This is a genomic window from Arthrobacter sp. lap29 (assembly GCF_032458965.1).
Lineage (GTDB): Bacteria > Actinomycetota > Actinomycetes > Actinomycetales > Micrococcaceae > Specibacter > Specibacter psychrochitiniphilus.
Genome location: NZ_JAUCEK010000005.1, coordinates 114,117 through 170,653 on the forward strand (window position 1 = coordinate 114,117; position 56,537 = coordinate 170,653).

The 56,537-nt window shown below is 60.7% G+C and carries 55 protein-coding genes and 3 tRNA genes (1 of these 58 only partly in view); 23 read left to right on the forward strand and 35 right to left on the reverse strand.

The window, feature by feature from the left end:
- Positions 1–433: the 5' portion of an RNA methyltransferase gene (locus RY113_RS10095; RefSeq protein ID WP_315914636.1), read on the reverse strand. It extends 206 nt beyond the left edge of the window; only the first 433 of its 639 coding nucleotides appear in the window; its start codon is at positions 431–433; the stop codon falls past the left edge of the window.
- Between the two features lie 129 nt (positions 434–562).
- Here RY113_RS10095 and RY113_RS10100 point away from each other — a divergent pair, with 129 nt between their 5' ends.
- Positions 563–1,357, forward strand: a complete 795-nt coding sequence (locus RY113_RS10100; protein ID WP_110105883.1) for an HAD-IIA family hydrolase — start codon at positions 563–565, stop codon at positions 1,355–1,357.
- A 15-nt stretch (positions 1,358–1,372) separates the two neighbouring features.
- Here the strand turns inward: RY113_RS10100 and RY113_RS10105 are convergent, their stop codons facing one another.
- Complete coding sequence (locus RY113_RS10105) at positions 1,373–2,161, reverse strand: hypothetical protein (protein ID WP_315914459.1); 789 nt, start codon at positions 2,159–2,161, stop codon at positions 1,373–1,375.
- 263 nt (positions 2,162–2,424) lie between these two features.
- On the opposite strand from RY113_RS10105, the gene RY113_RS10110 reads away from it, so the two are divergent.
- Positions 2,425–2,943, forward strand: a complete 519-nt coding sequence (locus RY113_RS10110; RefSeq protein WP_315914460.1) for a GNAT family protein — start codon at positions 2,425–2,427, stop codon at positions 2,941–2,943.
- An 18-nt stretch (positions 2,944–2,961) separates the two neighbouring features.
- Here the strand turns inward: RY113_RS10110 and RY113_RS10115 are convergent, their stop codons facing one another.
- Both RY113_RS10115 and pyrE read right to left on the reverse strand, forming a co-directional pair.
- The gene (locus RY113_RS10115) at positions 2,962–3,588 is read right to left on the reverse strand and encodes a thymidine kinase (RefSeq protein ID WP_110105880.1); all 627 of its coding nucleotides are present in this window, start codon (positions 3,586–3,588) and stop codon (positions 2,962–2,964) included.
- A gap of 156 nt (positions 3,589–3,744) precedes the next feature.
- Positions 3,745–4,311 (reverse strand): orotate phosphoribosyltransferase, encoded by a 567-nt coding sequence (pyrE, locus tag RY113_RS10120; RefSeq protein ID WP_110105879.1) that lies wholly within the window; start codon positions 4,309–4,311, stop codon positions 3,745–3,747.
- A gap of 62 nt (positions 4,312–4,373) precedes the next feature.
- Here pyrE and nadE point away from each other — a divergent pair, with 62 nt between their 5' ends.
- Both nadE and RY113_RS10130 read left to right on the forward strand, forming a co-directional pair.
- Entirely contained in the window at positions 4,374–5,195 is an 822-nt protein-coding gene (gene nadE, locus RY113_RS10125) for an ammonia-dependent NAD(+) synthetase (protein ID WP_315914461.1), read from the forward strand.
- Between the two features lie 94 nt (positions 5,196–5,289).
- Complete coding sequence (locus RY113_RS10130; RefSeq protein WP_315914462.1) at positions 5,290–7,038, forward strand: AMP-binding protein; 1,749 nt, start codon at positions 5,290–5,292, stop codon at positions 7,036–7,038.
- Between the two features lie 166 nt (positions 7,039–7,204).
- Here RY113_RS10130 and RY113_RS10135 read toward each other — a convergent pair whose 3' ends face one another.
- From RY113_RS10135 to RY113_RS10145, 3 genes are all read right to left on the reverse strand, one after another.
- Positions 7,205–8,098 carry a glycine betaine ABC transporter substrate-binding protein gene (locus tag RY113_RS10135; RefSeq protein ID WP_110105876.1) on the reverse strand — a complete coding sequence of 298 codons (894 nt, stop codon included), beginning with the start codon at positions 8,096–8,098 and terminating at the stop codon, positions 7,205–7,207.
- A 73-nt stretch (positions 8,099–8,171) separates the two neighbouring features.
- Positions 8,172–9,026, reverse strand: coding sequence for an ABC transporter permease subunit (locus RY113_RS10140; protein ID WP_315914463.1), 855 nt, complete (start codon positions 9,024–9,026; stop codon positions 8,172–8,174).
- Entirely contained in the window at positions 9,026–10,330 is a 1,305-nt protein-coding gene (locus RY113_RS10145; protein WP_110105959.1) for a glycine betaine/L-proline ABC transporter ATP-binding protein, read from the reverse strand. The genes RY113_RS10140 and RY113_RS10145 overlap by 1 nt, the downstream gene beginning before the upstream one ends.
- Before the next feature lie 568 nt (positions 10,331–10,898).
- Here RY113_RS10145 and RY113_RS10150 point away from each other — a divergent pair.
- Positions 10,899–11,702, forward strand: a complete 804-nt coding sequence (locus RY113_RS10150; protein WP_110105874.1) for an exodeoxyribonuclease III — start codon at positions 10,899–10,901, stop codon at positions 11,700–11,702.
- Between the two features lie 3 nt (positions 11,703–11,705).
- Entirely contained in the window at positions 11,706–12,548 is an 843-nt protein-coding gene (locus RY113_RS10155) for a hypothetical protein (RefSeq protein ID WP_315914464.1), read from the forward strand.
- 28 nt (positions 12,549–12,576) lie between these two features.
- On the opposite strand, the gene RY113_RS10160 is transcribed toward RY113_RS10155, so the two are convergent.
- From RY113_RS10160 to RY113_RS10180, 5 genes are all read right to left on the reverse strand, one after another.
- On the reverse strand, positions 12,577–13,590 hold the full coding sequence (locus RY113_RS10160) for a LacI family DNA-binding transcriptional regulator (RefSeq protein WP_315914465.1): 1,014 nt from the start codon (positions 13,588–13,590) through the stop codon (positions 12,577–12,579).
- Positions 13,591–13,632: 42 nt separating this feature from the next.
- Positions 13,633–13,854 carry a hypothetical protein gene (locus RY113_RS10165; RefSeq protein WP_110105958.1) on the reverse strand — a complete coding sequence of 74 codons (222 nt, stop codon included), beginning with the start codon at positions 13,852–13,854 and terminating at the stop codon, positions 13,633–13,635.
- 51 nt (positions 13,855–13,905) lie between these two features.
- Complete coding sequence (locus RY113_RS10170) at positions 13,906–14,796, reverse strand: carbohydrate ABC transporter permease (protein ID WP_110105871.1); 891 nt, start codon at positions 14,794–14,796, stop codon at positions 13,906–13,908.
- Complete coding sequence (locus tag RY113_RS10175) at positions 14,793–15,833, reverse strand: carbohydrate ABC transporter permease (RefSeq protein ID WP_110105870.1); 1,041 nt, start codon at positions 15,831–15,833, stop codon at positions 14,793–14,795. Before RY113_RS10175 ends, RY113_RS10170 begins: the two co-directional genes overlap by 4 nt.
- A 93-nt stretch (positions 15,834–15,926) precedes the next feature.
- Positions 15,927–17,216, reverse strand: coding sequence for an ABC transporter substrate-binding protein (locus RY113_RS10180; RefSeq protein ID WP_110105869.1), 1,290 nt, complete (start codon positions 17,214–17,216; stop codon positions 15,927–15,929).
- 146 nt (positions 17,217–17,362) lie between these two features.
- Here RY113_RS10180 and RY113_RS10185 point away from each other — a divergent pair, with 146 nt between their 5' ends.
- Positions 17,363–19,102 (forward strand): glycoside hydrolase family 13 protein, encoded by a 1,740-nt coding sequence (locus RY113_RS10185; RefSeq protein WP_315914466.1) that lies wholly within the window; start codon positions 17,363–17,365, stop codon positions 19,100–19,102.
- A gap of 159 nt (positions 19,103–19,261) precedes the next feature.
- Here the strand turns inward: RY113_RS10185 and RY113_RS10190 are convergent, their stop codons facing one another.
- The 10 genes from RY113_RS10190 to RY113_RS10235 form a co-directional block, all read right to left on the reverse strand.
- Positions 19,262–19,579 carry a hypothetical protein gene (locus tag RY113_RS10190; RefSeq protein ID WP_211315106.1) on the reverse strand — a complete coding sequence of 106 codons (318 nt, stop codon included), beginning with the start codon at positions 19,577–19,579 and terminating at the stop codon, positions 19,262–19,264.
- A 68-nt stretch (positions 19,580–19,647) separates the two neighbouring features.
- Positions 19,648–20,268, reverse strand: a complete 621-nt coding sequence (locus tag RY113_RS10195) for a hypothetical protein (protein WP_315914467.1) — start codon at positions 20,266–20,268, stop codon at positions 19,648–19,650.
- Entirely contained in the window at positions 20,265–20,864 is a 600-nt protein-coding gene (locus RY113_RS10200; RefSeq protein ID WP_315914468.1) for a DUF6286 domain-containing protein, read from the reverse strand. The genes RY113_RS10195 and RY113_RS10200 overlap by 4 nt, the downstream gene beginning before the upstream one ends.
- Positions 20,861–21,232: a hypothetical protein gene (locus tag RY113_RS10205; RefSeq protein ID WP_315914638.1), complete on the reverse strand. Its 372-nt coding sequence runs from the start codon at positions 21,230–21,232 to the stop codon at positions 20,861–20,863. The genes RY113_RS10200 and RY113_RS10205 overlap by 4 nt, the downstream gene beginning before the upstream one ends.
- Positions 21,233–21,372: 140 nt before the next feature.
- Positions 21,373–21,564: a hypothetical protein gene (locus RY113_RS10210; RefSeq protein WP_315914469.1), complete on the reverse strand. Its 192-nt coding sequence runs from the start codon at positions 21,562–21,564 to the stop codon at positions 21,373–21,375.
- Positions 21,561–22,109 (reverse strand): Asp23/Gls24 family envelope stress response protein, encoded by a 549-nt coding sequence (locus RY113_RS10215; RefSeq protein WP_315914470.1) that lies wholly within the window; start codon positions 22,107–22,109, stop codon positions 21,561–21,563. The genes RY113_RS10210 and RY113_RS10215 overlap by 4 nt, the downstream gene beginning before the upstream one ends.
- Before the next feature lie 118 nt (positions 22,110–22,227).
- On the reverse strand, positions 22,228–22,731 hold the full coding sequence (locus RY113_RS10220; RefSeq protein ID WP_315914471.1) for a hypothetical protein: 504 nt from the start codon (positions 22,729–22,731) through the stop codon (positions 22,228–22,230).
- 243 nt (positions 22,732–22,974) lie between these two features.
- Positions 22,975–23,050, reverse strand: a tRNA-Phe gene (locus RY113_RS10225).
- Positions 23,051–23,107: 57 nt separating this feature from the next.
- A tRNA-Asp gene (locus tag RY113_RS10230) sits at positions 23,108–23,181 on the reverse strand.
- 99 nt (positions 23,182–23,280) lie between these two features.
- Positions 23,281–23,353 (reverse strand) — tRNA-Glu (locus RY113_RS10235).
- A gap of 209 nt (positions 23,354–23,562) precedes the next feature.
- Here RY113_RS10235 and RY113_RS10240 point away from each other — a divergent pair.
- Together RY113_RS10240 and RY113_RS10245 are read left to right on the forward strand one after the other, a co-directional pair.
- The gene (locus RY113_RS10240) at positions 23,563–23,970 is read left to right on the forward strand and encodes a metallopeptidase family protein (protein WP_245932123.1); all 408 of its coding nucleotides are present in this window, start codon (positions 23,563–23,565) and stop codon (positions 23,968–23,970) included.
- A 164-nt stretch (positions 23,971–24,134) separates the two neighbouring features.
- A complete protein-coding gene (locus RY113_RS10245; protein WP_315914472.1) occupies positions 24,135–25,652 on the forward strand; it encodes a C40 family peptidase in 1,518 nt (505 codons plus the stop codon).
- 137 nt (positions 25,653–25,789) lie between these two features.
- Here RY113_RS10245 and RY113_RS10250 read toward each other — a convergent pair whose 3' ends face one another.
- Positions 25,790–26,788: a universal stress protein gene (locus tag RY113_RS10250; RefSeq protein ID WP_110105860.1), complete on the reverse strand. Its 999-nt coding sequence runs from the start codon at positions 26,786–26,788 to the stop codon at positions 25,790–25,792.
- A 210-nt stretch (positions 26,789–26,998) separates the two neighbouring features.
- Between RY113_RS10250 and RY113_RS10255 the strand changes: the two genes are divergently transcribed.
- The 3 genes from RY113_RS10255 to RY113_RS10265 all read left to right on the forward strand — a co-directional run bounded on the left by RY113_RS10255 (position 26,999) and on the right by RY113_RS10265 (position 30,441).
- Positions 26,999–28,336 carry an amino acid deaminase/aldolase gene (locus RY113_RS10255; RefSeq protein ID WP_315914473.1) on the forward strand — a complete coding sequence of 446 codons (1,338 nt, stop codon included), beginning with the start codon at positions 26,999–27,001 and terminating at the stop codon, positions 28,334–28,336.
- Positions 28,333–29,640 carry a D-arabinono-1,4-lactone oxidase gene (locus RY113_RS10260; RefSeq protein ID WP_315914474.1) on the forward strand — a complete coding sequence of 436 codons (1,308 nt, stop codon included), beginning with the start codon at positions 28,333–28,335 and terminating at the stop codon, positions 29,638–29,640. Before RY113_RS10255 ends, RY113_RS10260 begins: the two co-directional genes overlap by 4 nt.
- 111 nt (positions 29,641–29,751) lie before the next feature.
- Entirely contained in the window at positions 29,752–30,441 is a 690-nt protein-coding gene (locus RY113_RS10265; RefSeq protein WP_110105858.1) for an FAD-binding protein, read from the forward strand.
- A 16-nt stretch (positions 30,442–30,457) separates the two neighbouring features.
- On the opposite strand, the gene RY113_RS10270 is transcribed toward RY113_RS10265, so the two are convergent.
- The gene (locus RY113_RS10270) at positions 30,458–31,030 is read right to left on the reverse strand and encodes a copper resistance protein CopC (RefSeq protein ID WP_315914475.1); all 573 of its coding nucleotides are present in this window, start codon (positions 31,028–31,030) and stop codon (positions 30,458–30,460) included.
- A gap of 260 nt (positions 31,031–31,290) precedes the next feature.
- Between RY113_RS10270 and RY113_RS10275 the strand changes: the two genes are divergently transcribed.
- On the forward strand, positions 31,291–32,745 hold the full coding sequence (locus tag RY113_RS10275; protein WP_110105857.1) for an NCS2 family permease: 1,455 nt from the start codon (positions 31,291–31,293) through the stop codon (positions 32,743–32,745).
- A gap of 158 nt (positions 32,746–32,903) precedes the next feature.
- Entirely contained in the window at positions 32,904–33,890 is a 987-nt protein-coding gene (gene hutG / locus RY113_RS10280) for a formimidoylglutamase (RefSeq protein ID WP_315914476.1), read from the forward strand.
- 36 nt (positions 33,891–33,926) lie between these two features.
- On the opposite strand, the gene hutH is transcribed toward hutG, so the two are convergent.
- Both hutH and RY113_RS10290 read right to left on the reverse strand, forming a co-directional pair.
- Positions 33,927–35,492: a histidine ammonia-lyase gene (gene hutH, locus RY113_RS10285; RefSeq protein WP_315914477.1), complete on the reverse strand. Its 1,566-nt coding sequence runs from the start codon at positions 35,490–35,492 to the stop codon at positions 33,927–33,929.
- A 197-nt stretch (positions 35,493–35,689) separates the two neighbouring features.
- Positions 35,690–36,484, reverse strand: a complete 795-nt coding sequence (locus RY113_RS10290; protein WP_315914478.1) for an IclR family transcriptional regulator — start codon at positions 36,482–36,484, stop codon at positions 35,690–35,692.
- A gap of 191 nt (positions 36,485–36,675) precedes the next feature.
- Between RY113_RS10290 and RY113_RS10295 the strand changes: the two genes are divergently transcribed.
- Complete coding sequence (locus RY113_RS10295; protein ID WP_315914479.1) at positions 36,676–38,139, forward strand: amino acid permease; 1,464 nt, start codon at positions 36,676–36,678, stop codon at positions 38,137–38,139.
- Here the strand turns inward: RY113_RS10295 and RY113_RS10300 are convergent.
- Both RY113_RS10300 and RY113_RS10305 read right to left on the reverse strand, forming a co-directional pair.
- Positions 38,117–38,977, reverse strand: a complete 861-nt coding sequence (locus RY113_RS10300) for a fused MFS/spermidine synthase (RefSeq protein WP_315914480.1) — start codon at positions 38,975–38,977, stop codon at positions 38,117–38,119. The two genes, RY113_RS10295 and RY113_RS10300, sit on opposite strands and share 23 nt — an antisense overlap.
- Before the next feature lie 177 nt (positions 38,978–39,154).
- Positions 39,155–41,416: an ABC transporter permease gene (locus tag RY113_RS10305; protein ID WP_315914481.1), complete on the reverse strand. Its 2,262-nt coding sequence runs from the start codon at positions 41,414–41,416 to the stop codon at positions 39,155–39,157.
- A 210-nt stretch (positions 41,417–41,626) separates the two neighbouring features.
- On the opposite strand from RY113_RS10305, the gene RY113_RS10310 reads away from it, so the two are divergent.
- Positions 41,627–42,289: a helix-turn-helix domain-containing protein gene (locus RY113_RS10310; RefSeq protein WP_315914482.1), complete on the forward strand. Its 663-nt coding sequence runs from the start codon at positions 41,627–41,629 to the stop codon at positions 42,287–42,289.
- A gap of 45 nt (positions 42,290–42,334) precedes the next feature.
- Here RY113_RS10310 and RY113_RS10315 read toward each other — a convergent pair whose 3' ends face one another.
- Positions 42,335–42,667 carry a thiamine-binding protein gene (locus RY113_RS10315; protein ID WP_315914483.1) on the reverse strand — a complete coding sequence of 111 codons (333 nt, stop codon included), beginning with the start codon at positions 42,665–42,667 and terminating at the stop codon, positions 42,335–42,337.
- 97 nt (positions 42,668–42,764) lie between these two features.
- On the opposite strand from RY113_RS10315, the gene RY113_RS10320 reads away from it, so the two are divergent.
- Positions 42,765–43,418, forward strand: a complete 654-nt coding sequence (locus RY113_RS10320; protein WP_315914484.1) for a DUF5684 domain-containing protein — start codon at positions 42,765–42,767, stop codon at positions 43,416–43,418.
- Here the strand turns inward: RY113_RS10320 and RY113_RS10325 are convergent.
- The 4 genes from RY113_RS10325 to RY113_RS10340 form a co-directional block, all read right to left on the reverse strand.
- Positions 43,395–43,706 carry an AzlD domain-containing protein gene (locus tag RY113_RS10325; RefSeq protein WP_315914485.1) on the reverse strand — a complete coding sequence of 104 codons (312 nt, stop codon included), beginning with the start codon at positions 43,704–43,706 and terminating at the stop codon, positions 43,395–43,397. The genes RY113_RS10320 and RY113_RS10325 overlap by 24 nt on opposite strands.
- On the reverse strand, positions 43,703–44,509 hold the full coding sequence (locus RY113_RS10330; protein WP_315914486.1) for an AzlC family ABC transporter permease: 807 nt from the start codon (positions 44,507–44,509) through the stop codon (positions 43,703–43,705). The genes RY113_RS10325 and RY113_RS10330 overlap by 4 nt, the downstream gene beginning before the upstream one ends.
- Complete coding sequence (locus RY113_RS10335; protein ID WP_315914487.1) at positions 44,506–46,350, reverse strand: glycoside hydrolase family 15 protein; 1,845 nt, start codon at positions 46,348–46,350, stop codon at positions 44,506–44,508. The genes RY113_RS10330 and RY113_RS10335 overlap by 4 nt, the downstream gene beginning before the upstream one ends.
- A gap of 61 nt (positions 46,351–46,411) precedes the next feature.
- A complete protein-coding gene (locus tag RY113_RS10340; protein ID WP_315914488.1) occupies positions 46,412–47,239 on the reverse strand; it encodes a glycerophosphodiester phosphodiesterase family protein in 828 nt (275 codons plus the stop codon).
- 23 nt (positions 47,240–47,262) lie between these two features.
- Between RY113_RS10340 and RY113_RS10345 the strand changes: the two genes are divergently transcribed.
- Positions 47,263–48,546: a DUF445 domain-containing protein gene (locus RY113_RS10345; RefSeq protein WP_315914489.1), complete on the forward strand. Its 1,284-nt coding sequence runs from the start codon at positions 47,263–47,265 to the stop codon at positions 48,544–48,546.
- Positions 48,547–48,577: 31 nt separating this feature from the next.
- Here RY113_RS10345 and RY113_RS10350 read toward each other — a convergent pair whose 3' ends face one another.
- Together RY113_RS10350 and RY113_RS10355 are read right to left on the reverse strand one after the other, a co-directional pair.
- Positions 48,578–49,561 carry a hypothetical protein gene (locus RY113_RS10350; RefSeq protein WP_315914490.1) on the reverse strand — a complete coding sequence of 328 codons (984 nt, stop codon included), beginning with the start codon at positions 49,559–49,561 and terminating at the stop codon, positions 48,578–48,580.
- A gap of 198 nt (positions 49,562–49,759) precedes the next feature.
- Positions 49,760–50,404 (reverse strand): phospholipase, encoded by a 645-nt coding sequence (locus RY113_RS10355; RefSeq protein ID WP_315914491.1) that lies wholly within the window; start codon positions 50,402–50,404, stop codon positions 49,760–49,762.
- 249 nt (positions 50,405–50,653) lie between these two features.
- Between RY113_RS10355 and RY113_RS10360 the strand changes: the two genes are divergently transcribed.
- The 5 genes from RY113_RS10360 (at position 50,654) to RY113_RS10380 (ending at position 56,533) form a co-directional block, all read left to right on the forward strand.
- A complete protein-coding gene (locus tag RY113_RS10360; RefSeq protein ID WP_315914492.1) occupies positions 50,654–51,442 on the forward strand; it encodes a DeoR/GlpR family DNA-binding transcription regulator in 789 nt (262 codons plus the stop codon).
- The gene (locus RY113_RS10365) at positions 51,439–52,401 is read left to right on the forward strand and encodes a hexose kinase (protein WP_315914493.1); all 963 of its coding nucleotides are present in this window, start codon (positions 51,439–51,441) and stop codon (positions 52,399–52,401) included. The genes RY113_RS10360 and RY113_RS10365 overlap by 4 nt, the downstream gene beginning before the upstream one ends.
- A gap of 1 nt (position 52,402) precedes the next feature.
- Positions 52,403–54,451, forward strand: coding sequence for a fructose-specific PTS transporter subunit EIIC (locus tag RY113_RS10370; RefSeq protein ID WP_315914494.1), 2,049 nt, complete (start codon positions 52,403–52,405; stop codon positions 54,449–54,451).
- Between the two features lie 30 nt (positions 54,452–54,481).
- Entirely contained in the window at positions 54,482–56,194 is a 1,713-nt protein-coding gene (locus RY113_RS10375; RefSeq protein ID WP_315914495.1) for a putative PEP-binding protein, read from the forward strand.
- 63 nt (positions 56,195–56,257) lie between these two features.
- Positions 56,258–56,533: an HPr family phosphocarrier protein gene (locus tag RY113_RS10380; RefSeq protein ID WP_315914496.1), complete on the forward strand. Its 276-nt coding sequence runs from the start codon at positions 56,258–56,260 to the stop codon at positions 56,531–56,533.
- The last annotated feature ends 4 nt before the right edge of the window (positions 56,534–56,537 follow it).

Sequence of the window (56,537 nt, forward strand, 5' to 3'; positions counted from 1 at the left end):
GCTGTTCGGAGTCCGGGAAAATATCGATGCCAATGATCACCAAACCCTCACGCTGTGCCCACGAAACAAAGTCCTCAACGGTGGGGTGGTGGCGGACGTGCTGGTAGCGGTCGGTGACCATTGCGCCACGCTTATTCCACCGCCGCCTTCCAATAATGTGCACTTCCTTGGCCAGGAACGCATTTGCGGTGCGCACTACGGTGCCAATGTTCATGTCATGCTGCCAGTTTTCAATGGCCACATGGAAGTCGTGGCGGCGGGTGTCCAGCTCGGCCACAATGGCTTCCATAGACCAGTACCGGTACTCGTCCAGAACGTTGCGCCGGTCCCCGTTGGCCAGGAGTTCAGGGTCCCACTGGTCCCCTTCAGGTAGCGGCCCCTCCCACGGACCAAGACCGACTTCATGGTGCAATTCCGGATGCTCGGGGCTCAAAGCATCATCTGGGGCAGGGGTTTCACCGGTTTTACTCACCGTTCAACTTTACGCACATGTGCCCGGCATCAATGCAACGGGGCCATTCTCTGCAAGACTGGAATCCTAAATCCACGCCCAAGGAGCCTCATGACACAGCAATCTTCACGCCAGCCTGCCGATATTGAATGCTGGCTTACCGACATGGACGGCGTTTTAGTCCACGAGAACAAGGCTGTACCCGGTGCCGCTGAGTTGATTCAGCGCTGGGTGGATACCTCCAAACGCTTCTTGGTGCTAACAAACAACTCCATCTTCACCCCGCGCGATCTTGCAGCCCGGCTGAAAGCGTCAGGACTGGATATCCCCGAGGAAAACCTGTGGACATCTGCGCTGGCCACGGCCCAATTTTTGAAATCTCAAATGCCGCATGGGCGCGCCTTTGTGATTGGTGAAGCCGGGTTGACCACGGCATTGCATGAGGCTGGTTTTATCCTCACCGACCAGAAACCTGACTACGTGGTGCTCGGTGAAACCCGCACCTACTCCTTCGAAGCCATCACCCAGGCGATCCGGCTCATTGGTGACGGTGCCCGTTTCATCTGCACCAACCCGGATGCTACCGGCCCCTCCAAAGAGGGTCCCATGCCGGCCACCGGCGCCGTGGCAGCACTGATCACCAAGGCCACCGGCCGTGAACCTTATATTGTGGGTAAGCCGAATCCCATGATGTTCCGTTCAGCCATGAACCGGATTCAGGCGCATTCCGAGACGACCGCCATGATTGGTGACCGGATGGATACCGACATCATTGCGGGGATGGAAGCGGGACTGCACACGGTACTGGTGTTCAGCGGAATCACTCAACCCGAAGACATCGATGCCTACCCGTTCCGTCCGGATCAAACCATGAATTCGGTAGCTGATCTAATCCCCCACGTTTAATTCTGTTCCTGTCTCTTAGGCAGCAGGGTGCAGTGATGCGGTGATGGACTGTAGCAAACGTTTGCTGCTGGCCCATTCAGAGGATTTGGCTTCAACCGTCATGCGGTGGCTGACTCCCGTGGAATCGTAGGCAACGAAGTATTCTCCGGTGACATCGCCTTGGTAACTGTGGCAGGTGTAACCGTAGCTGTATCCATACATGCCGTCCCGCTCCACAATGGCTGGCTCGTTGGTGTACCCGAAATCATCTAGGCAGCCAAAGCCCGCCGTGCTGCGGTAATAGAGTAACTCGTCTGGGGATGCAGCAAGCTGTCCCGCCAGTCCTTGATCGATCGCAGTATGGATCTTCTCTGGGGTGACGGCGGCTTCAGGCCGGGCGCCGCCCTCGTAGACCATTAGCGCTGTGGCATCCTTGACTTTGTTAATGGCGCTGAAGCGTTCCTCCGGCTGGCTCCCGTCACTATTGATGACAGTCTTGTTTTCATCGGTGCGGAGCCAGCCCTCTGGGTATTGGAATGAGGCTCCCGTTACAGGTGCCGCCACCATGTTCGCTTTGACCCCGCCACCTAGCAAAGTGGAAACCAGCACCACCGCGCCAATTACGCCAGCCAGCGCGAGCACCCCGCCACCGGCCAGAATCCAAGGCAGTGCTGGCTTCTTCTTGGGTGCCGGCTGTATGAAATGCGGCGTCCCATAGTAGGGCTGGGCATACTGTTGCTGGGGTGCGTACTGCGGATACTGCTGGCCCGTGTTGGGGTCTGGGACGTGAGCGGGATAGTCCGGCCACGGAGGCTGCTCTGACATGTGAGACTCTTTCATTTGAACCAACCGGGCGCACTGCAGCCCTCCCAGGAGCCTATTGGCCGGATCAAATTTCCGCGATGGGGAGAACTCACCCCAGATGGTACCCACTATTCATCTGCAAAAAGCCTGCAGGACAGCCGGGCAACAAACACTCTCTCACCGGGCTCTCAAATCTAGATCGGGGCTCCGCAGCACTACCCTTGGTAGGGCCGTTAGTTTTAGACGTCGCAAACGGCCAAGCACTTCAAGTAGGGGAGGCCAGCGTGGACCGCGTAACAAGATTGTTGCAGCTCAGCGATGTTCCGGAGCTGACCGCACTGTGCAGTGAAAACCGGGAATTCTTAGCTCCGTGGGAACCGCTCCGTGATAAAGATTTCCACACCGAGACCAAACAACGAGCTCTGGCAGAGGCTGCCTTGGAAGCCCATGCAGCTGGTACCCGGGTGCCGTTACTCATTCTGAATCAGGGAGGGCAGCTGGCCGGTTTCTTGAACATCAACGGAATCGTCCGTGGCTCTCTCCAGTCTGCGAGTCTGGGCTATTGGGTGTCCCGTACCGAAAACGGTGCCGGCCTAGCCACGGCAGCCGTGGCAGACGCCGTCGAACATGCCAGAAGTAGCCTCGGCTTGCACCGTTTGCAGGCTGAAGCCTTGCTTCACAATGCCGGTTCGCAACGTGTTCTAGCGAAGAACGGCTTCACCCGTTTCGGGATGGCGCCGAAGTACCTGAAAATTGCCGGACGCTGGCAAGACCACGAGCTCTTCCAAAAGATCCTGGACTAGGCCTAGCAGCCCAGTTCTCTAACGGCCCAGCTGCCCGCCGGAGAGTTCCAGATAGCAGTTGCCGCACAGCGATTCGTACCAAACCTCGGCACCCTCGATGGCGACCTGGTCGCCGTCGAACACTACATCTTCGCCCACGCGGCGGGTGTTGAACATGGCTTTCCGGCCACAGCGGCAGATGGTTTTGAGCTCTTCTAGTGAGTGTGCAATTTCCAGCAGCCGCGCCGCGCCGGGGAAAGCCTTGGTGCGGAAGTCGGTGCGCAGCCCGTAGGCCAGCACGGGGACTCCGTCCAGGACGGCGATCCGGAAAAGGTCATCCACTTGGGCAGGGTCAAGGAACTGGGCCTCATCCACCAACAGGCACGCGACAGGTGCCATGTCCATGTGTTTGAGCAGCGCATCGGGATCGTCACCGCGCATGTGGCTGGCGAACAGTTCCCGCGCGTCGGTGCCAGGCGGGATGACGAAGTCAACGTCACGGCTCACCCCCAGGCGCGAGACTATTGCGCTCTCACCCTTCGTGTCCACGCCGGGCTTGGCCAACAGAACCCGCTGGCCGCGTTCTTCATAGTTGAACGCGGCCTGCAGCAAGCCGGTGGACTTGCCTGAATTCATGGCGCCGTGACGGAAATACAACTTCGACAAAACAAGCCTTCCAAATCGTTAGGCAGTGGGAGGGTGTGGATGGGCCCACGCGCCCGAGGGACCCGCTGCGAGCCCGCGAGCAGTGGGAGGGTGTGGATGGGCCCACGCGCCCGAGGGACCCGCTGCGAGCCCGCGAGCAGTGGGAGGGTGTGGGGACTACGAGAGGCCGAGCTCATCCTTGCCGAAGATGAACAGGTACGGGACGTTGGCTTCTGCTTCGATACGCTCTTTGGCTCCGGTATCGCGGTCCACGATGACGGCGACGGCCTGGATGTTGCCGCCGGCCTTGCGCACGCCTTCAACAGCGGCCAGTGCGGATCCGCCGGTGGTGGAGGTATCTTCCAACACCACTACCTTGCGTCCGTCAACGCTGGGGCCTTCAACCTGGCGGCCCATGCCGTAGGACTTCTGCGCCTTACGGACCACAAACGCATCGATGGCACGGCCGGCATCTCCGGCTGCATGCATCAGTGCCGTGCCGACGGGGTCTGCGCCCATGGTCAAGCCGCCGGCGGTCTCAAAGTCAATGCCGGCGTCGTCCAACATGGCCAGCATGACACGGCCGGCGAGTCGGGAAGCCTCGTGATGGAGGGTAATGCGGCGCAGATCAATGTAGTAATCGGCCTCCTTGCCGGAGGAGAGGATCACCTTGCCGTGGACAACGGCGAGTTCCTTAACGAGTTCGAGCAGGCGGGCGCGGTCAGCGGCAAGAGTTGAGGTCATGGGATCCATTCTAATTGGGCGCACGGGACACCGTCGAAACACGTGCAGGATACGCTAGTCTCATGCGCGAATTACAGGGACAGATCATTGCTGAACTCGGTGTCCAGCCAGCCATTGACCCTGCTGCGGAAATCACGCGGCGGGTGCAATTCCTCAAGGACTATCTCAAAGCAACAGGAACCCGCGGCTATGTTTTGGGCATCAGCGGTGGGCTGGACTCCACGCTTGCCGGACGGCTGGCACAGCTGGCCGTGGAAGAACTGGCCGCAGAAGGCGTGGAGGCCAACTTCATTGCAGTCCGCCTGCCCTACGGTGTTCAACACGATGAAGATGACGCCCAGGCGGCCATGAAGTTCATCAACGCCCAGACGGAGTGGACGTTCAATGTTGCTCCTGCCGTGGACGGCTTTGAGGCAGAATTCGCTAAGACCGCCGGCCGCGGAATTTCCGATTTCAACAAGGGCAACGTCAAAGCCCGCTCCCGCATGATCGCCCAGTACGCGCTGGCTGGGGAGGAAAACCTTCTGGTCATCGGCACCGATCACGCCGCCGAATCCGTCACCGGATTCTTCACAAAATTTGGGGACGGCGGTGCAGATATTCTGCCCCTCTACACCCTGAACAAACGCCAAAACCGTGCCCTTTTGCAAGAACTCGGCGCACCGGAGCAGCTGTGGGCCAAGGTTCCCACCGCTGATCTTCTCGACGGCGTCCCCGGACGCACCGATGAAGATGAACTGGGCATCACTTACAACGATATTGATGACTATCTGGAAGGCAAAGAAGTCAGCGAAGCCGCCGCCGAGGGCATTGAGCGCCGTTTCCTCCAGAGCCGGCACAAGCGCACTACCCCGGTGTCACTGCTCGATACGTGGTGGCGCTAGCCGCGGGCGAATACCCGTACAGGGCTTGGACCTAAATTCCTCGGCGTATATTCAAGGTAACCAAGAGCGGCAACTGCGCCGAAAGGTGGACACCATGAACGTCACAGAGGAATTCCGAGCGGCCCGCAATAAGCTTCTGGACATGCGTCTGGATAATGCCCGGGCACAACGAGAATTTCAATGGCCCCAGTTTAGCGAGTTCAACTTTGCCTTGGACTGGATCGACAAGATTGCCGCAGACCCGCTCACCGGAAAAAATCCGGCACTGGTCATTGTTGAGCAGGACGGCACATCTACGCGGCGTAGCTTCAAGGACCTCTCGCTCCGCTCCAACCAGGTGGCCAACTGGCTCCGTGGGCGGGGCATAAAACGCGGGGACCACATGATCATCATGCTGGGAAACCAGGTTGAACTTTGGGAGCTGATGCTGGCCTGCATCAAATTGGGTGTGGTCATGATCCCGACCACCACCATGATGGGCCCCGCGGATCTGCGTGACCGGGTGGCGCGCGGTGCGGCCCGCTGGGTGGGTGCGCGGGAGGAGGACGCCGCGAAGTTCGCCGAGGTTCCAGGTGATTACACCTTGGTGGGGATTGGGTTAGAAGGCGGCGCAGCCAACACTGGTGCTCACGCAATGGCTGGCGCAGGGCGCCCAGTTCTCAATTACGCGGCCTCCATCACCGAAGAGGAAACCTTCACTCCGGACGCGCCCACGCTGGCCAATGACACCATGCTGCTGTACTTCACCTCGGGCACCACGTCCAAGGCAAAATTGGTGGAGCATACGCATACCTCCTACCCCGTGGGACACCTGTCCACCATGTTTTGGATCGGGCTGGAGCCAGGCGATGTCCACCTGAATGTGGCCTCGCCGGGCTGGGCCAAGCACGCCTGGTCCAATGTCTTCACCCCGTGGATCGCCGAAGCCTGCGTGTTCATTTACAACTATTCACGCTTTGATGCCGCCGCCCTCATGGCGCAAATGGACAAGGAACACGTCACCAGTTTTTGTGCTCCGCCCACCGTCTGGCGGATGCTGATCCAGGCCGATCTCACGCTTCTGAAAAACCCGCCCACCAAGGTGGTCTCAGCCGGCGAGCCGCTAAATGCCGAGGTGATCGGTCAGGTTGAGCGGGCTTGGGGTCAGCTGATCCGTGACGGCTTTGGCCAGACCGAGACCACGGCGCAGGTTGCCAACACGCCCGGACAGCCGGTGAAAATTGGTTCCATGGGCCGCCCGCTCCCGGGTTATGACGTAGTCCTGCTGGACCTTTTCACTGGAGAAGAAACGGACGACGGCGAACTGTGCTTGCGCTTGAACCCGCCCCCTGTGGGGCTCACCAAGGGTTACTACGGCGACCCGGAGAAAACGGCCGAAGCCTTCCGTGGCGGTTATTACCACACCGGGGACGTAGCCAGTAGGGATGAGAACGGCATCCTGACCTATGTGGGGCGCAGCGATGACGTGTTCAAATCTTCCGACTACCGCCTCTCACCCTTCGAGCTGGAGAGCGTTCTGCTGGAACATCCGGCCGTGGCGGAGGCCGCCGTGGTGCCCTCCCCTGACGCGCTACGCCTGAACGTGCCCAAGGCCTATGTTGTACTGACAGCGGCTTATCAGCCGGGTGAGGATACGGCGCGGGAGATTTTCGCGTACTGCCGCGAGCATCTGCCAGCCTACAAGCGCATCCGTCGGCTGGAATTTTCGGAGCTGCCCAAGACCATCTCCGGCAAGATCCGGCGGGTGGAACTGCGGGCGAACGAGGAATCCCGCCACGGTGCCGGCACGCAGCCAACACTGGACGGGCTGGCAAGGGAATATTTGGAGTCAGACTTCAGCTAATTTCCCCACACCGCACAAACCCCCGTACCCGCAAAAGACGCTATCCCACCTTTGGCGGGAAAATCGGGAACGCTATCGCACTGAGTGAGATAGCGTTCCCAAAAATCACACCATTGGTGGGATAGCGTCCAGATGGGACGGGGAGGCTATCCCAATGGGCGGGAGACTACTTGGTCAGGGAGTCAACGTAGTCCTGGTTTTCACCGATCCACTTCTCCACGATCGCAGTGTAATCATCGGTGTCGACACCGTTGAACATGGCGTTCTCCAGCGATGACAGCGTGTCGGAGTCCATCTTGAAGTCCTTCAACCAGCCATCGAGCTTGGGGTAGTCCTTGTCGAAGTCCAGGCGTGAGAAGCTGTGAATGCCTTCAGCCGCGCCGAGGGTACCCTTGGGATCCTTGAGGTCCTTGACAGGGAATGCGTCGTAGGCCCAGTGCGGGCGCCACAGGGTGAGAACAATGTTCTCGCCCTTGGTGGTTGCGGTCTTCAGTTCGGAGAGCATGGCCGGGGTGGATGAAGTGATGTAGTCCATCTTCTCCAGCCCATAGCCGGGGATGACCTCATTGCTGGTTGCTTCCGTCAGGCCCGCACCGGGCTCAATGCCGATGATCTTGTTGCCGAACTTGTCCGCATTGGCCGCCAAGTCCTCGAGGGAGTCAATGGGGGCGTCCTCGTTGACGGCGATCGTGAGCTTGGCATCGTCGTACCAGGCACCCAAGTCTTCCATCTTCTCGCCGTACTCTTCGATGTAAGTCTTGTGCGTGACGGGCAGCCAAGTATCCAGCACAACGTCATAGTCACCAGCGGAGAGACCCGAGTAAACGGGTGCCGCATCAGCATTTTCTAACGTGACGTTGTAACCCTTCTCGGTGAGGATCGACTTCCACAGCTGGGATGCGGCTACGCCTTCGTCCCAGCCGTTGAACACGACAATCTTAAGATCCTGCTTGTCACCGTTGTCAACGGTGGCTACTTCATCCGAGCCGGAGCCACAGGAGGACAGACCCAGTGCCAGTGTTGCCGCAATGGCGAGTGTTCCTAGAAATTTCTTCTTCATGATTCTTTCCTTTCATTGGCAGCCCTTCCAAGAGTGGCTACCCGATTGGTTCAAAACTTGTTGTGTGGAAGCTTTACGCTTCCTTGCTACGTCCGCTCGAAGAGCTTTTACCGAAGCTGGCCGTCACCCGGTCCAGGAAGATTGCCAGAATGACCACGGCAATGCCCGCCTCGAAGCCCAACCCTGCGTCAATGCGATTCAAGGCGGCGACGATGTCCCCACCCAGACCACCGGCGCCGACCATGCCGGCAATGACCACCATGGACAACGAGAGCATGATGACCTGATTGATGCCGGCCATAATGGTGGGCCGGGCCAGGGGCAGCTGGATTTGGCGCAAGATCCGTGACGGGCTGGATCCGAAGGCGTACCCAGCCTCCACTACTTCCTTGTCCACGCCACGGATGCCCAGCTCCGTGAAACGGACACCCGGAGCCATGGCGAAAATGATGGTGGCGATGATGCCCGGCACCACGCCCACCCGGAACATGACCAAGGCAGGGATCAGGTACACCATGGCGGGCATGGTCTGCATGAAGTCCAGTACGGGACGGATGATGGAGGAGGCCCTGTCCGAGCTTGCCGCCCAAATGCCCAGCGGGACACTGATCACCACGGCAACAACGGTGGCAATGGTTACCAACGCCAACGTATCCATGGCGTTCTCCCATTGGTTCACACCAACGATGAGGGCGAAGCTGATGGCTGTGCCCACACCCAACTTCCAGCCACTCGCCCACCAAGCAATCGCGGCAAAGATTATGATGATCGCCCAGAAGGGAGGTGCCGTCAGCAGCCAATCAAGGCCGTCGTAGGCGCCAACAAAAATACTGCGAATCGCGTCAAAGACAACGTCGAAGGTGCTTGTCAGCCAGTCAAGGCCCACTTCCACCCAGTCGCCCAGCGGGATCCTAAATTTCGGTTCCACTATGCGTCTCCTTCAGTCTTGGCCAGCGCGTCGGTGACAACTTGTTCCGGCAGCGGAGCAACAGCTACATCCACTATGGGGAATTCACTCGTGGTGGAGGGCACATTGCCCAAGGCAGCCAACAGCGTCACTCGCGGCAAGGCACCCACCAACCGTCCGGCGTCGTCCACCACAGGAAGCGGGATGGGGCTCTCCACGGCGCGACCAAAGAGGTCATTGAGCGCCGTGTCCGGGCTGACCGCTTCAATGCTGTTGCGGACAACGGCGCCCAGATCGGAACTGTGCGCCTCCACCTGCTTCATCACGTCACGGTCCCGGACGGTGCCTAGATAATTACGGCGGCGGTCCACCACGAAGGCGGCCGAGACCTGCAAATCACGCATGGTTCGCAAGGCATTGCGGGGCCCACCGGATAAGTTGACCACTGCCAGTGGCGGCTCCATGACACCCCCGGCGGTGAGCACACGGGTCCTGTCAACATCCTGCACAAACTGGGCCACGTAATCATTGGCCGGGCTCGTGAGGATCTCATCCGGGGTGCCGATTTGGACAATCTCCCCGTCACGCATGACGGCGATCCGGTCACCTAAGAACATGGCTTCGTTGAGATCGTGGGTGATAAAGATGATGGTCTTTTCCAACTCGGATTGGAGCAGCACCAGCTGTTCTTGCATTTCGCGGCGGATCAGCGGGTCAAGCGCGGAGAACGCCTCATCCATGAGCAGAATGTCAGTCTCGGCGCAGAGGGCACGTGCCAGACCAACACGTTGCTGCATGCCACCGGAGAGTTCGCTGGGGTACTTTTCACCCCAGCCTTCAAGACCTACTAAAGCGAGGATTTTTTCGGCACGGGCCCGGCGTTCAATCTTCGCCACACCCTGGACTTCAAGAGCATAAGCGGCGTTTTCCATAACAGTTCGGTGCGGCATCAAAGCGAAGTGCTGGAACACCATGGAGATCTTCTGCTGGCGAACTCGGCGCAATTCCTTCTCACTGATCTTTGAAATATCAGTGCCGCCCACCACCACGGACCCCTCCGTGGGTGCCCACAGCCCGTTGAGGGTACGGATGAGTGTGGACTTTCCGGAGCCGGAGAGGCCCATGACCACAAAGATCTCACCCTTTTTTACCTCAAAGGAAGCGTCGATGACGGCGGCTGTTCCCAGCGCAGTCAGCTCCGCACGCTTCTTTCCCCCTCGAAGACGCTTGATTACTTCGGCGGGGCGTTTTCCGAAAACTTTATAAACATTGCTTACTTTCAGGGCAACATCATGCTGGGCCGGTTCGTGCCCAGCTGCGGGCATCAAGTCCTGCTCTGGTGTCAGTTTTTCTGTGGATTGGTACACGTAGTATCCATCTACACGCAGGTTTAGGGCCCGCTTGAGCGGGTGATCTAAACAAGCGCGATTGGTGATCTCGTGCTGCAGGCGTTGTTACGCGTCAAACTCTTCGCTCCCCCGGACGCCCCGGCCGGGGCTCCAAGGAAAGACGGTCTTGCCACAAGGGTCAAGAGTCGGGAGGCTATCCCTACCGCCAGTTCGACGGCCTGTGTCTGGCTGCCACGCTCCGGGGTGATGATTCGTCATCACCGTGGGCGGATTGTGGCAGTTGCCCGCAGGCTTGTCGGTCTACTGGTTCGCCTCCACGCTAACAAAGACACTTTCGCTACGGGCATAATTTCCGCGCGTTAGACCACCATCCCGATACTTTCCAGCGCTCCCCACGCCGCATCCGCGGGGCGAGGCAAGCGTTACAGCTTTGTAACTCTAGGCAACATAATCGCACCCACGGCAGTGTCTCTGCTCACAATTCTCGCCCGCGGGGCGGGAATGTCCAGCGCCCCGGCCCTACTTAACTTGATAGCTTGGAGGAGTGAAGATTGCTACCTGGAATGTGAACTCCCTGCGTGCCCGTGCCGACCGTGTCGAGGACTGGCTGCGCCGTACCGACGCCGATGTGCTGGCTATTCAAGAAACCAAATGCAAAGACGAGAACTTCCCGTGGGAGCTCTTTGAAAACAACGGCTACGAAGTGGCTCACTTTGGCTTCAGCCAGTGGAACGGAGTGGCCATCGCCTCCCGCGTTGGGCTCACGGATGTGGAACGGACCTTCTCCGGCCAGCCAGAATTTGGCAAGGGCGGCAAGGATCCCGTCCAGGAAGCACGCGCCATTGCCGCCACCTGCAATGGCGTACGTATCTGGAGCCTCTACGTTCCCAATGGCCGTGCCCTGGATGACGAGCACATGCCGTACAAGCTGCAGTGGCTCGAAACGCTCAAGAACCAGGCCACGGGCTGGCTCGCCGAAGACCCCAACGCCCAGATCGCCCTCATGGGAGACTTCAACATTGCCCCGCAAGACGAGGACGTTTGGGACATCGAGCTTTTCCGAACCCAAGGCCTCACTCACGTCAGCGAACCTGAGCGGGCAGCTTTCTCGGCGTTCGAAGCGGGCGGGTTTACCGATGTGGTCCGCCCCCTGCACCCGGGCCCCGGCGTCTACACGTACTGGGACTACACCCAGTTGCGCTTCCCCAAGAAGGAAGGCATGCGGATTGACTTTGTCCTGGCCTCCCCAGCCCTGGCGGCGCGCGTAACTGGCGCCGAGATTGATAGGGAAGAACGCAAGGGCAAGGGTGCCTCGGACCATGCTCCCGTCATTGTGGAATTGGGCTGAGCGTTGAGTAGCGGGCTGTATCTGGGCGGGGTGCAACTCCCCTTCATCTCCACCCTGCGCGTTTACTTGCCCCGCGAGGCATATACGGCCACAGAATTCGCCTTTGTGCAGGGATTACACGTCCCGGGGCAAAATGGGACCAGTGTTGATGCCGGGGAGTTGGCGGATTCGTTGGGGCGTGTGAGCCGGGGCAGCCCCAATCCGCTGCCGACGCCGGCGGGAGAGCGGGTGCGCGTGCTCAGTATGGCTGACGGAATGCCGCTGCTGTACGCCCCCAACCAGCTCGTTGCCCGGTCACTAGCCAGTGCCGCCGAGCTCTTCTCGGGAAGCATGGAACCACTGGCGGCCATGATCCTTCGGCAGGAGGAGTGGACTCGGCAACTGGAACACGCCTCCGCAACCGAGCATCTTGAGCTTCCTGTGCAGACCCGTAATTCGACCTGGGGAATCCCGTTTAGCTGGTTCACCCTGGTCTATGCCAATGACCGCATGGAAGTGGTGGAGTCCAACGGCCGGGTACTGACAGTGCGGATTCAGGTTCCCCTTTCCATTGCCTTGGGCAGAGTGGAAAGAACACTGCGCATGCTGGCAACCATGGCCCCTGAGCTTGACCTTTTTGAGGAACTTGCGGATCTGCTACAGTGGCTCAGCGGCTTCCATGAGGGTGGAGCCGTGGAGTTGGACTACGGTCCGGTGGCTCAGCGGGTGCACCCGGATGATTCCCCCGCCGATGTGAACATGGGACTGCAATGCCTGGCCGACGGCGATATTGGCGGTGCTGCTGCAGCCTACCGCCGGCTGGCGAACCGTTGGATGCCGGTGCGGCAGCTGGCCAGGGCCAACTGAGCAGCTCTCATTGAGCTAACGAGTCCGCTCAGCTTGGTAGGCGGGCAGTTGATTCACGTTTCAGGAGCTGGAAGGGCATGTATTTTTGTGTGATGGCCTCCGGCTTACCCTCTACCGCATCCAACAAAATTGCCGCTGCCTGCCGCCCATGCTCCACCGGATCCTGAGCGATGGTGGTGAGCCCGGCCAGCACCGAGAAGTCATGGTTGTCGATGCCCACAACAGAGAGGTCTTCCGGAATACGGATGCCGCGCCGCCGCGCCTCAAACATGAGCCCCAGCGCCATTTCATCCGACCCACAGAAAACTGCTGTTGGTTTTTCTCCTGGGAGATCGAAAATCCGGCCCGCGGCGGCGGCCCCCTGAGCTGCCGTGAAGTCTCCCGCAACACTGAATTCCGGACGTAATTCCAACCCTGCGCTGCGCATTGTTGCGGCGAATCCCTCAGCTCGCAGACCCGGTACTACAAAGTTGATCTCATCCTTGACGCCACCGCGCAAGTGGGCGATTTTGCGGTGACCCAAATCAATAAGATGAGTGGTGGCCGCTGTTGCTGCGGCAAAATCGTCAATGTGGACGCCAACACAGCCCTCGATCGGCCCGCCGACCGCTACCACCGGCATTTGTGTTTTCGCTAACTCTTCCAGCTCGCTCTGGGACAAGCCCATGCACAGCACCACAAGGCCGTCTATTTGTTTGCGCACCATTTGTTCGGTGAAGCGGCGCTTATTGCCGTGCAAGTATCCACCTAGGCTCAAGAGCAACAGGTTGTAACCTCTGCTGCGCAGTTCTTGATCGACACCTTCTAGCGCGTGCCCAAAATACCAGCGGTCAACAAAGGGCATCAACACTCCGACGGTCCTGGTCCGGCCGGTGGCTAGCCCCGTCGCTGAAGGCGACGGCACATAGCCAAGCTCGGCCGCCACTGCCAGAACTCTCTCCCGTGTGGCGGGGCTGACCTTGGGCAGGCCGCGGAGCGCACGTGAGACGGTGGCTGTGGAAACTTCCGCGCGTTTGGCGACGTCCTCAATGCTGACGCTCATTTCAGGCCCTTCCTCTCACACTGCATGCTGGCCGTTGTGAAGCTAGCGGGGTCGCCTCCCACGCCTCTGAGGCAGCTTCCTGCGCAATCGGAGCATTCCCCACAGCGCCAGGCAAACCAGCAGCAATCCTAGCGCCCAAATCAGGGCGGGCTTCCCTGTCACCTCCAACCACACGGTGACGGAGAAAAGCACGAGGGCCCAAAAGCCGAGAAACCCAATGATGATGTCAAAATCCTCGGCGCTCTTCTGCTTACTGGTTGGGATGTGTAAGGCATTGGTCCCGGCATCATGCTTGCGCTGGTTGCGCGCCACGGCCTACTTCACCGCCCCAGCGGTGAGTCCGGAAACGATCTTGCGCTGGAAGATCAACACCAGCACCACCAGTGGGATCGTGACCACTGTTCCGGCGGCCATGACGGCCGTATAGGGTTCCTGATGCGGCTGAGAACCGGCAAAACTGGCAATAGCTACCGTTACCGTCTGCGTTGCATCGTTGGAGAGGATGCTGGCAATCAGGTACTCATTCCAGGCGGCAATGAAAGCCAAAATAGCTGTTGTGAATACGGCAGGTGCTGCCAGCGGCATAATCACCTTGCGGAAGGCCTGCCCGGCCGTGCACCCGTCAATGCGGGCTGCTTCTTCCAACTCCCACGGCATCTCACGGAAGAATGAGGTCAGGGTGTAAACCGTCAGGGGAAGCACAAAGGAGATATTGGGAATGATCATTGCCTGGTAGGTGCCTACCCAGTTGATGTTGGTAAAAAGCTGAAACAGCGGGGTAACAATGGCCACACCAGGGAACATGGAGGCTCCCAGAATGAGTCCCAGCACCAGAAACTTCCCACGGAAGTTCAGCCTGGCCAGCGCATAGGCGGCAAATATGCCGAAAAGCAGTGCCACCACGGTGGTGACCCCTGAAATGAACAGGGAGTTCAACAACGCCCGGTCCAAATGGTTACCCATTTCCGAGGAGAAGGCCGTGGCGAAGTTATCCAACGTGACGTGGGTGAAGAAAGGGGTTGGGTCAAAGGTGTAGCCAACATCGCGGAATGCCGTGACAACCATCCAGTAGAACGGCAGCAGGCACCAGATCACAATGATGGCCGCGCTGATGTAAGTCCGCGAACTGGCCCAGCGGTTGCGCCGCAGCGCAACATTCTTAGCGGCCGCCGCGTGTTCTGTTGAGGTTTGCGTCAATGTGCTCATTTGATTTTCCCCTTTGCCCCGCCGCTAGCGGATTCAACGGCGTTGGCTCCCAAGAACCGCACAAAGATGAAGGCCACGATGAAGATGATCAAGAAGGTGATGGTGGACAGGGCTGCCGCCGAGTTGAACCCGATCCGGATCTGATTGACCACCAAGATGGAAAGCGTGGTGGTGCCGTTGGCACCGCCTGTCATGATGGCCGGAAGATCGTACATACGCAGCGCATCAAGGACACGGAACAGGATTGCCACCATCAAGGCGGGCTTCACCAGTGGCAAGGTGATGAGTTTGAAGCGCTGCCACGTGGAGGCACCGTCAACCTTTGCCGCTTCGTAGATGTCTGCCGGGATCATTTGCAGCCCCGCCAAAATGAGCAGGGCCATGAACGGCGTGGTCTTCCAGACATCGGCAATAATAATGGCCGCCCGTGCCGGGCCCTCACTACCGGTCCACAAGATGGAGGTGTTCAAGACTGTGTTGACAATGCCATCAAAGGCGAAGATGAAGAACCAGAGTTTAGCTGTCACGGCAGTGGGGATTGCCCAGGGAACTAGAACAGCTGCGCGGAGGACGCTGCGTCCCCTAAATGCCCTGGCCATGATCAGTGCCATCCAGAAACCGAGAATGGTTTCAAAGAAGACCGTCACCACGGTAAAGAAGAAGGTCACCCCGGTGGCCCCCCAGAACTGGGCTCCCAGCGTGCCTGGCGGACAGCTGACGGTGGCACCGCTGGGGTCAGTGCATTGTTGGAACAACCAGTGGGCGTAGTTTGATAATCCTGCAAAGCCTCCGGCCACGAATGTTCCCGTGACAGGATCGAGCCCCTGATCATGTTCCAATGACATGATGATGGCGTTGATCACCGGGTATAAAATCACAACGGCAAGAACAACCATGGTGGGCACAATCAGCAGCGTTGCCGAGCGTCCCTGGGTCTTTTCCTTGCGGTCAGCCCCCACCTCTTTAATTCCTTTGTTGCCTCCGCGGGCGGAGTTTGCGCTGCCGTGTTTGGCGTCAGGGCCTGCTTGTGCCGACATGGCCGCTCCTTTCTTCGTGCTTGATGAAATTACCGCCCGCGGGCAAGGAGGGCGGCGGCCCGGCAGGGCTGATCTCTGCCGGGCCGCGCTGCACTACTTCGACACAGTGGTGTTGATAGCTGCTTCCATGTCAGTCAAAGCCTGGTCCACGGTCTTGGTGCCTTGCAGGGCCGCGAAGCTGTTCTGCTGAATGGCCTGTGTGACGGCAGGATAGAACGGGGTCACCGGGCGCGGGACAGCGTTCTGGATGGAGGTCAGGAGCACGGGCAGGTACGGCAGCTTTTCCACCAGCGTGGGGTCCGTGTAGAGGGATTCAAGCACCGGCGCAAGAGATCCTTGAGTGGAGTAGAACTTCTGTGTCTCCTCACTGGTCATGAATGCCAGAAAGTCCTTGGCCGTAGCCTTGTTCTTCGAGTAGACACTGACGCCTAGGTTGTGACCCCCAAGGGTTGAGGCACCGGGCCCATCCTTGCCGGGCAGCGGGGCAATCCCAAATGTATCTTTCACGGTTGAGGAGCCATCGGTTTTGGCCAGGTTGTACACATACGGCCAGTTCCGCAGGAACATCAGCTTGCCGTCCTCAAACGACTGCCGGCCTTGCTCTTCCTGATAAGTCAGTGCCTGCTTGGGAATATTGCCGCTCTTGTAGGCTTCAACGAGATTCCCCAGGCCGGCTTTGGCCTCGGCCGAGTTCACCGTTGCTTTGCCGTCACTGCCAACTATGGTCCCGCCCTGGCTGTTGATGGCTTCCGCGACGTTGACCGTCAGGCCTTCATACTGCGCGAACTGGCCGGCGTAGCAGTCAATGCCCTTCTCCTTGGCAATGGGGCACATGGACATCATTTCATCCCAAGTCTTGGGCGGGGTAGGAACCAGATCCTTGCGGTAGTAGAGCATGCCGCCATCAGAAGTCTGGGGCAGTGTGTACAACACATCCCGGTACGTTCCGGTCTTCACCGTGGCGGGCAGCATGCCTTCAGTAGAGACGGCCATGGTGTCCTTCAGCGGCTGCAACCAGCCTTGGGCTGCAAATTCGGCGGTCCAGATGACATCAACACTGGCCACATCGTAATCGACGTTCTTTGCCTGAAAGTTTTTCACCAGATCATCATGCTGCTGGTCTGCGTTATCTGACTGTTCCTTGAACGTGACCTTTTCATCCGGATGCGCCGCATTCCACTTCTCAATGAGGGGGCGCACCACGTCCGAATTGTCCTTGCCCTGCACGTATGTGATGGGTCCGCGACCGTCAAGGTTTTCAGTGGCAGCTCCACCGCCGCCGCCTCCACCGCCTCCGCTCCCGCCACTGCAGGCTGAAAGCAGAAGGGCAAATGTTGCGGCGGTGGCCACCGGCAGCAGCATTCTGGAAATTTTCTTTGGCATCGCAATTCTCCTGGTGTCAAATGATGAGTTCCTGGCACACCCCCAGGGGGCCGGGTTTGAGTGGTCTGAATCACACTAGTAGGATGTAATGCGATAGTGCAAGCGCTTACATTATTTGTTAGCAATTCGTCACCGAAGGAGAACTCATGACTGTTTTTCAGGCAACCGCTACTACGCCGTGGTGGTCAAGCGCCGTTATTTATCAGATCTACCCGCGTTCCTTTGCCGATGGAAACAATGACGGCATGGGCGATCTACCCGGAATTTCCGGAAAATTGGAGTACCTGGCTGGGTTGGGAATCGATGCGATTTGGCTCTCCCCGTTTTACCTTTCACCGCAGGCGGACGCCGGATATGATGTGGCCGACTATCGCCAGGTGGACCCGCGGTTTGGCGATTTAGCCGACTTCGACGCCATGCTTGCCAAGGCCCATGGCTTGAATTTGCGGGTTATTGTGGATTTGGTCCCCAACCACACCTCGGATGAGCACGTGTGGTTCCAGGATGCGCTAGAATCCCCGGAAGGTTCACCGGCCCGCAACCGCTACTTGTTCCGGGACGGGCTGGGCAAGGATGGAAACGTTCCTCCCAACAACTGGCAGTCAATTTTTGGTGGCCCGGCCTGGACCCGCATCATGGACAACGGCGTGCCGGGGCAGTGGTATCTGCACCTTTTTGACACCAAACAGCCTGACCTGAATTGGGACAACCCGCAGGTGCACACCGAAATGGAATCTGTTTTGCGGTTCTGGCTTGACCGTGGCGTGGACGGGTTCCGTGTGGATGTGGCGCATGGAATGGTGAAAGCCCCGGGGCTGCCGGATTGGGATGGGCAGGCGGCCATGGTTGCGGGTGAGGAAAACACGCAGGATCCCGCCGAGCATAGTTCAGCCATGAATCCGCCGTCACCGTTCTTCGACCAGGACGGTGTACATGAGATTTACCGCAGCTGGAACCGTGTGCTCAAGGAGTACACCGGTGAGCGCATGTTGGTTGCCGAAGCCTGGGTTGAGCAGCCGGAGAGGCTGGCATTGTATGTACGTGAGGATGAGATGCAGCAGGCCTTCAACTTTGAGTTCCTGCTCGCGGGCTGGGATGCCGGGCGGATCGCGACCGCGGTCGAAAATTCCTTGGCAGCCAATGCCACTGTTGGCGCACCGGCAACCTGGGTGCTCTCGAATCATGACACGGTCCGCCACCCTTCACGGTTCGGCCTGAGTGATCCCACCACATTCCCCAAGGGGATCAGCGCCGAGGATGAGCAGCCCAACGAGGAATTGGGGCTGGCCCGTGCCCGTGCAGCGACCTTGCTGATGATGGCGTTGCCGGGGTCAGCATATATTTATCAGGGCGAAGAACTGGGCCTTCCAGAACACACTGCCTTGCCGGCCTCCGTTCGCCAGGATCCGGCCTTCTTCCGTACCAACGGGACCGAGCGCGGTAGGGATGGCTGCCGGGTTCCCCTGCCATGGCATGCCAGCAGGCCCGGATTCGGTTTCAGTTCCGGGGCACTCAGTTCCGGGGCGCGCACGTCGGTGGCGAACATTTCGGTGGCAGAGCCGTGGCTACCGCAGCCCGAATCCTTTGCCCGTTATGCAGCTGATATTCAAGTTGCTGTTGCCGAGTCCACTTTTGAGCTTTACCGTTCCGCGCTGGCACTGCGAAAACAGCATGCCTTGGGTGTGGGAACACACCTCTGGGCCGCCGCGCATGATCCGGGCGTGGGTGTTGTGGCGTATACCAACGGGGGCATCAGCGTCGTGGCCAACGTCGGCGAGGTCCCTATCACGCTGCCAGCCGGGGCGTCCGTGCTGCTGGCCAGTTCGGCCAGTGCTGTGCTCAACGGAGCGCTGTCCCCGAACTCCGCCGTGTGGCTGGAGAGCTAACAGGAGTTCTCCAGCCGGAGCAATTCTAGACGGACGGGCCAGGGCTGATAAGGGTGAGGGCGGCGGGGTAAAACCGGCCGCCGCCCTAACCTTTTTGCACTAACTTGTTTGCACTAACTCTTTCGCCTTGGGTTGAACCGGGGCGAGGGAGCGGCCGAGCTACTTGTCGTGTTTGAAGATGCCAGCTATCTTGGCGCCCAGGCCCTTGGCATGCCCTACGGCATCCTCAGCGAACTCCTTGATATTCTCGCCGGCATCCTCAGCAAAGTCCTTAATATTTTCACCAGCATCGCCAGCGAATTCTTTGATGTTCTCGCCAGCATCGCCAGCGAAGTCCTTCGCCTTGTCAACGGCATCGGCTGCTACGTCTTTGGCCTTCTCCGCTGCGACGCCGGCAAAGTCAGCTGCATCACCGGCAAGGTCCTTCACGTTTTCAACGGCGTCAGCTACGTGCTTGCCTGCCTTGTTCTCAGTCATGGTGCCGTCCTTGATCCTTTGCTGCGGATCCCCCAGCAAAAATACTGGAGGGTAATGCTGAACAGAGACTAGCGGACTCGTTCGGCTTTGGTGAAGCGTGACCTTGCCCCGCTGCCAATACTGAGAAGTATGGGGACTTCAAAACCCAGCAACTTATCCAAGGCGGCCACAAGATCTGTAATATCACTGGCCACTACATGAGGGGAAACACCTTGGCGGGGTAAGACGCGGATCTTTATGGCCGTCTGTTTGCGGAAGTCATAACTTGCCACTGTGACGCCCACCAGATCGGTGCGTTCTTGCAGGGCACTTTTGAGCGCCTGCTCAGCCACAGCGCAACTGAGCCTCACCGCTCCGGCGGCTCCGTCGTCGTCCGGGTTTCCCTGATAGTCCAGCAACGTGCTGGCACGGCCCTTGCCCTGGTTGCCAATCCACGTGACCATCACAATCACCACTATCAAGAAGACCGCAGCAACCGCCAGCCAAATCCAGCTTTGCGAGGTCAGCAGCAGCCTGGTGTGATCCTCTACGCCGAGCAGCCAGTCCAGCTGCCTCTGCGCATAGTCCTGCCACCAGCTGGCCGCTGCAGGGACAGCGGCCAAGGTGAGCACACCCGCCCCGGCAATGATCAGGAGCAGGCCAATCAGCGTCAGTAGGATCCTATTGAGCGCTCTCGGTGTCCCGTTCATACGCCCACCACTCCACTTTCGGCCAGTTTCACGCTCACCGAGGGTACGGGATCCAAGGACATGGCATTTAGCCGGGTTTCCACGGCAGCCTGAATGCGGTCCTCCATTAAGGGAATTCCTGAGGTGGGACGCACAATCACCTGAACCTGGCGGGCGGAGACAACCACCATGACCTGTTCACGGGTGACCCCGGCGCTCATCCGCGCGGTTTTGGCCAAGGCGGAAGCCACCACTTCATCGTCCACCACAATGGCAACCCGCGGATGCCTGAGCACGTGGCGGGCACGCCGCCCGGGCAGCACCCCATGGCAAAAGAAAATCAGGCCAACAAGGGCCAACAACACGCCAGCTGCTCCAAGCAACAACCGCGGGGCATCGCCGGGCAGATCTGCCACCCACTGCATCGCCCTGCCAGGACTGATGAACCAGGTGGGTTGACCCAACCCCGAAAGTACCGTCTCCAGCATGCAATAGAGGGCTATCGCGGCCACCAGAATCGCTGCGATAAAGGAGGCCGCGGACCGCGGCGAATGGGTCTCCCTGCGCAGAATGTGCCGCGCGAAGCCCGCGGCTCGTTCTTGTACCGGTTCCCTCATGAAACTCTCCCGTCCTCGCGCATCAGGAGCCCCGAGATTCGTACATCCACACGGCTCAGACGCGAGCCGCTCAGGTACTCAACCTGGGACTGAATCCTGGCTTTGGCTGCCGTTGCTCGGGCAATAATACTGCCCTCAGGCAGGAAACGGGCGGCGTCCCGGCTCACAGCGCTAAGCGGTGGCGCACTGATGACCGAGGAGATGGACAAGGCTAAAAGGCCGTCTTCATCATTCCACCCCACTCGCACCTGTGCCGCCGGGACGGCCAGCACACGGGCGGCAGCCACCTTCGCCACGGAGGTCAGCGCCTGTGTGCTGATGCGGTTGTGCCCGGCCAGCTCACGCGGGGTCAACTGCTCCGGGGTCAACTGCTCTGGGGCCAACTGCTCCGGGGTCTTGGCCAGGACAGGATTATTGGGCACTTTGCCGAGTCCCTGGGCGTTTCCTGGGGCAGGAGTAGGGCCTTGTCCGCCGGCGGGTCCGGGCGCGCCGGATGTTTGCTTCTGACTCACGACGACGAACGGCGGCCTGTGAGCGCATCGAGGGCACCGCGCCAATCAAGCTTTCCGCTGGCAGCTCGGCCCACGAATGCTCCCATCACGATGAAAATGGCGCTGATCAACAAGCCCCAGAAACCGAAAGCGAAGGCCATAAAGGCCAAAAACGCACCAAACGCCGCACACACCACGCTAAGATTCATTTCTGTTCTCCGGTTTCCGTTGAATCGATGCCTTGCGCTGCTGTAGGAGCAACCGTTCCGCTCACCTTGGGGTTCCCCAAACGGTCCGTCAGACGGGTCCGTGCTGCAGGCTTTTCCGAATCTGCTGGCGGGATAAACACATCAGTGATTTCAATGTTCACTTCAATAACGTCCCGGCCCACCAGTTCCTCTACTGCCGTGTAGACGGCCGCACGGACTGAGTTGGCAAGTGTTTGCAAGGGATAGCCGTATTCCGCCAGCAGAATCAGATCGACAGCCACCTGGGACTCACCAACTTCAACCCGCACACCCTGGGTAAGGTCTGCGCCGCCCACCACTTCACGAATGGCCCCTATGGACCGTGAGGTACCTGATCCCAGTGCGTGGACTCCTGCAACATTGCGGGCAGCAATGCCAACCACCTTGGCCACTGCCGTCTCTGAGATGACTGTGCGTCCTTCTCCGGCCACTATTGTGGGGCCGGTACCGGCACCAATCCCGGTGCCGGGCGTGACTTCTGGCGAAGCCTGGTTTTGCGAGTCCATGAATGAGCCCTTTCTGTTTCCCTTACGGTAAGCCTATGCACCGAAAAGTTGAGGGGCAACGCCGCTACGTGCCAGAGTATGCCGTGAAGAACGTAAATCGTCCCGACACCTAACCCTTTTATGGGTTTGTGCAGTTTTTCTCAACCCACATACTGATGGGTTTCATGGCCTGTTCGAATTTTTTGTCATTGAAAGTATTTCCATTAATTGCAGAGTCATTGATCACCAACAAAAGGTTTTCCAGATCTACCTTTATTTCAGCCGGAACCTTTTTCATGGACTCAGTGACTTGATTCGCCATGCTCTTAGTGCCTTCTCCGCTCGGATCGAGCCTCGCTATGAAGGCCAGCGTGCTACCGGTGATCACCACCGCGCTGACACTGACACAGGCCTCTGCGTTGCCGAGCATCCCGCTCACATCAGGCACCACTGCACCGGGGTCAAGTTCCTGCTGGCCTTCGCCGCGGGGCGCTTGTGCCTGCGTGCTCTCCTGGCTGCTTCCTGAGTTCCCGGAGAGGCCGCCAAGGTCTGGAATTACCGAGCACGCAGTAGCGGTTACCGAGGCTGTGAGCAGGACCGCTACTAGCAGGAACATTTTCCGGAAAGTTCTTGCTGCTCGCATGAAGACCCCTTTTATAAGCCGCACTTGTTGGCTCGGCTGAACAGGCAGCCGCTACCCCTTGGTGGTCATTCTGGCACACAACCGGGAAAGGAGTCGGTGGAGTGAACTTTCGCCCCACTTTGAGTTTTTCGCTATGGTTCAAACGGGCGCGAAATGTTTTGGCCGCTCCCCCCGAAACGTTCAAATAGGCGCGGCGAGTTATGTGTTAAAGCGAAGAACCCCCGGATTACCGGGGGTTCTTAGTGGTGGCTCCGACCGGCGTCGATCCGGTGACCTTTCGATTTTCAGTCGAACGCTCTACCAACTGAGCTACAGAGCCTTGGTGATCTGAAAATCTCGTCACCAGATCTTCTTGCACTAGTCAAGAAAACCAAAGCGACCCTGACGGGACTCGAACCCGCGACCTCCGCCGTGACAGGGCGGCGCGCTAACCAACTGCGCTACAGGGCCATACGTTTACTGCATTTTGTTACCGTCACACGTTTGTGTGATTTTCACGAGTTATAGCGTACCAGCAAATTTCTTACTGATTTACCACTAGCTCGCAAGTACCCCCAACGGGATTCGAACCCGTGCCGCCGCCGTGAAAGGGCGGTGTCCTAGGCCGCTAGACGATGGGGGCCTAAGCCAGCTTCGTAGCCTCTGCGTTGTTCCCAGCGCTTCGGTTCGAAGTGGACTCCAAAAACTATAGGGCCTATTTGCTCAGAACACAAAACGGACATGCGGCAACCGCCCACCGGAGGCTGAAAACGTTGGCCACAGCTCCCCGACAGTGACTCTAGAGGGCACTGTATCCGCATGATGCCGGGGTTTCACCGTTACGCTTGAGGCATGCATCACAATCCCCTTGCCGGCATTCCCTCCTTCCTGCCTTTCACTATGGATGAACAGGAATTTGACGCTGCCGTGCAGGCTGCCATCGCCGCGATTCCGGCAAATATCAGCGCCGAAATGGACAATGTGGCCATCTTCATTGCCGATGACTACGAGCCTGCCACCGGAGAACACCCGGATACCGTGTTGCTGGGCTTGTATGAAGGGACGCCGCTGACGGAACGGGATTCCTGGTGGGAGGCCGGTTCCCTCCCTGATCGAATCACCATCTTCCGTGCGCCCATTTTAGAGATCTGCCACAGCCGCGAAGAAGTGATCCATGAGGTCACGGTAACGGTGGTCCATGAGATCGCCCACCACTTCGGCATTAGCGACGCGCGCTTGCACGAGCTTGGCTGGGGCTAAATGACACTATTGTTGTTCATGGTGCTGTTGTTTCCTGTGTTGCCAAGCATTCCTAAGACCCGTAGGGTCGGCTTAGCTGTGTAAATTCGCCGAGAGCCACCTGTCTCCGGCCTGTGGCCTGGGGGCTGCACCATTTACCAATCGATCTGCAGTGAGGCACCTGGATGAGTATGCGCTTTTTGGTTCGCGGCACTGCAACATTGGCGTGCGCCGCTTTGGCCTCTTCCGGCCTGCTCTTACCCGCCACGGCCGGACCCGCTGTCTCTGCGGCACCTGGATTAAGTTCGACGGCGTTTCAAAAGTTCGCCCCGCAGCCTCACCTTCCCACCGTCCCCAGCGAAGAGGACATTGCCAAGGCCAAAAAATCAGAGGCTGCCACCGCGGCTGCAGCCGCCGAGCTGGAGGCCATTTTGGCCACGGCCAATGACCGCCTCCGGGCAACGTCCATGGCCGCGCTGAGCGCCAGCGGCTCGTACACCGAAGCACTGGTGGTGCTTGAACAGCGCCAAGAAGAAGCCGCAACCGCAAAGGGGAAATCCGAAGCTGCCCGGAGCGCACATTCCAAGGCCAAGACCCAACTGGGGCAGCTGGCAGGCAACTTGTACAAGTCCGGTGGCGTTGGGCTGAGCGTCCAGACCCTGCTGACCAGCGATGAGGGCGATGACGCCCTTTACCAGGCCTCCACGCTCATGGCTTTGAGTTCCAATCGAGCCAACACCTTTGCTTCCGCCGAAGCCGCCGCTGCCACGTCCGCCGCACTGGATGCACAAGCCCTGGCCGCCAGCACTGCGGCCACCGAGGCCACCACGGCCGCCGAGGCCTCACGCGCCCAAGCCCAGGGAGCCGCTGACGCGCAGGCCGCAGTAGTGGCGGAGAACCAAAGCCAGCGAGATATTTTGTTAACAAGACTTGCCAGCTTGCACAACACCACGGTGGAGTTGGAGGGTGCCCGGGTTGACGAGCTCACCCGAAAGGCCGAGGAAGAGGCCCTCAAGGAGCAGATTGAGGCCTCCGCCGACACCCCGGCTCCAGTCCGCCCACCGGCCACCGGCACCAAACCTCCCGCGCTTCCCCCTGTGCCCAAACCCCCTGTCACGCAGGCCCCGAAACCGCAGGCCCCCAAACCCCCGGCTCCCACCACATCCGCGCCCAGGCCACCGGCACCTAAACCCCCTGTTGCACCGAAGCCACCCGCACCTAAACCCCCTGTTGCACCGAAGCCACCCGCTCCTAAACCACCGGTTGCGCCCAAGCCACCGGCACCTAAACCACCGGCACCCAAGCCACCTGTTGCTCCGCCTACGGGCAGCTACACCCAGGTCATGGTTAATTACGCCCTGTCCAAGATTGGCAGCCGTTACCAATGGGGCGGCAACGGGCCCAATGCCTTTGACTGTTCCGGGCTGGTTCAGCAGGCGTTCGCAGCTGCTGGCAAGAGCGTGCCGCGCCAAGGCTCAGACCAGTTCTGGGCTGCCCCGGTCCGTGTTCCGCTATCTCAGATGCAATATGGCGATCTGCTGGTGTTCGATGACGACGGCAATGGCCGTTTCGGTCACGTTGCCATTTACATTGGCAACAACCAGGTGGTTCAGGCCCTGAATTACACCCAGCCGGTGGAAATCACCCCGCTCTCGCACATGACCCCCTATATGAGCCTGTATCCTTACGCGGCCAGGTATTAGCGGCTGCAACCACGCAGCACAGAGGCCCTTCTCTGCCCTACGGTAAGAAGATATGACAGCAAGCTAAGGCGCGGCATCCAGCCCGTAGGGGGCGGATGCCGCGCCTTCAGTTTTGCGCGCTCAGCTAAGTAGCCGGATCATGTCTTCAGCAGTGGGCCAAAGGCGGTGCGGTCGTCTTGACGGGGATCTTCCCTATCGCGCACAACCATGATGGGGCCCTTGGCATGGTGGCGCACACCGTCAGTGGTGGAGCCGAGCATCATGCCGGCAAAACCGCCACGGCCACGGGTTCCCATAACCACCAGCTCTGTTGTTTCGGTGGCCTTGACCAGCGCTTCCACGGCTGATCCTTCCAACAGTTCAATCTCAATGGGCAGCTTCGGGAAATGATTGCGCAGCCACTTTTCACCGGCCTCCAGCTGGCTGCGAATCTCAGTGAATAACGCTTCTCGGTCTACAGGTGCGGGCATCCAGGCCAGCGATCCGGTGTAGGGCTGCACGGCGCAGATGATGCGCAGAGTACTGCCGGAAAGTTGGGCTTGTTCTGCCGCTACAAGCACCGCGTAACGGGCCTGATCCGAGCCGTCCACACCCACTGTGACAACTTTTTCAATCCCTGCCCGGCCTTCCTCAAGGCCTTCTTCCAGGCGTGCGGCACAGCTCAGTGGGACCGTGACGGTGGGGCATTTGGCGTGGGCGGGAAGCGCGGAACTGACACTGCCTAAAAGCCTGCCAATGAACCCGCCCCTGCCGCGTGAGCCAAAGACCAGCAGCTCGGCAGTTTCGCTTAGTTCCAGCAGCACTCCGGCGGCATCACCGTTCTCAACCCGCGCGTCCATCTCAATATCCAGATGCGCCACTTTGGCCGCCGATTCACGAAGGACAGCCTCGGCACCTTGGCGGATGACGTCGTCGTCCACTGTTGCATAGCCGCCGTCGAGTCCCGAGGCGGCAAAAATGGGGACAGTGTAGGCGGTGACCAGATGAAGTGGAACGTTGCGCAATCTCGCCTGCCGGGCGGCCCAGATCAGGGCGCCAATGCTCTGCTCGGAACCATCAATTCCGACCACAATCCCGGTGGGGGCGGGGATCGGTTCGTGCGCTGCGCCTTGGGGTGATTGCTCTTGGCTGGTCATCGTGCGCCTCCTGGTTCTTGTGTGCCGGGGATGCAAAAACTTGCTGCGGCCTCCCCGTCGCGGCCTTTACTTGTGACTATTGCGGGTTCAGCCATGCACGTCAAGTTGCGCTGCGGCGTGTGCCAAACATGACTTCATCTGCCACATCCACATCCGGAGCCTGACATGTGACAGAGTTGGCATTACTGGCGAGTAGGAAAGTGGGCAGCAATGTTGAAACTACTACAATCGGCTCTGGCGGACGGCCTCAGCGGGGCTTCTTCCACGCCTTCTGCGCCTTCTTCCGGGGCTATCTCTGCGGAGGAGGCCATGTGGGCAGGGGTGGATTTGGCCTGTGCCAACCTGTCCGCCCCACTGGCCGTCCTGAACCTGGCGGCACTGTCCACAAATGCCGGGTTCCTGCTGCGGCGGGCGGCGGGCAAGCCCATCCGAGTGGCTAGTAAATCAATCCGGAACCGTGACGTTCTCCGTGCCGTGCTGGCCCAGCCCGGTTTTGCCGGCATACTCGGATTTACACTTCCGGAAGCGTTGTGGTTAGCCGCTGATCCATCCGGCGCCTTCACTGACATTGTGGTGGCCTACCCCACCGCCGATTCCCCCGCCCTGCGCGCCCTTGCCGCTGATCCGCAAGCCTGTGCCCGCGTGACGCTCATGGTGGATTCCACAGAACAGTTGGAGTGGATGGCCGCCACTTTGGCAGGCACCCAACCGGCTGCCCCCATCCGGCTGTGCCTGGATCTAGACGCTTCGTGGCGCCCGGCAGTGGCAGGACGCACACTGGGTCACATTGGCGTGTACCGCTCCCCCGTGCGCACCGGGGGCGACGCCATCGCCTTGGCTCTAGCGATCGGCCGTCATGTCAAGGGCGGTGCACAGCTTTTCCGACTCACCGGCATCATGGCGTACGAGGCCCAAATCGCTGGTCTGCAGGACACCCCGCACACCAAGAACAAGTTTGCCGATGCCGCCAAGTCACAGATCCTCCAACAAATACAGCGCTCATCGATGGCTGAAATCCTCCACCGCCGCGCCAACGTTGTGGCTGCTGTGCGCAATTTGTGCGAGCTCGAATTTGTCAACGGTGGCGGCACAGGCAGCCTGGAACTCACCACTGAAGATCCCTCCGTGACGGAACTGGCCGCAGGTTCGGGCCTCTTCGGTCCCACGCTCTTTGACGGGTACTCGCGCTTCAGCCCGGCCCACGCCGTCGGATTTGCCGCACCCGTGGTGAGACGGCCGGCCCCGGATATTGTCACGGTTCTGGGCGGTGGCTGGATTGCCTCCGGCCCGGCCGGCGCGGACAGGTCCCCTGAGCCCGTCTACCCCTCCGGTTTATCTCTCATTGGTACGGAGGGCGCGGGAGAGGTGCAGACCCCTTTGCGCGGGGCCGCGGCCTCAACCCTGCGCATTGGCGAGAAAGTTTGGTTCCGCCATGCCAAATCCGGTGAGGTTTGTGAGCATGTTGACGCTCTGGAAATTATCGACGGCGGTGGCCATCGGGCAGGCAGGGCGCTCACCTATCGAGGCGAAGGGAAGGCGTTCATATGAGTCAGTGGCGCAATTGGGCAGGCGATCAGCGTTGCACACCAAGCTCCGTAGCTAGGCCCAGTACAGTAGCTGAGGTTTCGGCCTTAGTCGCAGCGGCTGCCAGTAGTGGCACAACCATCAAAGCTGTGGGAGCCGGGCACAGCTTTACTGACATCGCCCTGACCCAGGGAGTTCAGCTGCACCTCGATGGCATCAGCGGATTGCTCAGGATGGATCGGGAAGCGAAGCTGGCCACCGTTGCAGGTGGCACCCGGTTGCATGAGATCCCAGCCCTGCTGGCACCGTACGGGTTGGCCATGGAAAATCTGGGCGATATTGATAAGCAGTCCATAGCAGGGGCCATCTCCACGGGCACGCACGGGACGGGTGTGCGATTTGGCGGTATTGCCACCCAGGTGCGGGCGTTGACAATGGTGACGGGCACGGGGGAAATCAAACACTGCTCCGCCACTGAAAACCCGGACTTGTTCGCCGTGGCACGTGTAGGCCTTGGCGCCTTGGGCATCATTGTTGAGGTCACCTTGGCATGTGTGGATGCATTCATGCTCCATGCTGTGGAGCGCCCGGAACGGCTGGCGGCCGTTTTGGAATCGTTGCCCGAACGCAACGCCACCCTTGACCACTTTGAGTTCTACTGGTTTCCACACACCGATACGGCGCTCACCAAAACGAACACGCGCCACCCAGTGGGTGGGCTGCCACAGGGAGTTTCCCCTTTGTCCGCGGTAACTCACTTAGTGGATGACGTGTTGGTCTCCAACACCTTGTTTTCTGCGCTGTGCACTGTATCCGGCAAGGTGCCCGCCATCATTCCCCACCTCAACAAGACGGCTTCGAAGCTGACGGGCAATAGGGAATTTGGCGATCTTTCCCACAAGGTTTTCGCCACCGAGCGCACTGTCCGGTTCAGGGAAATGGAGTATGCCGTTCCGCTGGCCCAAATCCCCACGGTGCTGGCCGAACTTGAGGCCATGATTATGCGCCGTGGATTGCACATCTCCTTCCCCGTAGAAGTTCGCAGCGCCGCCGCCGATGACATTGCCCTATCCACGGCAAACCATCGCGAAAGTGGCTACATCGCCATCCATCAACATGTGAAAACGGCACCCTTGGAGTACTTTCGCGCCGCCGAGGAAATCTTTCGTGCCCATGAGGGGAGACCACATTGGGGCAAGTGGCATTTCCTCCAATCGAAAGACTTTTGCCAGCTCTACCCAGACCTAGAAAAGTTCTGTATTGTTCGGGATGATCTTGATCCTCGGCGGGTGTTCAGAAACGCTTATCTGGATCGAGTACTGAGCTAATTATTGAACTCAGTGCAGAGCAACCCCTTCCGTTGCACCCGCCCTACGGCGCAGGCTTTGATGGCCTGCACCGACCCGTGAATTCTCCTACCGTTCGAGGAGTCATTTGCTATGATGTATGCCCCAAAAGTTGCCCCACCACGAGCTGATCTGGTGCCACTGGCAGGTACCAGCGTGATACCTGCCAGCACGGTAGCAACCAGCGCCTCCGCGCAGCGGGGAACATCCCCTGAAAGCACCACCACCATTGTGATCGGTTCCGGTTTCTCGGCATTGGCCGTAGCAGCCGAACTCAACCGGCAGGGCATCAAGACCATAGTGGTGGATAGCGGCTGCCCCATGAAGTCACCGGCACCGCTGGCACCCACCACGGGAGGCATCAGCTTGACCGCCCTGAACGAGCGCAGCGAAATTGTGCGGCTCCTTGAGCACTACGCCCGCCGCCATGAATTGGATCTACGCCCAACAACCCAGGCCTTGGAATTTACCCAGCATCACGGTGAGGCCCCGTCTCAGCGCCAGTGGCGAGTACAGACAACCACCGGCATGTTGACGGCCCACAGCGTTGTCTTCACCCGCAGCGCCCTGAGCCAATTGCGCAGACTCCTGCACAGCGTGGGCGTGACCACCGCAACTGACGTGCGGGCGGGCATGCACGCCTTGGGGATCTACCTCGTAGGTGTAGGGGATCTTGCCATCCCCACTACTCAGGAAATTCTGCATCAAGCCAAACGGGCCAGCCAGTCCATCTCTGCCCGGATCGCAACCCGGGAGCTGGGCTCCGTAGCCGCCACCGCTTAGAGCCTCACCGCAGTGGCTAGTCCTCGCTGGAAAGGCGGCGGCGGGCAACAACCACCATGGCCACCACTACACCCACCAGGACAACGGCAAGGCCAATGATGGACCAGGGCACTGCGGGGCTATCCGGCACCGTTTCGCCAGGGGTTTCCGGTTCAGCCTGGACGGACGCCACGGGGCCGGCGCCCGCGCCTTGACCAGAAGCCGTGCCGGCGGAGGTAGCGGTGAACCCAAAGGTACCTTCAATGGGGTGTGAGTCAGAGGACACTAGCCGCCATTTCACGGTGTACTTTCCAGCGGGCGCCCCCGGACGCACTGCTTGGGTCGCGATGGTGTCCAACACCTCCACCTCACCTACCCCCCAATTATCTCCTGCCGCGTCAAGGACCAGAACTTGGGAACCAATGACGGCAGGGGAATTGCTCATGGTGATCTGAATCTTCTCGGGAACTGTGGCCACGGTGGAACCGTCAGAGGGTGAAGTCTCCGTCACGGAATCGTGGGCAAAAGCCGCCGTGGCGGTACCAAAAAAGACCAGCAGAAGCGTCAACAGGCCCGCCAATGAGCGGCCCAGCAATGATTTTGATGTCATGTTAATCTCACTCTGTCGGTGGCCTATGCGAGAAATCACAGCAAAAGTTCCTTTACTCGTTGGAGAATGCCACCCCACGGTATCCCAGCATTATGGGAGTTCGCCCCCCAGCGCCTGGCGGGGCACCCAAGCCAACTACCGCCGCGGTCAGCCTAGGAGTTAAAAATCCAAGCCAACGCCTAATAAGTACGCGCCACCATTACGGGCTATTATTTCCTCGGTTAACTTAAATCTTTTTTCACTTCCCTGGAAGGCTCCCCATGGCAACGAAGACGGCACCGCGCCTGTCTGCGGTCGACAAGTATTTCATGATCACCGAGCGTGGCTCGAACTATTCGCGGGAAATCCGCGGCGGTTTCGCCACGTTCTTCGCGATGAGCTACATTGTGGTCCTGAACCCGCTGATCCTGGGCGGCGCAGATTCCGCAGGCGGTGAGCTGGGCCTGGAGCGCGTTGCCGCTGTCACCGCCTTTGTGGCCGGCATCCTGACCATCCTCATGGGCGCCTGGGCCAAGCACCCCTTCGCCCTTGCGGCGGGCTTGGGCGTCAACGCATTTGTGGCCGTCACGGTTGCCACGAACCCGGGCCTGACCTGGCCGGACATGATGGGCCTGGTGGTTCTCTCCGGTATCACCATGTTCATCTTGGTACTCACGGGCTTTAGAACAGCGGTGTTCAAGGCGGTGCCTGAAGGGCTAAAAATCGCCATTGTGGTGGGCATCGGCATGTTCATTGCGCTCATTGGCCTGGTCAATGCCGGCTTTGTGCGCCGTATTCCGGACGTTGCTGGCACCACGGTTCCTGTGGGACTGGGTTTTGACGGCAAGCTGCTGGGCTGGCCCACGCTGGTCTTCATTGTTGGGCTGATCCTGACCATCGCCTTGGTGGTGCGCAAGGTCAAGGGCGCCATCCTGATCGGCATCGTGGTCTCCACCGTCCTGGCCAACATCTTGGAAATGACTCTCCACATTGGCCCGTCCTTCGACGGCACCACGTCCAACCCGCAGGGCTGGTCACTGGTGGTCCCGCAGCTCTCGCAGTGGTCCCTGCCTGACTTGTCCCTCATTGGCCAGGTCAATATCTTCGGCGCTTTCAGCAAATTGGGGGCGATTGCTGCCCTGCTGCTCGCCTTTGTGATTTTGCTGAGCATCTTCTTTGACGCCATGGGCACCATGGTGGGTCTGGCCGCCGAGGCCGGATCACTGCGTGAAGACGGCACCATCCCCAACGTGGACCGCGTACTGCTTGTTGACGCGTTCGGTGCGATCGCCGGAGGTGGCGCATCCGCATCCTCTAACCAGATTTATGTGGAATCCGGTGCCGGTATTGGTGAGGGCGCCCGTACGGGTCTGGCCTCCATCGTGACGGGCCTGCTCCTGCTGCTGGCCATGTTCGTCACGCCGCTGATTAAATTGGTCCCCTTTGAAGCAGTGGCCCCGGCCCTTGTTGTGGTCGGTTTCATGATGGTTTCCCAGGTGGGCAAGATCGATTGGTCCGATTGGGGAATCGGCATCCCGGCCTTCCTGACGTTCACCCTCATGCCGTTCACCTACTCCATTGCCAATGGCATCGGTGCCGGGTTCATCGCCTTCGTGCTGATCCGCGTATTCCAGGGCCGAGCCAAGGAAATTCACCCCCTGATGTGGGCTGTTGCCGCGGCGTTCCTGCTCTTCTTCGGCATCGGCACGGTGGAAGCCCTGTTCGGCATCGGGTAACCGCACCACCCTCGAGTACGTAAGTTGGTGGACCGAATCGTGTAGTTTCGGTCCACCAGCTTGTGTACTCGATTTCATTTTTATGGGTGTCTGTGATGGGAGACGCCCATACCCGAGGACCGCTGGCGTTGTCCCAGGGCATGGGGTTGGCTTGGCACATGGACTTTTCTACGCTCTCCGTTGATATACCCGCCACGGCATGGACCGGCCGGAACGACGGCGAATCCCCCGCCCACCGCCGCTGGTGGCAGACTGTCGCCATTGCTGCCACCTCCGCATCCCCGGACGCCCCGTCCTTGAACACCGCCTCGCTGAATGCCTCGCTGCCCGGCCCCGCTGCACTGCTGGGTTTCGCCTCCCACGCCGGCGTTGCCCGCAATCACGGCCGCACGGGCGCCGCCACCGGCCCCGAAGCCCTCCGCGCCGCTCTGGGCTCGCTCGCCTTCCATGGCACCCGGGAAGTAACTGACGCCGGAGACATTGTGGTCTCCGGTGACTCCTTAGAGGACGGCCAGGCCCGCTGCGGCGCTGCTCTGACAGCCATGCTCGACGCCGGATACCTCACCTGTGTGCTGGGCGGCGGGCACGAAACCGCGTATGCCAGTTACCTAGGTGTTGCGGGCACTGCGGCGTTCACCAACGGCGCCCGTCTCGGTGTGCTGAACCTGGACGCCCACTTTGACCTGCGCGAGGCCCCAGTACCCAGCTCCGGCACACCGTTCCTGCAGATGGCCCGCGCGGAAGCCGCCGCTGGGCGGGAACTGAACTACGCCGTCGTGGGCATCAGTGAACCCAACAACACCCGGGCCCTCTTCGATACGGCGCATGAACTCGAGGTGAAGTACCTGCTGGATGAGGATTGCTCAGCGGAACGCACGGAAGGGTTTGTGTCCTCATTTTTGGAGACCGTGGATATTGTGTACCTCACGATCGACCTAGATGTGATGCCCGCAGCCGTGGCCCCCGGCGTCAGCGCACCCGCAGCCTACGGGGTACCACTGGCAATCATCGCCGCCATATGCCGCCAGGTGGCCGCGAGCGGGAAGTTGTTCCACTGTGATGTGGCGGAGCTTAACCCCGAATTCGACATCGACAACCGCACCGCGAAGGTGGCCGCTCGGCTGATCGACACACTGCTGCGCTAAGGCGGGGCACTTTCACGTTCCGGGCCCCACCCGCGCCTAGTTCAGCGGACCCGTGGCAGTTTCCGCTGCTGCACGGATGGCGCCGGAGCCTACCAAACGGTCGGCTTCTTCTAGTTCGGGCGAGAGGAAACGGTCGGCACCCGGTCCCGGCACGGTTGCCCGAAGCACCTCAAGTACGGCGGCGCCAGCCGGACCGGGGAGCAAAACGCCGCCGGACAAGGACGTACGCATGTCAATGGCGCGGGTGGCTGTGACCAGCTCAATCGCTAGGACCCGGCGCAGATTTTCCACGGAGCGGCGCAGCTTCCGGGCGGCATGCCAGCCCATGGAAACGTGATCCTCCTGCATGGCGGAGCTGGGGATGGAGTCCACGGAGGCGGGCACGGCCAGGCGTTTGGAGTCAGAGACCAGGCCGGCCTGCGTGTATTGGGCGATCATGAGGCCCGAATCCACCCCAGGGTCCCCGGCCAAGAATGCGGGCAGGCCGTGGCTGCGGGCGGGGTCTAGCATGCGGTCGGTGCGGCGCTCGGCGATGGAGGCGACGTCGGCGGCCACAATAGCGAGGAAGTCCAGCACGTAGGCCACCGGTGCGCCGTGGAAGTTTCCATTGGAGGATACGCGGCCATCAGGGAGCACCACGGGGTTGTCGATCGAGGCGGCGAGCTCCCGGGTGGCCACCATGAGCGCGTGATCCACGGTGTCCCGGGCGGCGCCAGCCACCTGCGGGGCGCAACGCAGCGAGTAGGCGTCCTGCACGCGAGAATCCCCCACCCGGTGCGAGGCGACAATGGGCGAATTCGCCAGCACGCGCAGCATGTTGTCCGCGCTGAGAGCCTGGCCTGGGTGCGGGCGCAACTCCATATGCAGCTCGGGCACAAAAACCTGATCGGTCCCCAGCAAGCCCTCCACACTGAGCGCGGCGGTGATGTCCGCCGTGGTCAGGAGCATTTTCAAATCAGCGATGGCCATGAGCAGCATGCCGAGCATGCCGTCGGTGCCGTTGACCAGCGCCAGGCCTTCTTTTTCGGCCAGCTCGATGGGCGTGATCCCGGCCTCGGCGAGCAGTTCGGGCACGGGGCGGATGACGCCGTCGGGCCCGGCCGCCTCCCCTTCGCCCATGAGCACCAGCGCGCAGTGCGAGAGCGGGGCAAGGTCCCCCGAGCAGCCAAGCGAGCCGAATTCGCGCACCACGGGCGTGATCCCGGCGTTGAGCACATCCACCATGGTGGTCACCACAACGGCCCGCACACCGGTCCGCCCGCTGGCCAGGGTCTTGGCGCGCAGGAACATCAGGGCACGCACCACCTCGCGCTCCACGGCCGGACCCATGCCGGCGGAGTGGGAGCGGATTAGCGATTTTTGCAGCTGCGTGCGCATATCAGTGGGGATGTGGCGGTTGGCGAGGGCACCAAAGCCTGTAGAGATGCCGTAGGAGGGGGTCTCTGAGTGCGCCAGCTTTTCCACATGAGCACGCACCCGTTCGACGCCGGTCAGCGCCTCCGCACTGAGCACCACCTTTGCGTTGTGGCGGGCCACGGCAATGACGTCCTCGGGGGTGACCCCTGAAGAGCTGAGGGTGACGGTTTCGGTGGTGGCGCTCATGGCGGGTCCTTACATAGCACGGTGGTCTTGTTCTCTACTATGGCCCCTAACTGTGCGGAAATCAGCGCCTTTACCGACCCACTGTCCGGAATTTCAGACACCTGCAAATGCTGCGGAGGTCGTTGTTAAGATTGGAGGCCTGTCCACAGGCCTCCAATCTTAACAACGACCTCCGCGCGCGCCCGGAGACCTACTATTCAGCCTTCGCGGCGCCCGTAGATCCGCACCGAGAGTTCCCCGGCAACCTTGATGACGTGCGCCGCAAGATCCGGCCACTTCTCTGCCGGAACCTTTTCCTCCAGAAACGTCACGGCCACAGCAGCCACGGGCCAGCCGAGATGATCAGTGACCGCAGCCGCCACCGAGCCGAACCCGTCCGAGATCTCGCCGTTCTCGGTGGAGTAGCCGCGGAGCCGCACCTGATCCAGATGGGCGGACAGTGTGGAGTACTTGGCAATGGGGGCCGGCACTTCGGTCAGGGAGCTAAAGGCTGCCGCGTTGGGGTACAGTGCCCGAACCTGGGACTTGGGCAGCGCGGCCAGAATTGCTCGTCCGGTAGCCGTGAGGTGACTGGGAAGCCGCACCCCCACGTCGGTCACCAAGGAGGGCCGGTGTTTGGCCCGTTCCTCGACGATGTACAGGACATCACGCCCATGCAGGACTGCCAGGTGGGCGCTTTCTCCAAGCTTGTCCACGAGCGCCGCGAGCAGCGGCCTCCCCAGCCGGGACAAGGGCTCTTGCCGTGAGTAGGCGCTGCTGAGCTCAAAGGCGGCAACACCCAATCCGTAGCGCTGCTCCTCGTGCAGATGCATAACAAAGCCGCTTTGCTCCATTACCCCCAGCAGGTGGTAGACACTGGATCGGGGCAGTTCCAAGGTAGTGGCAATGGTGGAAGCCGCCAGCGGTCCACGCTTGGAGGAGAGTAGTTTCAGTATCCGCAAAGTGTTCTCTGCGGCAGGGACCTTGGAAGGCTTACGCTCAGTGTTTGTCATGATCCCCTCATCGTCGGCGCAAATCGCCATGACTCTTTCCACAATATAGAATATTGGCGTCTGAAATCCCAGAATATCGGGATGCTGAGGACACTTTCGGCCCAGAAACCGGCAGATGAGTGAGGCTTGCCACGCCATTTGCTTCGACAGTGACGCAGCACACCATTCGCGCTGCGTGAGAAGGCTCACACATGAACTCCAAGGGATCCGCACTTACGCGCGGCCTGAACGTCCGCCATATCCGCTTCATGGCGTTGGGCTCAGCCATCGGCACGGGCTTGTTCTACGGCTCCTCGAGTGCCATCCAAAAGGCCGGCCCGGGCGTCCTGCTGGCGTACATCATTGCCGGCGCGGCAGTCTTCATCGTCATGCGCGCCCTGGGTGAACTCGCCGTCCGGCACCCCGTATCCGGCTCCTTTGGCCAATATGCCAGCCGCTATCTAGGCCCACTAGCAGGATTCATCACCGGCTGGACCTATGTTTTTGAGATGGCCATCGTGGCCATTGCCGATGTCACGGCCTTCAGCATCTACATGGGCTTCTGGTTCCAGGATGTCCCGCGCTGGATCTGGGTTCTGGCCATCATCTTCTTCCTGGCCGCCATCAACCTGCTCAGCGTGAAGGTGTTCGGCGAGCTGGAATTTTGGTTCTCCCTCATCAAGGTCTCGGCCATCCTCGCCATGATCGCCGGCGGAGTGGCCATTATAATTTTCGGTTTCCACATGGACGGCGCACAGGCGGTTTCGGGCCTGGGCAATCTTGTAAACAATGGCGGATTCCTGCCCAACGGCTGGGTGGGGTTGCTGGCCGCGTTCGCCGTGGTCATGTTTGCCTTTGGCGGCATTGAAACCATTGGTGTGACGGCCGGCGAGGCGAAGGATCCCGGCAAGTCGATCCCGGCGGCCGTCAACACCGTTCCGGTGCGTATTTTGCTCTTCTATGTTCTGACGTTGGGCGTGCTGATGAGCCTGATCCCGTGGAATGACATCACGGGCGAGACCAGCCCCTTCGTCCAAATTTTTGATTCCCTGGGCATTCCCTTGGCGGCGCACATCCTCAACGCAGTAGTCATCACGGCGGCTCTCTCGGCCATCAATAGCGATATCTTTGGCGCCGGTCGCGTCCTGTTCGGCCTCTCCCAACAAGGCCACGCACCCGCCGCCTTTGGCCGTATTTCCAAACGCGGAGTGCCGTGGATGACCGTCATGCTCATAACGGGCGTGCTACTGGTGGGCGTGGTCCTGAACGCCACCATCCCCGAGGACGTCTTCTTGCTGATCGCCTCCATCGCCACGTTCGCAACGGTGTGGGTGTGGATGATGATCCTGGCCTCGCATGTGGCCATGAAGCGCGAGATCTCCCGCAACAACCTTGCCCCCTCCGCCTTCCCCGTGCCGCTCTGGCCGCTCGCCTCGATCCTGACAAGCGTGTTCATGCTGGGCATCATCGTGCTGTTGGGAATCTACCCTGACACCCGGGTGGCACTCTATGTTGGGGTGGCGTGGCTGGTGCTGCTGACCCTTGCCTTTAGGCTGTGGGTCCGTGGTGATGGACGACGCCGGGCCGTCCTTCTCGATGAAACCCCGCCTGCCGCCGCGGCTAGCCAGGTACCGGAGCCGGCGCTAGAGGCAGCTACTCCGGTTCGGCGTCGTTGAGCACTAGGGCGCAGCGCCCAAACTGGCGTACTTTACTGTCATCCCACAGCTGAGCGGGCATGGCACCGCCCAGAAGGGCCCGGGGCAATCCGGCGCCGTCACCCAGTGGGGAGTCGCTGCCAGCAATGATGACATTGCCGGAGCGGCGCCCCTTCAACATGGGCGGGTCCGCGATGATCACGGTGTGTTTGAATGCGCCCGCAATGGTGGCGGCCTCGCGCCGCGCAACGGCCAGCGCGGGTGAGTCACCGCAGTTAACAACATATACGCCGCCGGGAATGAGTACATTCTTGGCGGCGCTGGTAAATTCTGCTGTGGTCAGCGCAAACGGCGTCTTGGACCCGGCAAAAACATCCCGGATCACCAGGTCCCGGCTGCCCGCTGTCAGCGATTCGGTGACTTCGCGTGCCTCACCCACCCGGATCTTCAGCAGCGGCGCGCGGGGCAAATCAAACCAATCCCGGACGTAGTTGGCCAGCTTCCCGTCAATCTCCACCACCACGTTGCGGGAGTTCGGGTAGGCGGCCACCAGATAGCGCGGCATGGAGCAAGCCGCCCCGCCCAGGCTCAGCGTGCGCAGATTTGCCCCGGCATCCCAGCGGTCCTGCACCAGCGCCATGATCCAGCGCATGTATTCAAAGTCCAGACGCAGCGGGTCGGCCAGGTCAACGTGGGAACTTTGTACGCCATTGAGCAGGAGGAGCCAGCCGTTGGGGTTGTCGCCGTCGGGAATCAGTACCGCCGTGCCGGTATCGGTTGAGAAGGTTCCGGCCACGGGCCCTCTGATGCCGGGCTCAGGCTCGGCCGCAACATTTTTTGGTGTGCGCTGACGTCCCATTAGAGGCTCGCAGTGGTGCTGCTGTTGGCAGCCGGGAAAGTAATCACCCTGCCAGCGTAGTGCAGTAGCACCGAGCAAGTTTTCGCCTGCATTTTCAGTGACAGTCCGGCCATTGGCCAGTTGCCCATGCCGGCAGCACAGTTGGAACTTCCGCCCGCCGCCGGCATGGGTCACTCGTTAGACTGCGAGCAGTTCTCGCTCGCGCTCCACCTGCGCCGTGGGCGAAGTGTCTTCGTTCAACGGGGAGTGGGTACCGGTGTTCAACGGTTTGAAGCGGTCAATCACAACCACCAACCCCAACGAGAGAACTCCCCAGATGCCAAAGTTGAGCAGCGCCCCGCCCACTACGTCGCCGCCAAAGTACATGACGGAGCGGACAGCTTCAACAGCTGCCGGCATCGGCAAAATGTCATGGAGCGTCCGGAAAATTTCCGGCTGCATGTAGATGGACAGCGCCCCTCCCGAGGCGGGGATACCGACAAACATGAGAATGGCAACCACCGGCAAGATGGAGAGCATCCCGATGAGTCGCTCAAAAACTGCTGCAACCATGGCCATGGCAAAGATGGCCACAATGCCTATTCCGAACAGTGGCCAGAAGTGACCGTGAATGGCCCCAACCATGGGCCCTGCAATCAGATAGAGCACCGCAGACATGAACACTGACCAGGCGGCCACGATCGGTATGAGTTTACGCAGCGCCCGTGAGGCGGGTGCTGCGTTGGCGCCAACAACGATGATCAAGAATCCCGCCATCATCCAGCCCATCGCCATGTACATGGGGACTGTTCCAGCACTGTCGCCATCTGTCAGCGGCGCCGTGTTTTCAACGTTCAGCGTCATGTCCTGGCCAGCAGCTACCTGCCCGAAGATGGTGGTGACAAGCTGCTGGGCACTGGATCCTGCGGCCTCATTGGTCAGCAGCAACGCGGAGCTGTCCTGTGCCGAAGGCAGTACCAGTGCAGCCGTGACCTGGCGATCGTGAACCAAGGCGCGGGCCTCGTTCTCAGAGTCCACAGCACGCAAATCAAAGAGTCCCGCCATATTGGTGTCGAGCTGGTTCACTGCCTCTTGGCTGGCCTCAGCTGTGGCACCGACAATGGCAACAGGCATATCGCGCGGCGTGGGCTCCCCCATGGCGCCGAGCATGAAGGAAATCATCATGGCCACCATGGCGAACGGGAAGAACAGCAGCGCGGTGTAGCGCCAGAAACGTGATTTGGGGCGCTTGCCACCATGCAGGGATTGCACGGCAACGAACGGCTCGGGAGCATTGGGGTGCTTGCGGGACTTGTACACGTCATATCCGAAGGTCAGCAGTAACGCTACGACTGCCCCGATAGCAAGGACAATAAGGTAAGGTGCCACTCCTACACCGTCAAAGTACATGACCGAACGCAGCGCCTCACCCAGTGCAGGCGTGGGCAGGAAAGAGTGCAGGAATGCGTAGAAGCCGGGCATGGTGTGCACGGATAGGCCCATGTTGGAGGCTGGTACGCCCAGCACCATCAGAAGGAGCATGGCTACGATGATGGCCAAGGGCCCCAGAAGTCGAGTGAATAGCAACTGCACCGCACCGACGGCAAAGACACCGAGCCAGCAAATTCCCAGCACAGCCCATGCATGTCCTTGCACCACCCCTAGAATCGGACCGGTCACAGCCCACACCAATCCGGAAACAAGTGCCGCCCAGCCTGCCAGCAAAGGCACAGCACGGCGCTTACGCAGCAATTCCGGGGAATTGGACAGCGTCAAGCTAAATGGCAGGTATCCGGCCATGATGAGCGCGGTGGTCATGAACATGGCCCCCAGCCCGGACTTATCAGTGTCCGGAAGCGGCGCGAGGTCCTGCGCCTGTAGCTGCAGTCCTTGAGCCATGATTTGCGGGGCAAGGAGCCCTGTCACCGTTGTGGCCTGCGAGGCTCCGGCGGAACCGGCCGTGTACAGGGTGGCCTTGCCGTTTTCAATAACGACGGCGGCACTAACCTCACGGCTCACAACTTGCCTGCGTGCTTCTTGGGCACTGGCAACTGTGCGGACATCCACGGCATCCGGATCTGTTGTTTCCAGCGTCTGGGCAAACGCCCCCGCGGCGGCTGGGGCTCCGGCAATTGCAATGGGCATGTTGTTCGGTGCCGGGGAGTGCATGGCGGCCAGATAACCGCCAACCATCATTCCCACCATGATCAGCGGCATCATAAACATGGCCACGTAGCGTCCAATGGTTTCAGCCTTGGCGCGCTTGCGCGCAGCCGCCTCTGCCTCTTCTGCGCTCACCCCGGCTGCAGAAATTGGCGCACCGGGTACGCTCTCCGCCTCCGTGTTTGAGGCCACTGGGTCATGCTTCGTGACGGGCGCTGTGGCCGCAGCGTTTTTCCCGTACACGGTGGGTTCATTGCCCGGCGTTGGCTCGCTTGGGTTCTCTGAGTTGCTGCTCAAGTTCATACTCCTGGTGCTGGCTAAAGTTACGTGGCGCCCCGTCTTGCCAGAAAATGTGCCCGAAAGCGGCCTGGCGCTGTTGGCACATCTCGTGCCGACGGTCGTATTTAACCACTTTACGCCACGTGGCGTAAAAAGGAATAAGACGAGTGCAGCATCACAGCCGCACCCGGCCACGGTACGGTGGTGAGTTGAAAGAAAGTGGGGATCATGGGACATCACGGAGACAAGGCGCGCGAGGCACTGCTAGATGCTGCCGAGGAACTTTTTGCCATTCACGGGGTAGATGCCGTCTCAAACCGAAAGATTGCCGAGCATGTAGGGACCCATAACCATTCGGCCGTGGCCTACCACTTCGGCAACCGGGAGGAATTGATCCGAGCACTGCTTGAACGCCACCTGCACAGCATGCAAGGGCGGCGCAACGAACTTCTGGCAGACCTGCCCGAGGACGCAGGGCTACGGGAGGTGATTGCCTGCCGAATATTGCCGTGGGTGGAACAACTCGCCGCTATGCCACAGCCAAGTTGGCGTGCACAATTCCTCTACCAGGTGCGTTCGGTCCCATCCGCAGCGAAAGTACTGGCGTCGTCCTTCGAAACGAACGACGGCTTCGATGAGCTATTCCTTCGCATGCGCGATAGTTTGAGTGATATTTCGCAGCCCATTTTGCGGGCACGGGCCAGCGTGCTGGGACATTTGGCGTTGGGCATTTGTGCCGAATTTGAGGCTGCGTTGCAGGCGGGTACACAGCACGGCAACTGGACGTCCGTGGGCTATTTCCTTATTGATGCCGGGGCGGGAATGTTGGCGGCGCCGGTGACACACAGCGAGGATTTCCTGAGCCCGCCAACCATTCCCAGCCTGATCTGAACCGGGCTGTCCTAAACCAGCCGCACCTGAACCGGGTAGCCGGCGTTACTGACCGAGCCCGTCCAAGGCCCCTTCCAGCCGGCTCACCTTGCCGTCGAGTTCGCCAGTATGGCCGGGGCGAATATCGGCTTTGAGCACCAGGGAGACCCGCGAACCATAACGGCCCACAGCCTCGGTAGCGCGCTTGATAACCTCCATGACCTCATCCCATTCACCTTCAATTTCGGTGAACATGGAACTTGTCCGGTTGGGCAGGCCTGATTCGCGAACCACTTTCACGGCCGCCGCCACCGCAGTGTGGACGGATGCGTCATCACCGGTGCCGGCCGGTGCGTCAAGGGGTGTGCCGCTGGGTGCCACTGAAAAAGCCACAATCATGAGAATCTCCTTGATGGGTTGTGTTTACGGGTGCTGCTTCTATTATGGGCAGTCCACCCCATTGGCGTATGCACGGGTTCCAGATAAAGTAGCTAAAATGCTTCCCACTCTTTTTGCACTTCCGCTGGCCCCTGCCCCGGACCCCTACGACTACAGCTACGACACCACCATGGATTCCGCAGCATTCGCGGCCTTCTTCATGGCCCTGATGGGCATCTACGCGCTCATCTTTGTGGTTGCCTGGCTGGTCACCGGATTCGCTTGGGCAGGAGTTTTCAACAAGGCCGGGTATGCCAAGTGGAAGGCGTTCGTGCCCTTCTACAACAGCTGGATCATGGTGAAGATGGTAGGGCGCCCAGAATCCCATTTCTGGTTCCTCTTCATCCCGTATTTCAACATCTACATGATGATTGTCATTATGAATGACATGTCCAAGTCTTTCGGCAAGGATACCGGTTTCACTGTGGGTCTGGTCCTCTTACCCGTTGTTTTTGCCGCCATTCTCTCCTATGGTGATGCCGCGTACCGCGGACCGTCGTACCTAAGCGCCGATCAGAAGCAGCAGGCCATGTACTACGGGCAGCAGCAATTTGCCCAGCAGCAGTACGCGGCCGCCCCCGGCCAGCAATACCCGAACGCCCAATACCCCGCAGCACCCTACCCCACTGCACCGGATGGCCAGCCGGCGGGTCCCAACCAGCAGGATCCTGCGCAGAACCCGTTCGGCTCAGGGCCAGCCCAGCAGCCGTAGCCCGGCGGCGGCCCCGGCCCCGGCGAGGACCACCACGAGAAATGGCGCCTTGCACCAAAGCGCAATTGCGGCCGCCACGAGGGCGCCGATCCTGGCATCCACCACAACGGAGGTGCCGCTGGCTGCGGCGTTCACAACCGTCAGGGAGGCCAACAGGCCAATGGTCAACGTTCCTGCCACCCGCGACATCCGCGGATTGGCGAGCACCTTCGCCGGGACCAGGTAACCCAGCAGCTTTGTCAAATACCCCACAACCGCGGCCACCAGCACCCAAAACCACAGACTCATGGCTGGCCCCCGTCCGTGCCGGGCGTGCTGTGCTCGCTGCTGGGTCCGGGGCTGTGCCGGTAAGGCTCAATGTCAGGTTCCAGACCGTCGTCAATATGACCTGGAGCATGGGACGGGGTGCCTCCTCTGCGGAACCAGCCAATGATCCCGGCCGCGAGGGCGGCCACTAAGATGGGGACGCCCGGTGGCACGAACGATACCGCCAGCAGGGTCACGAGGGCGCACACCACGGCGATCGCAGCCGGCTGGATTGCCTTTATTCGCGGCCAGAGCAGGCCCAGGAACGCTGCCACGGCAGCACCGTCAAGCCCCCATTGCTTGGGATCACCCAGGGCGTTGCCAATCACTGCGCCCACGGCGGTCATGATGTTCCACAGAATAAAAATGCCCAGCCCGGCAACCCAGAAACCACGCTTTTGCTCATCTGGGTCCGTTTGTCCCGTTGCCGTGGCGCTCGATTCGTCAATGGTGACGTGTGCGGCCGCAAGGCGGCGCCATCCGGCAGGACGCAAAAGGGCGTTGATCTGCATGCCATAAACACCGTTGCGGATGCCCAAAAGAGCGGAGGCGCTCATGGCGGCCACACCGGATCCGCCTCCGGCAATCACACCGATGAAGGCAAATTGCGAGCCTCCGCTGAACAGCAGCAGGCTCAACACCATGGTCTGGAAAAAACTCAGTCCGGATGCAACGGAAAGAGCACCAAAGGAAACCCCGTACAAACCTGTTGCAATGGCAATTGAGGCGCCAATTTTCGCAGCCGGGGAGCCTTTCAGCTCCGTAGCGAGCCCTCTGACGCTCACTGGGAAATGATGATAGGCATGGTGTTCGTGTCAATGGGCTCAGTAGACAGACTCAGGTGTTCTGTGCCGTGCAGGGCATCGGCTGCCCGGACCAGGGCCAGGTGAGAGAACGCTTGGGGGAAGTTTCCTGCCATGCGGCCACGCCCCATGTCATACTCCTCACTGAGCAGGCCTACCTCATTCGCCAGGCCCACAAGAGTGTCCATGAGGACCACGGCTTCCGGGCGGCGTCCGGTGTGGGCGTACTGTTCCACCAGCCAGAAGGAGCAGGCTAGGAACGGGTGTTCGCCAGGTTCCAACCCGTCGATGCCGGAGGTTGTCTGGTAGCGCATAATGAGCCCGTGCTCATCCACGAGCTCGGCTTCCAAGGCGGCCACCGTGCCCAGCATTTCCGGGGAGCTGTATCCCACAAATCCCACTTGGGGAAGCACCAGCAAGGAAGCATCCGTGGTGGTTCCGCCGTACGTTTGGGTAAAGGTGTTCAGTTCCTTGTTGAGGCCGTGTTCCATGATTTCGGCTCGCAATTGCTCACGCAACTCTTCCCAGCGTTCAACATGGCCAGCCAGTCCGTGGTTGCGCACGGCCCGGACAGCACAGTCAAAAGCGGCCCACATCATCACCCGCGAATGTGTGAAGTAGGACAAATCACCGCGCATCTCCCAGATGCCATGGTCACGCGAGGAAAGGTGATTCTCTACAAAACCCAGCATGGCCTGTTGCAATGGCCACGAGAAGTGGTCCTCGTGCCCACCGGCAAGCCGAAGCTTTTCCAAGGCCACGAGCACTTCGCCCACAACATCGGCCTGGTACTGTCCCACGGCGCCGTTGCCAATGCGCACCGGCGCGGCGCCCTCATAGCCGGGCAAATGGTCCAGAACACCTTCGGGCAGGTTCCGCTCTCCTGACAGCCCGTACATGATTTGCAGGTCTTCCGGATCGCCCGCCGCGGCCCGCAACAACCAGTCACGCCATTTCAGCGCCTCTTCCGCGTAACCGTGGGTCAGCATGGCTTCAAGCGTGAGAGCCGCATCGCGCAGCCAGCAAAAACGGTAGTCCCAGTTCCGTGCACCACCGAACTCTTCCGGCAGCGACGTAGTGGGCGCAGCCACAATACCGCCGGTGTCCTGATGTGTCAGAGCACGCAACACCAGCAAGGAACGCTCAACGATTCCCGCATATTTTCCGTCGTGGTTGTAGCGTGCAGCCCAGTCCTCCCAGTACCTGCAGGTCGCAGCCAGTGCGGCGTCCGTATTAATGGGGCGCGGTTCCGGCCGGTGGGAGGGATACCAAACCAATTCCTGCTCAACCCTGGCCCCGGCCTGAACCGTGAACTTTCCTGCGTGTTCGCGGTGGGCCGCGTGCGGCAGCTCATCTCCTCGCAATACCAATGCATCAGGTCCTGCAACGCCCACAATTCCTTCGGAACCATCCGCGTTCTTAACCCTGCGCACCCATGGCAACACCTTGCCGTAACCCGGGCGGATAGTGATGTTCTGCTGAAATTCCACACTGCCGCTAATTCCTTCAATACGGCGCACAAGGGACGCCCGCCTGTCCCCGATCGGCATAAAATCAGTGATCTTTGCCGTCCCCGTTGGGGTTTCCCACACCGTTTCAAGCACAAAGGTCCGGCCAACGTAGCGGCGGTGCGCCACCGTCGCCTCGGGGTGGGATGGGGCCATCAGCCAGCGGCCATGGTCGCTGGTTCCCAACAGTGCAGTGAACACAGAAGGTGAATCAAAACGGGGAAAGCACAGCCAGTCAATGCTCCCATCGCGGCCCACTAGGGCGCCTGTGTGCAGGTCTGATAGGAGGGCGTAGTCTTCAATTCTCGATGCCATTGTTCCATGCAATCACATGGCGTGCCCAAAACGTCAAGGCCGTCTGTAAAGGCAGTCTGTATTAGTGCCGCTCTGTGAGCATCTCCCGGAGCGCCCCGGGCTTATTGCTTGTCAGTTGTGTGACGCCAGCACCAAGGCAAAGTTCCAGGTCCTGGGCACTGTCAACCGTCCACACCCGCAGGGTGCGTCCCACGGCCAGCCAGCGGGCAACGTCACCTGGGTAAGCGCGCAGGTACTGAACGCCGGGTCCGGCGAGGAGGGCAACGCCGTCGTCCACCAACTGCTGGCGTTGCCACTGAAGGCGGTCCTCGGGTCCAACAACTTCAAGAAGTGCACACAGTTTCTCCGCGGCCACATGCTGGGCCAAGAACAGCACTGCCTCGGGGTGAAAGGACATGAAGGAGACATCAATTTTTCCTGCCGCGTGTCCCACACTGTGTACCACCGTGGAGGTCTCCGGGCTCCAGCCGCGGCCGCGCAGGGTGTCCAGCGCCGCCTCAACCAGCGCCGGGTCAAAGTGGCCGCCGTATTTGAATTCAATGGCCAGACTCATGGGACGGGAAGCCGTGCTGAGAATGTCCAGCAGTTCGGCCAGCGTCAGCAACTGTTCGGCCGTAGTACCAAATTCGGGTGGGATGGCGGAGCCGTGCCAGGAACTGAAATCCACGGCGCGCAGCTGGGCCAGTGTCATCTTCGCCACAGCCCCGGAACTGTTGGAGGTGCGGCTGATGTCTTCGTCGTGGAGGAGCACCAGGGCACCGTCCGCAGTGAGGTGAAGATCGCACTCCACGCCGTCGGCGCCGTCGGCGATGGCTTGCAGGTAGGCGGCGCGGGTGTGCTCGGCATAGGCGGCACTGGATCCGCGGTGGGCGAAGATCATAGCTGTCATGGCCTCACGCTACGCTTACTGTCATGGCTTCGACACAACAGCTTGACCCGACCGGCCTCTTACCGCACCCGGATATTGCCAAGGCGGCGGCGCTGCGGCGCATGAAGAACATCGCTTTGGCATTGTTGGTATTCATGGCGGTGGTGTTTTGCTTTGCCTTTGCCCTGGCGCCACGCTTCCCCTGGCTGGCCTATGTCAGGTCCGCGGCCGAGGGCGGCATGGTGGGTGCCCTGGCCGACTGGTTTGCGGTGACGGCACTGTTCCGTTATCCCATGGGCCTGAAGATCCCGCACACGGCCATCATCCCCAACCGCAAGGACGAGATCGGTTCTTCCCTGGCGGAATTTGTGGAAACCAATTTCCTGTCCGAGGAAGTGGTGTCTCAGAAGCTGGCCAAGACCCAGATTGCCCAGAAGGTGGGGACGTGGCTGGCAAGGCCAGAAAGTGCCCAGCGGGTGGCCACCGAGGGCGCGGCCGCGATGCGCGGGGCGATTGCCGTTTTGAAGGACGACGACGTCAAGGACGTCATCGAATCCATGGTGCGCAAGCATGTCCTGGAGCCGCCGTGGGGCCCGCCCATTGGCAAGCTCGCGGAACGGATCTTTGCAGACGGCCACCACCACGCCCTGGTCGATCTTCTGGTGGACCGCTCCACCGCATGGATCAAAAGCAACCACACCACCATCAGTGGACTGGTTTCGACCCGTTCACCTAGTTGGGTGCCACAATTTGTGGACGGCCTGGTGGGAGATAAAATTTACACCGAAATCCACAAGTTTGCCCTTGCCGTACAGGAGGATCCGCACCACGAGGTCCGCCTGAAACTGGACGATTATTTGAAGGATTTGGCCCAGGAACTCCAACACGATCCGGCCATGATCGCCAAGGCCGAGGGCATCAAGGCCCAGGTTCTGGGAGACCCGGAAGTGCGGGAGCTGGCCGGGCGCACCTGGGAAACGCTCAAGGCTGCACTAACTGATGCGGTGGAGGATCCCACGTCCGAGCTGCGCCTGAAGTTCACCTCCGCAGTTCAGGACTTCGGTGCCCGCCTGGTCTCAGATACGGAACTGGCTGCCAAGGCCAACAAATGGATTTCAGACGCGGCAGCCTATCTCGTGGGCACATACAAGCATGAAATCACCTCTCTGATCACTGACACGGTGGAGCGTTGGGACGCAGCGGAAACCAGCCAGAAGATCGAACTTCAGGTGGGCAAGGATCTGCAGTTCATCCGCATCAACGGCACCGTAGTGGGATCCCTGGCAGGTCTGGCGATCTTCACCATTGCGACGCTCGTGTTCCACTGACGCTCACGCGTCAGTTCTTACGGGCGTCAGCTCAGGGCTTGTGCGGCCTAAATTCGGGCACGGGCACATCAATTCCATGCGTCTTCCCTGCCTTCTTGGGCTTCACTCGCTTCCCGGGCTTCACTCGCTTCACGGGCTTCACGGGCTTTGCTGACTTACCCGCTTTCACGGGCTTAGCCGTTTTCGCGGCCTCAAGTTCAGCCAGCAATAGCGGCGGGATCTCCAACGGCGCCGGACCGAAGGCGCGGTTGGCGGAGGCGATGACAGCCTTGCCCATCATGTAGTTGCCCACGCCGCCCACCGCGGCACCAATGCCAAACGGCAAGGCTTTCCCCACAATGGAAGCACTGCCCTTGACCGCCATCTTCTTCAGGAACCGCTTTTGCACCGGCGCCACGAGCGTCCTTATGGTGGCCAGCGGCATATTCTTGCTCAACGATTTCCCCCAAGCCTGCATGGGTGTTTTGCCAGTGCCGAGCGCGTGGCCGGTCAAACCCGCCAGCAGGGCCTGGCCCTCATCACCCAAGATGATAGTCATGACGGCCAGCTGTGCACTCTCCGGGTTTGCAAGACGCACCCCGTGCAACTCGGCCACCGACTGTGCGTAGAGAGCCGTGGCCTCGAGAAACACCACGGTTGCCGCTGCGGAAATGGACAGTGCCACCACCGTGCCGAATCCAGGAATGATGGCCGTGGCCCCGATGGCCGCCCCGCCCGTACCAACACTTGCGAGGAAGTCACGCTCCAAGCGCTGACTCAGTTCAAATGAGGTGGCATAAGGGTAGCGCCTGCGCAGGCGGCGCAGATTCGCCAGCACCAAGGGCCGTTGCACCTCTACAGCACCTAGCAACAGCCGGTGCAAGACAGGGGTCGGGTTACCCTTCTCATCGAACGCCACTCCCGCCACCATCTTCACCGCTGGGTTAGACTGTGCCGCATTACTGGTGAACCCTGAATCTGCGGTGAACCCTTGCGCGGCATTCATCCCCACATGGTTGAGATCTTTACGTGTCATGAAACTCCCCTGCCCTGTTTGTGATTAAAGGGTATCCGGCATTCCTGAGCGCCGCCTCAGGGAACGTGTATGTGGTGAGCAGACAGGGCACCTAGCCTGCGAGCGCCGGGAGGTGCCGACGTCGTGCTTCCAAGAGGCCAGTTATCACCGCACCCAAGCGGAATAACCCGGCCACACAGCCCACCGCCTGAGGTCTTCTCAACTACGCCTGGGAACAAAAGAACCTTGCACATTAGCGGTCAAAAACGAGGCCACATCCCCGAGCTCATCATGGCGGATGGTGTGCCCCAGGTCCTCATAACGGGCCTGCTGCAGCTCGGTGTTGGCGGCCAGCCACCCGGCCGTGAACTCCTTGGCCTGGGCATTGATGACAAGATCCTTGTCCCCGTACGCCCAGAAGAACGGGATCTTTGTGGTCAACGGTTCCATGGTTGCCAGGAGCTCATTGTGCAGGGCAAAGCCGGACAGGCCCACACCGGTTGTGAACAGGTCCGGGCGCAGCCTGATCAGCATGGTTGCCATGGCCATGCCCTGTGAGAAACCCAGCACGGACACCGAGCTGAAGCGGTGCTGGAGCATTTGCGCATCCAGCCATCCCAGCAACTTCGTGGCGGCACCCATCACTTCGGCAAAGTCGTTGGCCAGAAAGTAATCCAGCAAGAACCAGCCCCAGTCACCTGAAATCTTCCGTGGTGCCCGTGGCGCTGCACACACAAAACCCTGTGGCATGTCCTTGAAGAGTGCACTCATGCGGGATTCATCGGATCCGTAGCCGTGCAACATGAGCAGCAGCGGCTTGCCCGCTCGGTCACCTTCCGGGCGGGACCACGCAACAGTTTCCATGGCGCCAGACTACCGGCTCCGTGCGCCCAATCCGCCCGCCCAATCCGTGAATCAAATCCATCCGGGAGAAAAGGTCGCTTTGGTGGTTCAAAGCGACCTTTTCTCACGGATGAATCGCGGGACACCCCACCTCAACCACACCATTCTGCGTTTATGTTGGTTTTACCTTGACTTCCAAAGATAAACACAGATAAAGTCATTAGAAACAACATCTTGTGACTCCGGTCACTGACATCGGAAGGAAGCCACATGTTCGCGGAGGAACGGCACCAGCGAATCATCGAACTCGTCAGCACTCAGGGCCGCGTTGGCGTCACCGAACTCGCCGAACTGTTTTCCATCACCCAGGAGACCGTGCGCCGCGACCTTGCCACGCTGGAAGAAACGGGCGGGCTGCGCCGCGTCCATGGAGGCGCTGTCGGCACCGACCGCTTCACCCGCTCCGAGCAGAGCCTGCGTGAACGCCAAACCCAGTATCTGGATGAGAAGCAGCGCATCGCCACGGCCGCCCTTGCCTTGATTCCCCACGCCCCAACAGCGTCAATCCTGCTCGATTCCGGCACCACCACCGCCGCATTAGCTGAACTCCTGGCCAGCTGGGTCCCTGCAAACACCCGCGACGAGCTGCTGGTGATCACCAATTCCCTACCCACCGCCGTGTCCCTGAGCACCAACTCGCACCTGCTGTTGGACATTATCGGGGGCCGGGTGCGCGGGCTGACCAGCGCAGTGGTTGGAGCCCGCGCCACCGAACAACTTGGCGCCCTGCGTCCGGACATCGCGTTCATCGGCGCCAATGGCATCCACCCCGAATTCGGTTTGAGCACCCCGGACCCCGTAGAAGCAGCCACCAAGACCGCCATGGTCAAGGCGGGCCAGAAAGTAGTGGTCCTGGCAGACGCCTCCAAAATCGGTACCGAAACTTTGGTCCGCTTTGCCACATTGGAGGACATCGACACTCTCATCACTACGGCGGAACCTGACGCTGAGCTCGCAGCCGCCCTGGCCGGCGCCGGCGTTGAGGTCGTGATCGCATGATTCTCACCCTGACCCCCAACCCCAGCCTGGACCGCACCATTGAGCTCGCGGGCCCGCTGCATCGCGGCGAGGTCCAGCGCGCCACACAAGCCTCTCAACATCCGGGCGGCAAGGGCGTGAACATTGTCCGCGCCCTGACCACCTCCGGAATCGACGCGCTGGCACTGCTGCCCGGGGACTCGGAGGACGCCGTTGTGCGCGCTCTGAGCCTGGAGAGCATCCCGCACCTTTCGCTGCCCATCGGCGCGCCCCTGCGCAGCAACGTGGCCATCACCGAGCCCGACGGCACCACCACCAAGGTCAATGAGCCCGGCCCCACGCTCACCGAGGGGCAGCTGGCAGACCTGCTTGCGCTCACTGTGGAGAAGTCCGACGGCGCATCCTGGCTGGTGCTGGCCGGCTCGCTCCCGCCAGGCATTCCGGATAACTTCTATGCCCGCGTGATTGAGGCGGTGCGTGGCGCCTATGGTGCGCAGGCACCTCGGATTGCTGTGGATTCCTCGGGTGCCCCGCTGCGCGAATGCCTGCGTGCCGCACCCGATCTACTCAAGCCCAACGGCGAAGAATTGGCCGAACTGACGGGTATTTCCACCGGCCCCGCGTTGGAGGCTGATCCGGCTGCCGCCACAGCGGCAGCCAATCTCCTGCTCCGGCACGGAGTACGAGCCGTCCTGGCCACGCTCGGCTCCAAAGGCGCGGTGCTGGCCACCAGTTCGGGTGCCTGGCATGGTAAATCTCCAGCCATCAAAGCACGAAGCACTGTCGGTGCGGGCGACTCTGCCCTCTCCGGATACCTGCTGGCAACGCTCCGCGGGGACTCCCCCGGCGCCTGCCTGCAGCAAGCGGTGGCCCATGGCGCGGCCGCAGCTTCCCTCCCCGGAACCATGGTTCCTTCCCTGGCACAAACCAACCCGGCCGCCGTCATCGTGACGGTCCAGGCCCCAGCCGAAGAGAGCTGACATGACAACCCTTATCAACGATGATCTGGTCCTTCTTGATACCAACCTCGGAACAGACACCACCTCGGTGATCCGCCACTTGGCCGAACTCATCACCAAAAACGGCAGGGCCGCCGAGGTGGAAGGACTCTTCGCAGACGCCTTAGCCCGCGAACAAAAAACAGCCACAGGGGTCCCCGGCGGTATTGCCATCCCGCACTGCCGTTCCGCAGCGGTCCTGGAACCCACCCTTGCCATGGCCCGCCTCAACCCGGCCGTGGACTTCGGCGCCAAAGACGGCCCCGCAGGCGCCGATAACGAACACCTCAAGCTGCTCTCCAAACTGGCCCGTTCCCTGATCAAAAAGGACTTCACTGCAGCCCTGCGCGCAGCAGCAACCCCGGCTGAGATCGTGGCCCTCGTGGCGGACGCCCTCAAAGACAAGCCAAAGCCGGCCGCATCAACACTGGCTCCTGCGGAAATGAGCGCCGCGGCCTCGGGTCCCGGCTCCACCGCGACCGGTGGCGGTGCGGCTGAGCCCGCCCGCAGGAAGCGGATTGTTGCCGTGACGGCGTGCCCTACGGGGATCGCGCACACCTACATGGCCGCCGATTCGCTTGTGCAGGCCGCGCAGGAAGCAGGCGTTGACTTCCAGGTTGAGACGCAGGGTTCCGGAGCTGTGACACCGTTGGATCCTGCGGTCATTGCCGCAGCGGACGCCGTCATTTTTGCCGTGGATGTGGATGTGCGCGGCAAGGAACGTTTTGCCGGCAAACCGCTGGTGAGCTCGCCCGTCAAACGCGGGATTGACGAGCCAGCCAAAATGATCCGGGAGGCAATTGCAGCGGCGGATAACCCCAACGCACACAGGGTCCCGCACTTCGGCGCAGAGGAAACCGCGGATCAGAAAGCACAGTCATCCGGTGAAAGTCTTGGCGCCAAGGTCAAGAAGGTACTGCTAACCGGTGTCAGCTACATGATCCCGTTTGTGGCCGGCGGCGGTTTGCTGATTGCGCTGGGCTTCCTGTTGGGAGGCTTCCAAATTACAGAGGTCGCGGACAAGATCCTCACCAGCAACAGCCTGACCAATTTGCCCACGGATATACCTATTAAGGCCTTGGGCCCGCTCGGGGCCTATCTGGGCGCCGTAGCATTCAAAATTGGTAGCCTCTCGATGGCCTTCCTGGTCCCAGCGCTGGCTGGTTACATTGCCTTTGGCATCGCCGACCGCCCAGGCATCGCCCCCGGTTTCACCGCTGGCTCCGTAGCCGTCTTCATGGGTGCAGGCTTCCTCGGAGGCCTGGTGGGAGGCATCCTGGCCGGCCTTGCCGCCTACTGGATTGGCAGCTGGAAGGTTCCTCGCTGGCTGCGTGGACTCATGCCCGTTGTCATCATTCCTCTCTTGGGCTCCATCCTCGCCTCCGGTGCCATGCTATTGTTCCTCGGCGCACCCATCGCAGCACTCACTGTTGGGCTGAACAACTGGTTGACCGGAATGTCCGGGGCATCCGCCGTGGTGCTCGGTATTATCTTGGGCCTGATGATGTGCTTCGATTTGGGCGGGCCGGTCAACAAGGTTGCATACGCCTTCGCTGTTGCAGGGCTAGGCGCCGGCACCATCGCCAACCAGGCCCCGTGGGAAATCATGGCCACCGTAATGGCTGCCGGCATGGTTCCGCCACTAGCTATGGCCTTGGCTACCGTGCTGGATAAGAAGCGTTTCTCGCTCGCCGAGCGTGAAAACGGCAAGGCCGCTTGGCTGCTGGGGGCCTCCTTCATCTCCGAAGGCGCCATCCCGTTCGCGGCCGCCGATCCGCTGCGCGTCATCCCGGCCTCCATGCTCGGCGGCGCCGTGACAGGTGCCCTGACCATGGCCTTCCACGTCACCTCACAAGCCCCGCACGGCGGATTCTTCGTGTTCTTCGCGATCGGCAACGTGGCCATGTTCGCCCTGTCCATCGCTGTAGGCACCGTGATTGCCGCGCTGGCTGTGGTGGCACTGAAACGCTGGGCCGTGCGCACCCCCGTTGATACCCTTGCAACAGCCGCGCCTGTTCACCAGGCCGCCTAGGTCCTGGCCATGATTGTCAAAGGAGAAACCGTGCAAAACTTTGTTGGAGTCGGCGTCTTTCGGGGCCGCGTAATTGCCCCTATCCGGCATATGCCGCCCGCTCTAGCCGAGCCTCCCGCTGGTGAAAAGTTGGAAAGTTCGACGCCGCCCGAGACTGCCGCTGCCACCATCAAGGCCGCCGGGACAAGCGTTAAGGTCACGTTTTTGGAGCGTGCCGCTCGGGCTGAGGGTGCTGGCAAGGAGGTTCTCGAGGCCACGGCACTCATGGCCACGGATCCCATGCTGATCAAGGCAGCCATCAAGTTGGTCAATGCCGGCACCTCACCCGAACGGGCCGTGTGGGAGGCAGGTGAAACAGTGGCCCAAATGCTGCGGAATTTGGGCGGCATGATGGCGGAGCGTTCACACGATGTCCTTGACGTCCGCTCACGCATTGTGGCTGTCCTGCGTGGGGTGCCCGCCCCTGAGATCCCGGACGCGGCCGAACCGTTCATCCTGGTGGCCGAGGATCTGGCCCCTGCCGACACTGCCACGCTTGACCCCACAAAGGTCATTGCACTGGTGACGGCGGGCGGCGGTCCGCAGTCACACACGGCCATCATTGCCCGCAGCCTGGGGCTTCCAGCGGTTGTGGCAGCCGCCGGAATCACGGCTCTCACCGACGGGGAGCTGGTGTTCGTTGACGGGGCGGCCGGAGTGGTGCGCACCGAGCCAGGAGCTGCAGAACGTTCCGCAGTGTCAGTATGGGAAGAACAGTCCTCCCTGCTGACTACCTTTGACGGTACTGGTCAGCTCGCCGACGGCACCTTATTGCCCCTCCTAGCCAATGTTGGCGGGGCCAAGGACGCTCAAGAAGCCGCCATGGCTAACGCCCAAGGCGTGGGACTGTTGCGCACCGAATTTTGTTTTCTTGGCAACAGCACCGAGCCCAGCCACGAGGATCAGGTGGCCGCATACCAAGGCGTCTTTGAGGCCTTCCCGGGCAAGAAAGTTGTTGTCCGCACTTTGGACGCAGGGGCAGATAAGCCGCTGCCCTTCCTGACCGATTCCACCGAGCCCAACCCGGCATTAGGAGTGCGCGGCTACCGAACCGATCTGACCACCCCCGGCGTACTAGCCCGGCAGTTGGCGGCCATTGCCGCGGCCGCCGCCGCAACGGAAGCCCAGGTGTGGGTCATGGCCCCCATGATTTCCACCGCTTCCGAGGCAGCCGACTTTGCTGCGTTGTGCACTGCAGCAGGGTTGCGCGTTCCGGGCGTCATGGTGGAGGTCCCCTCCGCCGCACTGACCGCCCGGCACATTCTGGATCAGGTGGAATTTGCCAGCCTGGGCACCAACGACCTCACCCAATACGCCATGGCCGCTGATAGGCAGCTGGGTCCGCTCGCCACCCTGAATGACCCTTGGCAGCCGGCGGTACTGGCCCTGGTCCAAGCCACCGTCGAGGGCGCCATCGCCCAAGCCAAGCACTCGGCGTCGCTGGAAACTTCCCTGCCCAAGCCGGTGGGAGTATGTGGTGAGGCAGCCGCTGATCCGACCCTCGCCGTGGTGCTTGCCGGCTTGGGTGTCAGCACACTGTCCATGACGCCGCGGGCGCTGCCAGCCGTGGCCGCCGTACTGCGCACAGTGACCTTGGCGCAGGCTCAGGTGCTGGCCCAGCAAGCTGTTGGCGCACCCTCCGCAGCCGCAGCCCGTGAACTGGTGCGGGCAGGGCTGCCCGCACTGGCAGACCTCGGACTCTAACCGTTTGCGGGGCACACCCGCCCCGCACTTTAAACATTCCCAACTCAAGACCTGGAGCACACCATGATTGAACGCACCGCCACTATCGCCAGCACCGTTGGACTGCACGCCCGCCCGGCATCGATCTTCGCCGACGCCGCCGGTGAACTGGAGGCAGAAGTGAGCATTGCGCGTGTGGGCGAACCCGCAGAAGATGCCGTGGGCGCAGACAGCATGCTCGCGCTCATGAGCCTCGGTGTGGAGCACGGGGAAGTGGTGGTGCTGCGCACCGATGATGACTACGCCGGCGAGGCCTTGGACGCCTTGGTTCGCATCCTTGAGACCAACCACGACGCCTGATCCC

Bases quoted from the DNA above. Each gene is read 5' to 3' on its own strand.
- RY113_RS10100 (WP_110105883.1), top strand. From the start codon at position 563: ATGACACAGCAATCTTCACGCCAGCCTGCCGATATTGAATGCTGGCTT.
- RY113_RS10105 (WP_315914459.1), bottom strand. From the start codon at position 2,161: ATGTCAGAGCAGCCTCCGTGGCCGGACTATCCCGCTCACGTCCCAGAC.
- pyrE (WP_110105879.1), bottom strand. From the start codon at position 4,311: ATGACCTCAACTCTTGCCGCTGACCGCGCCCGCCTGCTCGAACTCGTT.
- nadE (WP_315914461.1), top strand. From the start codon at position 4,374: ATGCGCGAATTACAGGGACAGATCATTGCTGAACTCGGTGTCCAGCCA.
- RY113_RS10130 (WP_315914462.1), top strand. From the start codon at position 5,290: ATGAACGTCACAGAGGAATTCCGAGCGGCCCGCAATAAGCTTCTGGAC.
- RY113_RS10135 (WP_110105876.1), bottom strand. From the start codon at position 8,098: ATGAAGAAGAAATTTCTAGGAACACTCGCCATTGCGGCAACACTGGCA.
- RY113_RS10145 (WP_110105959.1), bottom strand. From the start codon at position 10,330: ATGCCCGCAGCTGGGCACGAACCGGCCCAGCATGATGTTGCCCTGAAA.
- RY113_RS10160 (WP_315914465.1), bottom strand. From the start codon at position 13,590: ATGAGCGTCAGCATTGAGGACGTCGCCAAACGCGCGGAAGTTTCCACA.
- RY113_RS10170 (WP_110105871.1), bottom strand. From the start codon at position 14,796: ATGAGCACATTGACGCAAACCTCAACAGAACACGCGGCGGCCGCTAAG.
- RY113_RS10175 (WP_110105870.1), bottom strand. From the start codon at position 15,833: ATGTCGGCACAAGCAGGCCCTGACGCCAAACACGGCAGCGCAAACTCC.
- RY113_RS10180 (WP_110105869.1), bottom strand. From the start codon at position 17,216: ATGCCAAAGAAAATTTCCAGAATGCTGCTGCCGGTGGCCACCGCCGCA.
- RY113_RS10185 (WP_315914466.1), top strand. From the start codon at position 17,363: ATGACTGTTTTTCAGGCAACCGCTACTACGCCGTGGTGGTCAAGCGCC.
- RY113_RS10190 (WP_211315106.1), bottom strand. From the start codon at position 19,579: ATGACTGAGAACAAGGCAGGCAAGCACGTAGCTGACGCCGTTGAAAAC.
- RY113_RS10195 (WP_315914467.1), bottom strand. From the start codon at position 20,268: ATGAACGGGACACCGAGAGCGCTCAATAGGATCCTACTGACGCTGATT.
- RY113_RS10200 (WP_315914468.1), bottom strand. From the start codon at position 20,864: ATGAGGGAACCGGTACAAGAACGAGCCGCGGGCTTCGCGCGGCACATT.
- RY113_RS10210 (WP_315914469.1), bottom strand. From the start codon at position 21,564: ATGAATCTTAGCGTGGTGTGTGCGGCGTTTGGTGCGTTTTTGGCCTTT.
- RY113_RS10215 (WP_315914470.1), bottom strand. From the start codon at position 22,109: ATGGACTCGCAAAACCAGGCTTCGCCAGAAGTCACGCCCGGCACCGGG.
- RY113_RS10220 (WP_315914471.1), bottom strand. From the start codon at position 22,731: ATGCGAGCAGCAAGAACTTTCCGGAAAATGTTCCTGCTAGTAGCGGTC.
- RY113_RS10240 (WP_245932123.1), top strand. From the start codon at position 23,563: ATGCATCACAATCCCCTTGCCGGCATTCCCTCCTTCCTGCCTTTCACT.
- RY113_RS10245 (WP_315914472.1), top strand. From the start codon at position 24,135: ATGAGTATGCGCTTTTTGGTTCGCGGCACTGCAACATTGGCGTGCGCC.
- RY113_RS10250 (WP_110105860.1), bottom strand. From the start codon at position 26,788: ATGACCAGCCAAGAGCAATCACCCCAAGGCGCAGCGCACGAACCGATC.
- RY113_RS10255 (WP_315914473.1), top strand. From the start codon at position 26,999: ATGTTGAAACTACTACAATCGGCTCTGGCGGACGGCCTCAGCGGGGCT.
- RY113_RS10260 (WP_315914474.1), top strand. From the start codon at position 28,333: ATGAGTCAGTGGCGCAATTGGGCAGGCGATCAGCGTTGCACACCAAGC.
- RY113_RS10265 (WP_110105858.1), top strand. From the start codon at position 29,752: ATGATGTATGCCCCAAAAGTTGCCCCACCACGAGCTGATCTGGTGCCA.
- RY113_RS10270 (WP_315914475.1), bottom strand. From the start codon at position 31,030: ATGACATCAAAATCATTGCTGGGCCGCTCATTGGCGGGCCTGTTGACG.
- RY113_RS10275 (WP_110105857.1), top strand. From the start codon at position 31,291: ATGGCAACGAAGACGGCACCGCGCCTGTCTGCGGTCGACAAGTATTTC.
- hutG (WP_315914476.1), top strand. From the start codon at position 32,904: ATGGACTTTTCTACGCTCTCCGTTGATATACCCGCCACGGCATGGACC.
- hutH (WP_315914477.1), bottom strand. From the start codon at position 35,492: ATGAGCGCCACCACCGAAACCGTCACCCTCAGCTCTTCAGGGGTCACC.
- RY113_RS10290 (WP_315914478.1), bottom strand. From the start codon at position 36,484: ATGACAAACACTGAGCGTAAGCCTTCCAAGGTCCCTGCCGCAGAGAAC.
- RY113_RS10295 (WP_315914479.1), top strand. From the start codon at position 36,676: ATGAACTCCAAGGGATCCGCACTTACGCGCGGCCTGAACGTCCGCCAT.
- RY113_RS10300 (WP_315914480.1), bottom strand. From the start codon at position 38,977: ATGGGACGTCAGCGCACACCAAAAAATGTTGCGGCCGAGCCTGAGCCC.
- RY113_RS10310 (WP_315914482.1), top strand. From the start codon at position 41,627: ATGGGACATCACGGAGACAAGGCGCGCGAGGCACTGCTAGATGCTGCC.
- RY113_RS10315 (WP_315914483.1), bottom strand. From the start codon at position 42,667: ATGATTGTGGCTTTTTCAGTGGCACCCAGCGGCACACCCCTTGACGCA.
- RY113_RS10320 (WP_315914484.1), top strand. From the start codon at position 42,765: ATGCTTCCCACTCTTTTTGCACTTCCGCTGGCCCCTGCCCCGGACCCC.
- RY113_RS10325 (WP_315914485.1), bottom strand. From the start codon at position 43,706: ATGAGTCTGTGGTTTTGGGTGCTGGTGGCCGCGGTTGTGGGGTATTTG.
- RY113_RS10335 (WP_315914487.1), bottom strand. From the start codon at position 46,350: ATGGCATCGAGAATTGAAGACTACGCCCTCCTATCAGACCTGCACACA.
- RY113_RS10340 (WP_315914488.1), bottom strand. From the start codon at position 47,239: ATGACAGCTATGATCTTCGCCCACCGCGGATCCAGTGCCGCCTATGCC.
- RY113_RS10345 (WP_315914489.1), top strand. From the start codon at position 47,263: ATGGCTTCGACACAACAGCTTGACCCGACCGGCCTCTTACCGCACCCG.
- RY113_RS10350 (WP_315914490.1), bottom strand. From the start codon at position 49,561: ATGACACGTAAAGATCTCAACCATGTGGGGATGAATGCCGCGCAAGGG.
- RY113_RS10355 (WP_315914491.1), bottom strand. From the start codon at position 50,404: ATGGAAACTGTTGCGTGGTCCCGCCCGGAAGGTGACCGAGCGGGCAAG.
- RY113_RS10360 (WP_315914492.1), top strand. From the start codon at position 50,654: ATGTTCGCGGAGGAACGGCACCAGCGAATCATCGAACTCGTCAGCACT.
- RY113_RS10365 (WP_315914493.1), top strand. From the start codon at position 51,439: ATGATTCTCACCCTGACCCCCAACCCCAGCCTGGACCGCACCATTGAG.
- RY113_RS10370 (WP_315914494.1), top strand. From the start codon at position 52,403: ATGACAACCCTTATCAACGATGATCTGGTCCTTCTTGATACCAACCTC.
- RY113_RS10380 (WP_315914496.1), top strand. From the start codon at position 56,258: ATGATTGAACGCACCGCCACTATCGCCAGCACCGTTGGACTGCACGCC.